General features: G+C 65.5%; 49 protein-coding genes and 3 tRNA genes (1 of these 52 running past the window's edge). 23 read left to right on the top strand and 29 right to left on the bottom strand.

Annotated elements, in window-relative coordinates; all coding sequences use genetic code 11:
• The 4 genes from KBW98_RS00260 to KBW98_RS00245 form a co-directional block, all read left to right on the top strand.
• Positions 1-145 carry the 3' end of a septation protein A gene (locus KBW98_RS00260; protein ID WP_211518071.1) on the top strand. Its footprint begins 485 nt before the window's first position, so the window shows 145 of its 630 coding nt (coding positions 486-630); the start codon falls outside the window, past its left edge; it ends in the stop codon at positions 143-145.
• Positions 142-426 carry a BolA family transcriptional regulator gene (locus KBW98_RS00255; RefSeq protein WP_211518070.1) on the top strand — a complete coding sequence of 95 codons (285 nt, stop codon included), beginning with the start codon at positions 142-144 and terminating at the stop codon, positions 424-426. Before KBW98_RS00260 ends, KBW98_RS00255 begins: the two co-directional genes overlap by 4 nt.
• A gap of 103 nt (positions 427-529) precedes the next feature.
• Positions 530-1,309, top strand: a complete 780-nt coding sequence (locus tag KBW98_RS00250) for a peptidyl-prolyl cis-trans isomerase (protein WP_211518069.1) — start codon at positions 530-532, stop codon at positions 1,307-1,309.
• 94 nt (positions 1,310-1,403) lie between these two features.
• On the top strand, positions 1,404-2,180 hold the full coding sequence (locus KBW98_RS00245; RefSeq protein WP_211518068.1) for a peptidylprolyl isomerase: 777 nt from the start codon (positions 1,404-1,406) through the stop codon (positions 2,178-2,180).
• Positions 2,181-2,267: 87 nt separating this feature from the next.
• On the opposite strand, the gene KBW98_RS00240 is transcribed toward KBW98_RS00245, so the two are convergent.
• The 7 genes from KBW98_RS00240 to purL form a co-directional block, all read right to left on the bottom strand.
• Positions 2,268-2,720: a hypothetical protein gene (locus KBW98_RS00240; RefSeq protein ID WP_211518067.1), complete on the bottom strand. Its 453-nt coding sequence runs from the start codon at positions 2,718-2,720 to the stop codon at positions 2,268-2,270.
• A gap of 200 nt (positions 2,721-2,920) precedes the next feature.
• The gene (locus KBW98_RS00235) at positions 2,921-3,238 is read right to left on the bottom strand and encodes a hypothetical protein (RefSeq protein ID WP_211518066.1); all 318 of its coding nucleotides are present in this window, start codon (positions 3,236-3,238) and stop codon (positions 2,921-2,923) included.
• Between the two features lie 193 nt (positions 3,239-3,431).
• On the bottom strand, positions 3,432-3,974 hold the full coding sequence (locus KBW98_RS00230) for a hypothetical protein (RefSeq protein ID WP_211518065.1): 543 nt from the start codon (positions 3,972-3,974) through the stop codon (positions 3,432-3,434).
• Positions 3,975-4,135: 161 nt separating this feature from the next.
• Positions 4,136-4,852, bottom strand: a complete 717-nt coding sequence (locus tag KBW98_RS00225) for a DNA-binding protein (RefSeq protein ID WP_211518064.1) — start codon at positions 4,850-4,852, stop codon at positions 4,136-4,138.
• Between the two features lie 157 nt (positions 4,853-5,009).
• Positions 5,010-5,960 (bottom strand): hypothetical protein, encoded by a 951-nt coding sequence (locus KBW98_RS00220; RefSeq protein WP_211518063.1) that lies wholly within the window; start codon positions 5,958-5,960, stop codon positions 5,010-5,012.
• 1 nt (position 5,961) lies between these two features.
• Positions 5,962-7,410: an AAA family ATPase gene (locus tag KBW98_RS00215; RefSeq protein ID WP_211518062.1), complete on the bottom strand. Its 1,449-nt coding sequence runs from the start codon at positions 7,408-7,410 to the stop codon at positions 5,962-5,964.
• A gap of 107 nt (positions 7,411-7,517) precedes the next feature.
• Complete coding sequence (gene purL, locus KBW98_RS00210; protein WP_211518061.1) at positions 7,518-11,555, bottom strand: phosphoribosylformylglycinamidine synthase; 4,038 nt, start codon at positions 11,553-11,555, stop codon at positions 7,518-7,520.
• Between the two features lie 202 nt (positions 11,556-11,757).
• Here purL and KBW98_RS00205 point away from each other — a divergent pair, with 202 nt between their 5' ends.
• From KBW98_RS00205 to KBW98_RS00195, 3 genes are all read left to right on the top strand, one after another.
• A complete protein-coding gene (locus KBW98_RS00205; RefSeq protein ID WP_211518060.1) occupies positions 11,758-13,389 on the top strand; it encodes a response regulator in 1,632 nt (543 codons plus the stop codon).
• A gap of 74 nt (positions 13,390-13,463) precedes the next feature.
• A complete protein-coding gene (locus KBW98_RS00200; RefSeq protein WP_307727563.1) occupies positions 13,464-14,321 on the top strand; it encodes a helix-turn-helix domain-containing protein in 858 nt (285 codons plus the stop codon).
• 40 nt (positions 14,322-14,361) lie between these two features.
• Positions 14,362-14,802: a VOC family protein gene (locus KBW98_RS00195; protein ID WP_211518058.1), complete on the top strand. Its 441-nt coding sequence runs from the start codon at positions 14,362-14,364 to the stop codon at positions 14,800-14,802.
• A 172-nt stretch (positions 14,803-14,974) separates the two neighbouring features.
• On the opposite strand, the gene KBW98_RS00190 is transcribed toward KBW98_RS00195, so the two are convergent.
• On the bottom strand, positions 14,975-18,574 hold the full coding sequence (locus tag KBW98_RS00190; protein ID WP_211518057.1) for a hydantoinase B/oxoprolinase family protein: 3,600 nt from the start codon (positions 18,572-18,574) through the stop codon (positions 14,975-14,977).
• Between the two features lie 109 nt (positions 18,575-18,683).
• On the opposite strand from KBW98_RS00190, the gene KBW98_RS00185 reads away from it, so the two are divergent.
• Entirely contained in the window at positions 18,684-20,168 is a 1,485-nt protein-coding gene (locus KBW98_RS00185; protein WP_211518056.1) for an NAD(P)H-hydrate dehydratase, read from the top strand.
• On the opposite strand, the gene KBW98_RS00180 is transcribed toward KBW98_RS00185, so the two are convergent.
• Positions 20,165-20,884 (bottom strand): ABC transporter ATP-binding protein, encoded by a 720-nt coding sequence (locus KBW98_RS00180; protein WP_211518055.1) that lies wholly within the window; start codon positions 20,882-20,884, stop codon positions 20,165-20,167. The genes KBW98_RS00185 and KBW98_RS00180 overlap by 4 nt on opposite strands.
• Here KBW98_RS00180 and KBW98_RS00175 point away from each other — a divergent pair.
• Positions 20,883-21,512 (top strand): arylesterase, encoded by a 630-nt coding sequence (locus KBW98_RS00175; protein WP_211518054.1) that lies wholly within the window; start codon positions 20,883-20,885, stop codon positions 21,510-21,512. The two genes, KBW98_RS00180 and KBW98_RS00175, sit on opposite strands and share 2 nt — an antisense overlap.
• On the top strand, positions 21,509-22,564 hold the full coding sequence (gene mnmH, locus KBW98_RS00170) for a tRNA 2-selenouridine(34) synthase MnmH (RefSeq protein ID WP_211518053.1): 1,056 nt from the start codon (positions 21,509-21,511) through the stop codon (positions 22,562-22,564). The genes KBW98_RS00175 and mnmH overlap by 4 nt, the downstream gene beginning before the upstream one ends.
• Before the next feature lie 217 nt (positions 22,565-22,781).
• Here mnmH and KBW98_RS00165 read toward each other — a convergent pair whose 3' ends face one another.
• From KBW98_RS00165 to KBW98_RS00115, 11 genes are all read right to left on the bottom strand, one after another.
• Positions 22,782-24,695 (bottom strand): SurA N-terminal domain-containing protein, encoded by a 1,914-nt coding sequence (locus tag KBW98_RS00165; RefSeq protein WP_211518052.1) that lies wholly within the window; start codon positions 24,693-24,695, stop codon positions 22,782-22,784.
• A 116-nt stretch (positions 24,696-24,811) separates the two neighbouring features.
• Positions 24,812-24,888, bottom strand: a tRNA-Asp gene (locus tag KBW98_RS00160).
• A gap of 18 nt (positions 24,889-24,906) precedes the next feature.
• Positions 24,907-24,983: transfer RNA gene (locus KBW98_RS00155), tRNA-Asp, on the bottom strand.
• A gap of 126 nt (positions 24,984-25,109) precedes the next feature.
• Positions 25,110-25,382 (bottom strand): HU family DNA-binding protein, encoded by a 273-nt coding sequence (locus tag KBW98_RS00150; RefSeq protein ID WP_211518051.1) that lies wholly within the window; start codon positions 25,380-25,382, stop codon positions 25,110-25,112.
• Between the two features lie 232 nt (positions 25,383-25,614).
• Entirely contained in the window at positions 25,615-28,017 is a 2,403-nt protein-coding gene (lon, locus tag KBW98_RS00145) for an endopeptidase La (protein ID WP_211518050.1), read from the bottom strand.
• Between the two features lie 270 nt (positions 28,018-28,287).
• Positions 28,288-29,556, bottom strand: coding sequence for an ATP-dependent Clp protease ATP-binding subunit ClpX (gene clpX / locus KBW98_RS00140; protein ID WP_211518049.1), 1,269 nt, complete (start codon positions 29,554-29,556; stop codon positions 28,288-28,290).
• 205 nt (positions 29,557-29,761) lie between these two features.
• The gene (gene clpP, locus KBW98_RS00135) at positions 29,762-30,379 is read right to left on the bottom strand and encodes an ATP-dependent Clp endopeptidase proteolytic subunit ClpP (protein ID WP_307727562.1); all 618 of its coding nucleotides are present in this window, start codon (positions 30,377-30,379) and stop codon (positions 29,762-29,764) included.
• Between the two features lie 214 nt (positions 30,380-30,593).
• The gene (gene tig, locus KBW98_RS00130; protein ID WP_211518048.1) at positions 30,594-31,934 is read right to left on the bottom strand and encodes a trigger factor; all 1,341 of its coding nucleotides are present in this window, start codon (positions 31,932-31,934) and stop codon (positions 30,594-30,596) included.
• A gap of 32 nt (positions 31,935-31,966) precedes the next feature.
• Positions 31,967-32,053: transfer RNA gene (locus tag KBW98_RS00125), tRNA-Leu, on the bottom strand.
• 269 nt (positions 32,054-32,322) lie between these two features.
• Entirely contained in the window at positions 32,323-35,409 is a 3,087-nt protein-coding gene (locus KBW98_RS00120) for an efflux RND transporter permease subunit (protein WP_211518047.1), read from the bottom strand.
• Positions 35,406-36,554: an efflux RND transporter periplasmic adaptor subunit gene (locus KBW98_RS00115; protein WP_373888878.1), complete on the bottom strand. Its 1,149-nt coding sequence runs from the start codon at positions 36,552-36,554 to the stop codon at positions 35,406-35,408. Before KBW98_RS00115 ends, KBW98_RS00120 begins: the two co-directional genes overlap by 4 nt.
• 153 nt (positions 36,555-36,707) lie before the next feature.
• Between KBW98_RS00115 and hpnC the strand changes: the two genes are divergently transcribed.
• The 7 genes from hpnC to KBW98_RS00080 all read left to right on the top strand — a co-directional run bounded on the left by hpnC (position 36,708) and on the right by KBW98_RS00080 (position 42,403).
• Positions 36,708-37,517: a squalene synthase HpnC gene (gene hpnC, locus KBW98_RS00110; protein ID WP_211518045.1), complete on the top strand. Its 810-nt coding sequence runs from the start codon at positions 36,708-36,710 to the stop codon at positions 37,515-37,517.
• A 118-nt stretch (positions 37,518-37,635) separates the two neighbouring features.
• Positions 37,636-38,469, top strand: a complete 834-nt coding sequence (gene hpnD, locus KBW98_RS00105; protein WP_211518044.1) for a presqualene diphosphate synthase HpnD — start codon at positions 37,636-37,638, stop codon at positions 38,467-38,469.
• Positions 38,456-39,871 (top strand): hydroxysqualene dehydroxylase HpnE, encoded by a 1,416-nt coding sequence (hpnE, locus tag KBW98_RS00100; RefSeq protein ID WP_211518043.1) that lies wholly within the window; start codon positions 38,456-38,458, stop codon positions 39,869-39,871. Before hpnD ends, hpnE begins: the two co-directional genes overlap by 14 nt.
• A 32-nt stretch (positions 39,872-39,903) precedes the next feature.
• The gene (locus KBW98_RS00095) at positions 39,904-40,065 is read left to right on the top strand and encodes a hypothetical protein (RefSeq protein ID WP_211518190.1); all 162 of its coding nucleotides are present in this window, start codon (positions 39,904-39,906) and stop codon (positions 40,063-40,065) included.
• 44 nt (positions 40,066-40,109) lie between these two features.
• Positions 40,110-40,898: a DUF1700 domain-containing protein gene (locus KBW98_RS00090; protein ID WP_211518042.1), complete on the top strand. Its 789-nt coding sequence runs from the start codon at positions 40,110-40,112 to the stop codon at positions 40,896-40,898.
• A gap of 7 nt (positions 40,899-40,905) precedes the next feature.
• A complete protein-coding gene (locus KBW98_RS00085; protein ID WP_211518041.1) occupies positions 40,906-41,712 on the top strand; it encodes a head GIN domain-containing protein in 807 nt (268 codons plus the stop codon).
• A 145-nt stretch (positions 41,713-41,857) separates the two neighbouring features.
• Positions 41,858-42,403 carry a DUF6622 family protein gene (locus KBW98_RS00080; protein ID WP_211518040.1) on the top strand — a complete coding sequence of 182 codons (546 nt, stop codon included), beginning with the start codon at positions 41,858-41,860 and terminating at the stop codon, positions 42,401-42,403.
• Here the strand turns inward: KBW98_RS00080 and KBW98_RS00075 are convergent.
• Positions 42,325-43,584, bottom strand: coding sequence for a TIGR03862 family flavoprotein (locus KBW98_RS00075; protein WP_211518177.1), 1,260 nt, complete (start codon positions 43,582-43,584; stop codon positions 42,325-42,327). The two genes, KBW98_RS00080 and KBW98_RS00075, sit on opposite strands and share 79 nt — an antisense overlap.
• A 134-nt stretch (positions 43,585-43,718) precedes the next feature.
• Here KBW98_RS00075 and KBW98_RS00070 point away from each other — a divergent pair, with 134 nt between their 5' ends.
• The 5 genes from KBW98_RS00070 to dctP all read left to right on the top strand — a co-directional run bounded on the left by KBW98_RS00070 (position 43,719) and on the right by dctP (position 46,753).
• Positions 43,719-44,117 (top strand): hypothetical protein, encoded by a 399-nt coding sequence (locus KBW98_RS00070; protein ID WP_211518039.1) that lies wholly within the window; start codon positions 43,719-43,721, stop codon positions 44,115-44,117.
• Positions 44,114-44,317, top strand: a complete 204-nt coding sequence (locus tag KBW98_RS00065; RefSeq protein WP_211518038.1) for a helix-turn-helix transcriptional regulator — start codon at positions 44,114-44,116, stop codon at positions 44,315-44,317. The genes KBW98_RS00070 and KBW98_RS00065 overlap by 4 nt, the downstream gene beginning before the upstream one ends.
• Positions 44,314-45,249 (top strand): alpha/beta fold hydrolase, encoded by a 936-nt coding sequence (locus KBW98_RS00060; RefSeq protein ID WP_211518037.1) that lies wholly within the window; start codon positions 44,314-44,316, stop codon positions 45,247-45,249. The genes KBW98_RS00065 and KBW98_RS00060 overlap by 4 nt, the downstream gene beginning before the upstream one ends.
• Positions 45,250-45,259: 10 nt before the next feature.
• On the top strand, positions 45,260-45,499 hold the full coding sequence (locus tag KBW98_RS00055; RefSeq protein WP_211518036.1) for a hypothetical protein: 240 nt from the start codon (positions 45,260-45,262) through the stop codon (positions 45,497-45,499).
• A 237-nt stretch (positions 45,500-45,736) separates the two neighbouring features.
• A complete protein-coding gene (dctP, locus tag KBW98_RS00050; protein ID WP_229428885.1) occupies positions 45,737-46,753 on the top strand; it encodes a TRAP transporter substrate-binding protein DctP in 1,017 nt (338 codons plus the stop codon).
• Between the two features lie 39 nt (positions 46,754-46,792).
• Here dctP and moaD read toward each other — a convergent pair whose 3' ends face one another.
• The 6 genes from moaD to KBW98_RS00020 form a co-directional block, all read right to left on the bottom strand.
• The gene (moaD, locus tag KBW98_RS00045) at positions 46,793-47,050 is read right to left on the bottom strand and encodes a molybdopterin converting factor subunit 1 (RefSeq protein WP_211518034.1); all 258 of its coding nucleotides are present in this window, start codon (positions 47,048-47,050) and stop codon (positions 46,793-46,795) included.
• A 7-nt stretch (positions 47,051-47,057) separates the two neighbouring features.
• Positions 47,058-48,353, bottom strand: a complete 1,296-nt coding sequence (gene glp / locus KBW98_RS00040; RefSeq protein ID WP_229428884.1) for a gephyrin-like molybdotransferase Glp — start codon at positions 48,351-48,353, stop codon at positions 47,058-47,060.
• A complete protein-coding gene (gene thrC, locus KBW98_RS00035) occupies positions 48,353-49,828 on the bottom strand; it encodes a threonine synthase (protein WP_211518033.1) in 1,476 nt (491 codons plus the stop codon). The genes glp and thrC overlap by 1 nt, the downstream gene beginning before the upstream one ends.
• Positions 49,829-50,120: 292 nt before the next feature.
• Positions 50,121-51,509, bottom strand: a complete 1,389-nt coding sequence (locus KBW98_RS00030; protein ID WP_211518032.1) for an L-serine ammonia-lyase — start codon at positions 51,507-51,509, stop codon at positions 50,121-50,123.
• A gap of 48 nt (positions 51,510-51,557) precedes the next feature.
• Positions 51,558-52,514: an NAD-dependent epimerase/dehydratase family protein gene (locus tag KBW98_RS00025; RefSeq protein WP_211518031.1), complete on the bottom strand. Its 957-nt coding sequence runs from the start codon at positions 52,512-52,514 to the stop codon at positions 51,558-51,560.
• Between the two features lie 34 nt (positions 52,515-52,548).
• Positions 52,549-53,751 (bottom strand): glycine C-acetyltransferase, encoded by a 1,203-nt coding sequence (locus tag KBW98_RS00020; RefSeq protein ID WP_211518030.1) that lies wholly within the window; start codon positions 53,749-53,751, stop codon positions 52,549-52,551.
• Positions 53,752-53,924: 173 nt separating this feature from the next.
• Between KBW98_RS00020 and KBW98_RS00015 the strand changes: the two genes are divergently transcribed.
• Entirely contained in the window at positions 53,925-54,500 is a 576-nt protein-coding gene (locus tag KBW98_RS00015) for a helix-turn-helix domain-containing protein (RefSeq protein ID WP_211518029.1), read from the top strand.
• Positions 54,501-54,665: 165 nt separating this feature from the next.
• Here the strand turns inward: KBW98_RS00015 and KBW98_RS00010 are convergent, their stop codons facing one another.
• Both KBW98_RS00010 and KBW98_RS00005 read right to left on the bottom strand, forming a co-directional pair.
• On the bottom strand, positions 54,666-56,852 hold the full coding sequence (locus KBW98_RS00010) for a prolyl oligopeptidase family protein (RefSeq protein ID WP_211518028.1): 2,187 nt from the start codon (positions 56,850-56,852) through the stop codon (positions 54,666-54,668).
• 101 nt (positions 56,853-56,953) lie between these two features.
• Positions 56,954-57,143: hypothetical protein (locus KBW98_RS00005; RefSeq protein WP_211518027.1), on the bottom strand; the 190-nt coding region annotated here is incomplete at its 5' end.

Genomic DNA, 57,143 nt, shown 5'->3' with positions numbered 1-57,143 from the left:
GAACCTGCTGATGGCCTTCGTGGTGTTCCGCACCGATACCAGCGCCTGGGTCAGCTTCAAGCTGTTCGGCTTTACCGGCATTTTCTTCGCCTTCGTCGTGGTCCAGACCCTGATGCTTTCCAAACATATTGAGGAGGACGCATGAGCACCCCGCTAGAACGCACCGAACGCCTGCGCGAACGCCTGCAGGCCGAACTGAACCCGACCCTGCTCGAGATCACGGACGATTCGCACCTGCATGCCGGCCATGCGGGCGCGGCCGGCGGCGGCAGTCATTACAGCGTGAAAATCGTCTCGGAGCAGTTCCAGGGACGTACGCTAGTCATGCGGCATCGTCTTGTGTATGATGCCGTGCACGAAATGATTAACAAAGCGGAAATCCACGCACTTGCCATCACGGCGATCGCGCCTTCCGAACAGTCCTGAAAGTCGGCTTCAGGCTGCTTTAAGAAAACTCGCCGACAATTGAACTGGTTGTTACAAGAACTAATCTAATCTCGTCCAGCATATACCGCTACAGGAACACCACATGACTTTTAAGCCAGCACGCCTGCTGTTAGCCCTGATCGCCGTTGGAGCGGCGCCCGCCTTTGCCCAGAACCTCGCAGTGGTCAACGGCAAGCCGATCCCGTCGGCGCGTGCCGATGCGATGGTCAAGCAAGTCGTTGCGCAGGGCCAGGGCCAGGATTCGCCGCAGCTGCGTGAGATGATCAAGAAAGGCCTCATCGAGCGCGAAGTGCTGATGCAGGAAGCGGTCAAGCAGGGTTACGACAAGAAGCCGGAAGTCAAGGCGGCGCTGGACAATGCGCGCCAGGCCATCGTCGTGAACCAGCTGGCCAAGGACTACATCACCAAGAACCCGGTGAGCGACGCGGAAATCAAGGCCGAGTACGACAAGTTCAAGGCGCAGACCGGCGACAAGGAATACCACGTGCGCCACATCCTGGCCGAGAACGAAGCCGACGCCAAGGCGATCATCGCCAAGCTCAAGGGCGGCGCCAAGTTCGAAGACCTGGCCAAGCAGTCCAAGGACACCGGCACCGCCAACAGTGGCGGCGACCTGGACTGGGCCGTTCCGGCCTCCTTCCCGGCTGAATTCGCCGCCGGCTTCACCGGCCTGCAAAAAGGCGCGATCACCGAAACCCCGGTCAAGACCCAGGCCGGCTACCACGTGATCAAGCTGGACGACACCCGTGCGGCCAAGCTGCCGTCGCTGGAAGAAGTCAAGCCGCAGATCGCCGATTCGCTGACCCAGCAGAAGCTGCAGGCGTACTCGGACCAAATGGTCAAAAAGGCAAAGGTGCAGTAAGATGTGCTGTCGCCGGCGCGGTCTTCCTTCGTGAATGCGCGCCGGTTCTCGTCGCCCGCGGCGATACTTTTCGTGTTTATATAGGATCTCAACAATGATTTTGAAGCCAGCCCGCCTGTTGTTAGCCATGACCGCATTGGTTGCCATGCCAGCATTCGCGCAAAACGTTGCGACCGTCAATGGCAAGCCGATTTCGGCGGCCAAGGTAGACCAGCTGGTCAAGCAAGTCGTCGCCCAGGGCCGCGCCACCGATTCGCCGCAGCTGCGCGAAGCGATCAAGCGCGACCTGATCAGCCGCGAAGTGTTGATCCAGGAAGCCGACAAGCAGAACATCGGCGCCCGCGCCGACGTCAAGGCGGCGATCGACAATGCCCGCCAGAGCATCATCATCAACGCCATGCTCGCGGACTACGTCAAGAAGAACCCGGTCAAGGACGCCGACATCAAGGCCGAGTACGACAAGTACAAGGCAACCGTGGGCGACAAGGAATACCACGCACGCCACATCCTGGTGGGCACCGAGGAAGAAGCCAAGGCCATCATCGCCAAACTGAAGGGCGGCGCCAAGTTCGAAGAGCTGGCCAAGCAGTCGAAAGACGGCAGCGCCAACAACGGCGGCGACCTGGACTGGGCAAGCCCGGCGGCCTATGTGCCTGAGTTCTCGAAGGCCATGACCTCGCTGCAAAAAGGCGCCATCACCGAGACCCCGGTGAAAACGCAGTTCGGCTACCACGTCATCAAGCTGGAAGACACCCGCGCGGCCAAGATCCCGGCCCTGGACGAAGTCAAGCAGCAGGTCGCGGAACAGCTGCAGCAGCGTCAGGTTGCGCAGTACCGCGAAAGCCTGGTCAAGAAGGCCAAGGTGCAGTAATTTCCTGCTTCGGCAAACGAAAAGCGCTCCCCAGGGAGCGCTTTTTTATTCCAGGAACGGGGACCCGGCGCGTCGCGCCCGGCGATGCTAGCCGGCGCCCGGCACCGAAGCTTGCCTGGGCCGGGCCTTTCGCCCTTTCCGCCACAGCCAGCGCCTGGTGGAGTGACGTCGCGCATAATGCTCCCAACCAAGGACCCTCGCGCCGAAGTGCGCATTTACCCGCGTCTCGATCAGCCGGACATAGCGCCCGCAATGACCTACCCAACGCATATTGAACCAGGCGACCCCGGCTAGCGCAAGCAGGCCGATGATGGCGACCGCCAGCGGCAAGCCCGTCAGGGGAACGCCGCCAAGGACGAGCGCGCGTTCCGGCACGTCGGAAAGCTTGTCCGCGGCCGGGATGGCGAAGGCGGCAATTGCGCCGGCGTAGGCGACATGCGAAAAGGCAATCTGTAAGCGTTCCTTGATCTCGTCCTTGAGGAAGGCATATTCCTGGAGGAGCACGGCAAGGGCTTCGTCGCTCAGCTTTGGTGTAGACATGGCTACCTCACGCGATTTGGTGGCAGTAGTGCCCATCCTACGCTCTATCCTGAGGGATCGAAGGGTCCGCCATACCGGCGAGGCCCCGCAAGCCACATCGACTTGCGACAACGGCTTCGGACCTCCGGCACCGCGCCGACCGAGCAGGATCGGCCAGCCGGGCCGCTTGCTTCTTCAGGAACACGCGGTCGATACCGCACTCAAGGCAGCTCGCTGGAATGCCCAAGCCACTCGATGCACTTGCCGCGCAAGCTTGGGAAGCGCGAGGCAATTCCTGCCAGCCCCTCCTCCAGTTGCGGCTTGGTGTTGAACGGAAAGACGTCGTTCATCGACAGCGCCACCGCGATCCGGTACTCGTCCCCCGACGCCAGCCACCGGTCGCGCAGCGTGAGGATTTCCTCGCCACCGTCGGCAACACACCAGAGCAGGCGGTCCAGTACTTCCGCAATGGCCTCCGCAGGTACGCCGGGAGCCCGTTCGTCGACGAGAGATTCGATGAATGCACGTATTCCAGCCATAGCGCCACCATACCGACCGCGGTTGAACGGGGGATCCACCGTGCGCGCCACACTGCGCGGAGATCTCCTGCGGAAGCGCGCCGGAATGCGCGCTTCCACCCAAGTGTAGGTGACCCGTTACGGATAAGGCAAGCAAAAAGTTCCAATAATTGGAGCGATTTCGTTCAGCCCATCCAACGCCGCTGGACGCAGCTCAGGTTTCATCGCAATGCTTCGGCGCCCCCGGATAGTTCCCGTTGTTATAGGTGTCGAGCACGCCGGCCCAGGCGCGCTGCAGCAGGCAGCCGCCGGCCATGCACTGGCCCAGGGTGACACCGCTGTTGAACCAGGTGGTCGCGCCGTTGATGACGCTTTGCACGCCTGACGGTGCGGAAGCGCCGGCGGCGCGGTTCATGACCGCCGCGACGTACTGGTGCGCCAGGATCAGGTAGGCGTCGCCCCGGGTTGGCCGGTCCATGACTTGCTGCCAGCTCAGGCCGCTGGAGAAGAACGGTGCATTGCGGTCGAAGCCGGACGGCCAGGTCACGCCCGGCTTGTTGCTCCAGTAGCCCTGGGTGCGCACGCAGCCCTTGGGCGGGCAGCCGCAGTCGGCCTGTTCCGCCTCGGCCTGCATGACCAGCTGGGCGCAGGCATCCGCCAGAACGGCGGACTTGGCCGCCATTACCTGTCCCTGCGCGGCGGCGGCGCCGGCCAGGCCGAACAGCAGTGCGAACAGCAGCGCTCCGTCGCGCGCCACACGGGTGAAGCAAGAACCGAAGCCCTTCGTATCCTCCTGGTTGGGCGGCCGGAATGGCCGCGTCGAGAGGATGATGCGCGCGCGCAGCGCGGCCCGGCTTGCGTCAGCTCAGGCGTGCAAGTCTTGGAATTTACTATGAAAAACTTATTCTCTAGACATGCTCATTTCTTGCCGCGCAAGACTTCGATCTCCGCCCGCAGCTTGCTGCGCTCGGAATACGAAGTCTCGAGCTGCTTGCGCAAGTCCTTCAGCTCCGCTTCGAGGCTGTCGCGCGCCGTGGTGGCGCCCACCAGGTCCATCTCGGCGGCCAGGCGGCGGTCGGACTCTTCCGCCTGCGCCGTGACATTGCGTTCGAGCTGGGCGCGCAGTTCGGCCAGCTGCTTGTCCTTGCCGTCGATCGCCAGCTGGTCCTTGGCCTTGCTCACCAGCGCCTCGGTCGCGATCTGGCGCGCATTGCGCAATTCGGCGTTCAGGCGGTCGATCTCCTCCGAGCGGTCGGCCAGTTCGGCCTCCACGCGGGCGCGGTCGGTGGCCAGCGCGTCGCGCTCGGCTTCCAGTTCGTCGCCGGCGCGCAGCAGGGCCTCGGTGTCGCTGGCGGTCTGGGCGACCGATGCGCGCACGCCGGCGCTGGCCTGGTCGGCGAACTGCCTGACCCACTCGACCAGGTCGTTGACGATCGATTCGGGGATGTCGGGGCGCGGCAGCTCCGGCGGTTTGGCGTGCTCGGCGCGCCAGGCGGACAGGTGTTTGTAGATTGCGGCCGGGGCGCCGAATCCCAGCGCCTCGCGCACCGCATCGATGTTCACTTCCTTGCCGTCCTTTTGCAGGCGCGATGCGGCCGCGGCCACAGTTTCGAAAGTGACGTCTTCGCTTGCCATGGTTCTCCGTTCCTATCTAGTTTTTCTCCGTGGAGGATATCATAGGCCATGACCTAATCCGCTAGTAAGTGGCACTGTGGATTGATCTGACTGAGAAAAATTTCTCTTTTTCTAGACTAACTCAATTCCTTCGAAAGTCTCGTGATATTCATTGAGGTTACGGTGAGCACAGCCATTCGATTGCCGACGTGAGTGGCTCCCTTGGAATTCCCTCCTCAGTCGCGAGGTGATCGACTGCATGCTTGAAGCGAAAGTCTTTTGCTCCTCTTTCGACATTCTGGCCTAGCTGGTCACTCCCAGAGTATTCTCGCGCCAAATTGCCTAAACAAGCCCATATCGCATCTTCGCCAATATGTCCATGGCATATCCAAATCGCAGGCTCAAGGTTAGGATGTTCTTGAGAAAAATCTTCGATTGCAAGATTTACTTCTGCTACGAATTCAACGGGAAAAGCAATGTGTCGTTGCTTGAACAGCGGCTCAATAGAAGAACTAAGCACATATGAAGCACCGCTCCATTCGGCGCAACTGCGGGTGATGAGCGACTGGGCTTTAGAAATGGCGAAAATCTTGCGAACTCCGAGGGAATATATCGCCGCAAAATGGATGATCGCTCGATAGCGTAGATGCAGCAAGTTAAAAAAATCTTGGTTCAGTTCGTTTGAAAAATTGAAGCGCAAAAACGCCTCGATAGCTTCAACGGAAAATAAATAATTTTCAATCGAGTGGCCAATAGTAACAAAATGCGGGGGATTTTGAATTGGAGGGACCCAAGGACTCATTAACTTGATGTCTGCATTCAACCCATCCCATTCGCGATCCTGAAGGGTTCCAAACTTACTGGAAAAATTAACGCCAGTCGGATCTTTGGCCACCACCTCGCCAAGGACTTCCTGCAGAATCTGCCGTTTCCCGTATCCTTTAACGCGCTCGTCTGTGATAATACTCGCGACGTCAATTTGACCAGGCGGCTCCACACCCAATTTCGCACCGCTCGATCGTTTTAGCCGCGTCAATGCAGCATAATCACTACTTCCTTCAACCAAGATCGTTTTACTAGAACGACGACGAACAGCATTCAGATAACCATTAATCGAATAACCCTGCATTTTATTCCTCAGAGTGATCCGCTTCGTCAAACAAATCGTTCATAACAGGTGCAGTAGGCGTTGGTTCGAAATCTTGCGTTTCCTCAAAGTGATCAGCACCAACTTCCGGCGAATGGGTGCACGCGATTAATTGACAATCGGGTGCCTGCGCCATTAACTCCCTTAGGATCTGTCGCTGCCAGTCGATGTGCAGCGAAAGCTCCGGTTCATCAATCACAAACATACCTTTTCGGAATCTCGATCGACTTGCTGAATATAACATTGTTAGTATTTGCTTTTCACCAGATGACAGAGAGCTTAAACCATATGAGCGTCCACCTTTTGTGCCGACGCGAACAACGCTACTACGAGGCCGTCCGCGTGCTTCATATTCACGGATTCCGATACGGAGTGTTTTCTTGTCGAGAAACTTGTTGATCGACGACTCAAAGTCCTTCGTTTTTTGATAGGCAATAGTTCGCTCAAGCTTTCTAGTGGAAAGAGTTTCCAAATACAACTGGAGAACAGAGCTTTCAACACTCTGCGAGTCACGATCACCTTTCTGTTTGAGGAAGTCAACAGCTTCAAGCAGCCGACCATAGATCTCACTTGGTCCATGATTGGTATTCTCATCATCGCTGTCGTCGAGCAGCGAAGCAACTGAGGCGATTAAGCTATCCTCATTCTCGTCGGCACTTTCGCGCTGGTCCAAACCGACAATCGTTCGAAACACGCGAACAAAAACTTCAGCAAACATATTTTGCTCTCGCTGTGCCATTTTTAGCTGAGCACTGCGCCATTCTGCAGTAAGGCCATCGTCAACTTCATTAATTGAAGGGTATCGGACTACGGGGATAAATGACCCGAACCACTGTCGGCACTGAACTGTCTTTCTTGCAGTTTGTGAAGCCTCCTCGCGGAATGAGCGCGATTCGATAATACTTTCCCTCGACTCAGAGGCTTCTCGAAGTGCCATTTGCTCTTTAGAAGTGAGCAGTTCGATTTCCGACTCCCTTACGGGATCTCGATAAGGTGACATGTACTCATTTCGAATGCGTTCTAGAACAGAACGAAACGCAGGAAGATAAGTAGGGCGCGGACCCAGTGCTGCACGTAACGATGCTGATTCGGCGTCGGATAGACTTTGATTATCGCCGCCGAACGACGTGGCTGCGCCGTCTAATAGAATCTGTAGCCCGACTCCATGAATTTTCAAAATCTGCAGCTCGGCCCCGTTGAATGTTGTTAAAACGATCCGACGAAAACTCAAATGCTCAAACCGCTTAAAATCTAACTCGAGCGCGTTAACTAGAATATGTAATACCGTGGTTTTACCGCGCCCATTTTTACCATAAATGATATTCAGCCCCGGCTTAAGAGTTAAGTCTACATCAAATTGCTCATGGAGCCCCTCAACAACAAGCCTTTGAATACCAAACGGGGTCATCTTCTCTCCGAAATTAATGGTCATCGATACTGTCACTTTTCGAGTGGGTGGCGGCGATAAATTTCCCCACAAACTGGACTGGGATATAAGACCGTCGATAATCAGCTCTACGTCGCTGCGAATTCCTCATGTTAGCCGACCCACTTGCGCGCGTTGCGGAACATGCGCATCCACGGCGACTCGTCGCCCCACGCATCCGGGGCCCACGAGTGGACCACGGTGCGGAACACGCGTTCGGCGTGCGGCATCATGGCGGTGAAGCGGCCGTCCTCGGTGGTCACGGCGGTGAGGCCGCCCGGCGAGCCGTTCGGGTTGAACGGATAGGTCTCGGTGGCCTGGCCGCGGTTGTCGACATAGCGCAGCGACTTCAGCGCCGCATCGATGTCGCCGGTCAGCGAGAAGTCGGCGTAGCCTTCGCCGTGGGCGATCGCGATCGGCGCCTGGGTGCCGGCCATGCCCTGGAAGAAGATCGACGGCGAATCCAGCACCTCGACCATGCCGAAGCGGGCCTCGAACTGCTCCGATTTGTTGCGGGTGAACTTCGGCCAGGCATGGGCGCCCGGGATGATGGACTTCAGGTTGCTCAGCATCTGGCAGCCGTTGCACACGCCCAGGCCGAAGGTGTCCTGGCGCTGGAAGAACCTGGCGAACTGCTCGGCCAGGGCCGGGTTGAACAGGATGGTCTTGGCCCAGCCCTCGCCGGCGCCCAGCACGTCGCCGTAGGAGAAGCCGCCCACGGCGATCAGGCCATGGAAGTCGTCCAGCCTGGCGCGGCCCGCGATCAGGTCGCTCATGTGCACGTCGACGGCGGTGAAGCCGGCCTGGTGCATCACCCAGGCGGTCTCGATATGCGAGTTGACGCCCTGCTCGCGCAGGATGGCCACGCGCGGACGCACGCCCGTCGCGATGAACGGGGCGGCGACATTCTCCGAGAGGTCGAACGTCAGCTTCGGGTTCATGCCCGGATCCTGCTCGTCCAGCAAGCGCTCGTATTCCGCATCGGCGCAGGCCGGGTTGTCGCGCAGGCGCGCGATGCGCCAGCTGGTCTCGCTCCACAGGCGGTGCAGGCTGCTGCGGCTCTGGTTGTAGATCACCTTGGCGTCGCGGGTGAATTCGATCGCGCCGCGGTCGTTGAGTTTGCCGATGATGTGGCTGCAGGCGCCCAGGCCCAGCTCGCGCAGCACGTTCATGACGGCGCCCTTGTCTTCCGCGCGCACCTGCACCACGGCGCCCAGTTCCTCGTTGAACAGTGCGCGCAGGGTCATCTCGTTGCGGCGCTCAGCCACCTGGCCGGCCCAGTTCTTGGCGTCGCCCCAGTCCGAAGCGTGCTCGCCTTCCATGGTCAGGATGTCGAGGTTGACCGAGACGCCGGTACGGCCGGCGAAGGCCATTTCGCACAAAGTGGCGTACAGGCCGCCGTCCGAGCGGTCGTGGTAGGCCAGCAGCTTGCCGTCCTGGTTCAGGCGCTGGATGGCCTGGAAGAAGGCCTTCAGGTCGCTTGGGGAATCGACGTCCGGCACGCTGTCGCCCAGCTGCTGGGTGACTTGCGCCAGCACCGAGGCGCCCAGGCGGTTCTTGCCGCGGCCCAGGTCGATCAGCACCAGGGCGGTCTCGCCCAGGTCCGAACGCAGCTGCGGGGTCAGCGAACGGCGCACGTCCTGCACGGGCGCGAACGAGGACACGATCAGCGAGACCGGCGAGATCACCGCCTTGCCCTGGCCCTCGTCGTTCCAGGTGGTGCGCATCGACAGCGAATCCTTGCCCACCGGGATCGACACGCCCAGTGCCGGGCACAGTTCCATGCCCACCGCCTTGACGGTATCGAACAGTGCGGCGTCCTGGCCCGGCTGGCCGCAGGCCGCCATCCAGTTGGCCGACAGCTTGATGTCGGAGATATCGTTGATGGCGGCGGCGGCGATGTTGGTGATCGCCTCGCCCACGGCCATGCGGCCGGAGGCGGCGGCGTCGATCACGGCCAGCGGGGTGCGCTCGCCCATCGCCATCGCTTCGCCCACGAAGCCCTCGTAGGACATGGCGGTGACGGCGCAGTCGGCGACCGGGACCTGCCAGGGGCCGACCATCTGGTCGCGTACGGTCATGGCGCCCACGGTGCGGTCGCCGATGGTGATCAGGAAGGACTTGTCGGCCACGGTCGGCTGCAGCAGCACGCGGCGGCCCGCTTCTTCCAGTTCGATGCCGGTCAGGTCGACCGGCGGGAAGCTATGCTTGACGTGTTCGACGTCGCGCAGCATCTTCGGCGGCTTGCCGAGCAGGACGTCCATCGGCATGTCGACCGGGGCGGCATTCGCCGGGTCGCTCGCCTGGTCGTCGATCAGGCGCAGCTGGCGCTCTTCGGTGGCGGTGCCGACCACGGCGAAGGGGCAGCGCTCGCGTTCGCACAGTGCTGCAAATTTCACCAGGTTATCAGGCGAAATCGCCAACACATAACGTTCTTGCGATTCGTTGGACCAGATTTCCTTCGGAGCCATGCCCGACTCTTCCAGCGGCACCTTGCGCAGCTCGAAGACCGCGCCGCGCTTGGCGTCGTTGACGATTTCCGGGAAGGCGTTCGACAGGCCGCCCGCGCCCACGTCGTGGATCGAGATGATCGGATTGTCGGCCCCCAGCTGCCAGCAGCCGTTGATGACTTCCTGGGCGCGGCGCTCCATTTCCGGGTTGCCGCGCTGGACCGAGTCGAAATCCAGGTCGGCGGTGTTGGTGCCGGTGGCCATGGAGGAGGCGGCGCTGCCGCCCATGCCGATGCGCATGCCCGGGCCGCCCAGCTGGACCAGCAGCGAGCCGACCGGGATCTCGTCCTTGTGGGTGTGCGCGGCGGAGATGTTGCCGATGCCGCCGGCGATCATGATCGGCTTGTGGTAGCCGAAGACCGCGCCCGCCGCGCCCACGTTCTGCTCGTAGGCGCGGAAGTAGCCGCCCAGCACCGGACGGCCGAATTCGTTGCTGAAGGCGGCGCCGCCGATCGGACCGTCGATCATGATCTGCAGCGGCGAAGCGATGCGCTCCGGCTTGCCGTAGACGCTGTCCGTGCGCCCTGCTTCGCCCTTGGTGACGTCGCTGGCGTTTTCCCATGGACGCTGGGCATCCGGCAGCAGCAGGTTCGACACCGTGAAGCCGGTCAGGCCCGCCTTCGGCTTGGCGCCGCGGCCGGTCGCGCCCTCGTCGCGGATCTCGCCGCCTGCGCCGGTCGAGGCGCCCGGGAACGGAGAGATCGCGGTCGGGTGGTTGTGGGTCTCGACCTTCATCAGGGTGTGCACCAGCTCGGTCGACGGCGCATACACTTCGCCCGCGCGTGGATGGAAGCGGGTCACGGTCGCGCCTTCGATGATCGAGGAGTTGTCGCTGTAGGCGACCACGGTGCCGCGCGGGTTCAGCTGGTGGGTGTTCTTGATCATGGCGAACAGCGACTTTTCCTGCTTGACGCCGTCGATGATCCAGTCCGCGTTGAAGATCTTGTGGCGGCAGTGTTCGCTGTTGGCCTGGGCGAACATCATCAGTTCGACGTCGGTCGGGTTACGCTTGGCCTTGGTGAAGGCGTCGTGCAGGTAGTCGATCTCGTCGATCGACATCGCCAGGCCCAGTTCCGTATTGGCGCGCACCAGCGCGTCGCGGCCCTGGCCAAGCACGTCGATCGCTTCCAGCGGCTTGCCTTCGAGTTCGCGGAAAAGCTGCCGGGCTTCGTCGGCATGGCGCAGCACGGTCTCGGTCATGCGGTCGTGCAGCAAGGCGATCACGCCGTCGATTTCCTGGCCGGCCAGCTTCTTCGGCGCGCCGATGCCGGTGCCCAGGATGCCGCCCTTCAGCACCACGGTATAGGCCACGCCGCGCTCGATGCGGTGGACATGCGCCATGCCGCAGTTGTGGGCGATATCGGTCGCCTTCGAGGCCCAGGGCGAAATCGTGCCCAGGCGCGGGATGACGAAGAACTCCTCGGTCACGCCCTCGTACAGTGCTTCCGGGGCCGGCTCGCCATAGGTGAGCATGGCCGTCAAGCGGTTGGTGTCATCCGTCGTCAGCGGCGCGCTGGCATCGATGAAGTGGTAGAAGCGCGCCTGCACTGCGGCAATCGACGGGGCGACGGCTTGCAATTGGCTCAGGAGGCGTTGGCTACGGAAGGCGGAGAGGGCGTTGGAACCCGGCAGAATCAACATGGCTTGGACAGTCGGTTGATGCAGCGTGGCTGCTAGGGTGGAAGATAGCCCGCTATTATACAGCGTTGCAACATTGCCTGATACCGAAGCCTCCTTGCGAAGATTTCTTGATATGAGCGATGCTTATAGGTATCTTTACGGTACAAAATGACAAGAAGCGCGCCTTGACCAGCCGCGCGCCACGTGCGGAGAGACGGCAACGATGCAAGAGAACGGAAACCTGGCGGTCCTGGTGGTCGATCCCAACCAGGGCATGCGCACCAGCCTGCAGAACATGCTGGCCCAGATCGGCATCTCGAAGGTCGAGTACGCCATCAATGCCAATACGGCGATCAAGCAGCTCTCGCGCCGCGCCTACGACGTCATCCTGTGCGAGTACGACCTGGCGAGCGGCTCCGGCGAGGGCCAGGACGGCCAGCAGCTGCTGGAAGACCTGCGCCACCACAAGCTGATCAATGCCTCGACCATCTTCATCATGCTCACGTCGGAGGGCGTGTACGGCAAGGTGGTCAGCGCGGCCGAGCTGACCCCGACCGACTACGTGCTCAAGCCCTTCACGGTGGACATGCTGAGCGGCCGCATCAAGCGCGCGCTCGAGCGCCGCGCCGCCCTGCTCCCGGCCTGGCAGCAGGCCGCGCAGGGCAAGCTGCGCGAAGCGATCCGCACCTGCGAGCAAGGCCAGGCCGCCAGCCCGCGCTTCGCCCTCGATTTCACGCGCCTGCGCGCCGACCTCCACGTGGCCCTCGGCGAGCATGCGCAAGCCGCCTCGATCTACCGCGAGGTGCTGGCCGAGCGCCCGCTGGGCTGGGCGGGCCTGGGCCTGGCGCGCACCATGGTGGCGCAGGAGCAGGTGGAGGAAGCGCGCGCGGTGCTCGAGCAGCTCATCCAGGGCAATCCCCAGCTGATGGGCGCCTACGACCTGCTGGCGCGCTGCATCGAGATCGACGGCACGCCCGCCGAAGCGCAGAAGGTGCTGGAGGAAGCGGTCTCGATTTCGCCGCACATGGTGCGCCGCCTGCGCAAGCTGGGCGAAGTCGCCATGGAAGCCGGCGACGCGGAGGTCGCCGAGAAATCCTTCCGCCAGGTGGTGAGCAAGGCGCGCTATTCCGAATTCCGTAATCCCGAAGACCATGTCAACCTGGTCAAGGCCCTGGTCACGCGCGGCGATGTCGCTGGCGCCGGCAACGTGGTGCGCGACCTGGAGCGCTCGCTGCGCGGCAGCCCGGCGGCGGATGCCTGCAAGGCCTATTCGAGCGCGCTGGTGCAGGACAAGGCCGGCAACCCGGCCGCCGCGGTGGCCGAGCTGCATGCGGCGGTGAATGCGGTGCGCGGCGCCAGCGGACTGTCGCCTGCGCTCAAGATCGGCCTGGCCCAGGCCTGCCTCGACCACAAGCTCGACTCCCAGGCCTCGGACGTCATGCTGACCGTGATGAACGACGTCGACAGCGGCGTGAGCAAGGATGAGGCGATCGGCGTCTTCGTGCGCGCCGGCCGCCCCGACCTGGCCGACGGCATGGGCCAGCAGCTCAAGGCGCAAGCCCAGATCCTGCTGGGCGTGGCGGACGAGAAGCGCAACATGGGCGACGTGCGCGGCGCGGTGCATACCCTGCTCGAGGCGCTGCACATGGCGCCGGACAACCTGCAGGTGATGGTGGCCGTGACCGGCGGCATTCTCCGCCAGATCAACGAGCTGGGCTGGGATCACCACCTGGGCGAAGTGGCCGCCGAACAGATGGAGCGGATCCGGGCGATCGACGCCCAGCATCCGCGCTTGGCGGCCCTGGGCGACGAGTTCGGAGCGGCAAAACGGAAGTACGGCATCGCCGCGGCCTGATTGCCGCTCATCGCGGCGCCCTGCCGCTCACGTGCTAGACTGGCCCATCGAAGCGTCAGCCGGTGAGCGCCGCCATGCTCGTCATTCTTCCGCGTCCCGCCCTGAGGCCGTTCATCGGACGGCTGTGGGCTTCCACGTCCACTCGCCGCCCGGCGGGGACGCGCGAACATGTGTTGCCCACCGGTCAGATGCACATGGTATTTCGTCTCGCCGGGGATGCGCTGCGCCTCTTCGCCGATGCGGACGACGCGCGCGGCACGCGTGTCGCCACGCCGGTGCTGGGCGGCGCCCGCACCAGTTTCTATATCAAGGAAGCGGCGGATCCCGTGCTGTCGGTCGGCGTGCAGCTCTTGCCCGGCGCCCTGCAGGCCTTGTTCGGCGTCAGCGCGGCGGAGCTGGCCGGGCGCCACACGCCCTTGTCGGAACTGTGGGGCGCGACCGCAGATACCTTGCTGCAGCAGCTTGCGGAGCAAAGCGATCCGCGGCGGCAACTGTTCCTCCTCGAGTCCGCGCTCGCCGCGCATTTCCCGGCCGAACCCACGCTGCATCCCAGCGTGCGGCGCGCCCTCGGCGCTTGTACGCGGCCTGGCCGGATCGACGAGATGGTTGTCGAGAGCCGCTACAGCCATCGTGGCTTCATCGCCCTGTTCAGGCAAGCGACCGGCATGAGTCCCAAGCGCTATGCGCGCCTGATGCGTTTCCAGGCGCTGCTGGCGTCCCTGCGCGAACATCCGGCGGCTTCGCTCGGCGCACTCGCCTACGGCGCCGGCTACAGCGACCAGGCCCACCTGACGCGCGAGTTCCGCGAGTTCGCCGGCGTCACGCCTGCCCAATACCGCCTGCTGGCCCCGGCGGCGGCGCACCACGTGGAGCTTCCCGGGCCGCAGGCGGGTCAAATTCATTCAAGACAGGCGGGCATCGGTCATCTATAGTTCCCTTTCAGTGTCCACTTCCGCTGCCAGGAGACTTTCCATGATCCATGAACTGTTTGCGTACCTGTGTGTGAACGACGCCAGCGCGGCGATCGACTTCTACGGCAAGGCATTCGGGGCCACCGAACTGTTTCGCCTGACCGAGCCCAGTGGCCGCATCGGCCATGCCGAGCTCGATTTCGGCGGCGTGACCGTGATGCTGGCGGACGAGTATCCCGAATACGGGATCCGCGGCCCGCATGGCCTCGGGGGCACGCCTGTCACGATCCACCTGCACGTGGATAACGCCGACGCCGTGGTCGAGCGCGCCCTAGCTGCCGGCGCCAGCCTCGAACGCAAGGTCCAGGACGAATTCTATGGCGAGCGCGGCGGCGTGGTGCGCGACCCGTTCGGGCACCGCTGGAATATCGGGCATAGCATCGAGAAGCTGTCTCCGGAGGAGATGCAGCGGCGGTATACGGCGCTGATGCAGCAAGCTTGAGTTGGTGTGCCGGCAAACTTGGGTTCCCGCCTTCGCGGGAATGACGTTGATTAAGTAATGTTGAGCAGTTACCGTCGTAACTCCGGACACGCCCTCGAGAACGTCATTGCCTCCACTGGAGGCAATGACTCCCCGCGCAGGCGGGACCCAAGTTCAACGCACGCCGAAAACCTCAGCGCGACCCGAAGCCCCCTCCCCCAGGCGTCTCGACCACGAACACGTCGTCAACGCCCATTTCGGTCTTGCCGATATGCCCCAGCGTCTCCACCCGCCCATCCGCACGCACTACCGTGTTGCGCCCGCGCTCACCCGGCTCGCCGCCGGCCATGCCGAAGGGTGCGTAGATCCGGTTGTTCGACAGGATCGCCGCGGTCATCGGTTCCAGGAAACGGACCTTGCGCACGCCGCCGTTCCCGCCATGCCAGCGCCCCGCCCCGCCCGAGCCCTGGCGGATGGCATAGCTCTCCAGGCGCACCGGGAAGCGGAACTCGAGGATCTCCGGATCGGTCAGCCGTGAATTCGTCATGTTGGTCTGCACCACGTCGGTCCCGTCGAAGCCCTCGCCCGCGCCCGAGCCGCCCGAGATGGTCTCGTAGTACTGGTAGCGCGCATTCCCGAAGGTGAAGTTGTTCATGGTGCCCTGGGCCGCCGCCATCACGCCCAGCGCGCCGTAGAGCGCATTCGTGATGCAGGTCGAGGTCTCGACGTTGCCCGACACCACTGAGGCCGGATAATGCGGATTCAGCATCGAGCCCGGCGGGATGATCACCCGCAGGGGCTTCAGGCACCCGGCGTTGAGCGGAATCTCGTCGTCCACCAGGGTGCGGAACACATAGAGCACCGCCGCCATGCACACCGCCGAGGGGGCGTTGAAGTTGTTCGGCAGCTGGCTGGAGGTGCCCGTGAAGTCGATCTCCGCGCTGCGCGTGGCCTGGTCCACGCGGATCGCCACTTCGATGCGGGCGCCGTTGTCCAGCTCATTGACGAAGTGGCCGTCCTTGAGCGCGGAAATCACGCGCCGCACCGCTTCCTCGGCATTGTCCTGCACATGCCCCATGTAGGCCCGCACGACATCGAGGCCGAAGTGCGCGACCATCTTGCGCAGTTCCTCGACGCCTTTCTGGTTGGCCGCCACCTGGGCGCGCAGGTCGGCCATGTTCTGGTCGGGATTGCGCGCCGGGTAGCGCGCGCCCTGCAGCAAGGCCCGCGCTTCGTCTTCGCGCAGCACGCCGTCGGCGCCGTCGACCAGCTTGAAGTTGTTGATCAGGACGCCTTCCTGCTCGATATGGTGAGAGTCCGGCGGCATCGAGCCCGGCGTGGTGCCGCCGATGTCGGCATGGTGGCCGCGCGAGCCGACGTAGAACAGGATCTCGCGCCCCGCCTCGTCGAACACCGGCGAGATCACGGTCACGTCCGGCAAGTGGGTGCCGCCGTTGTAGGGATCGTTCAGCACGTAGACGTCGCCCGCCCGCATGCGGCCGGCATTCTCGCGCATTACGGTCTTGATGCTTTCGCCCATCGAACCAAGGTGCACCGGCATGTGCGGCGCGTTGGCCACCAGCTTGCCGTCCTGGTCGAAAATCGCGCAGCTGAAGTCCAGGCGCTCCTTGATGTTGACCGAATAGGCCGTGTTCTGCAGCCGCAAGCCCATCTGCTCGGCGATCGACATGAACAGGTTGTTGAAGATCTCCAGCATCACCGGATCGGCCGTGGTGCCGATCGCGCGCCGCTCGGGCAGCGCCTCGACGCGCTGGAGCACCAGATGGTTGTAGGGCGTGACCTGGGCCTGCCAGCCCGGTTCCACGACGGTGGTCGCATTGTCCTCGGCAATGATGGCCGGGCCGCGCACCGTGTGGCCGGGCGCCAGCGTGCGGCGCGCGTAGAGGCCTGTCTCGCGCCAGCTGCCGCCGCTGTACATGCGCACCGTTTCCTGCGGTTCCGGTGCGCGGCTGTGTTCCGGCGCCGCCAGCGGCTGTTCCGGCGGCGCGTCCGAGCGGCCGATGGCCTCCACCGACACCGCCTCGACCACCAGCGCGCGCGACGGCATCAGGAAGGAATAGCGGCGCTTGTAAGCCTGCTCGAACTGCGCCTGCATCGCCGCCGCATCGCCGTGCAGGACCACCAGCGCCGAGTCGGTGCCCTCGTAGCGCAGGTGCACGCGCTCGACCAGCACGATGCGTTCCAGCGCCACGCCCTGGGCCAGCAGCTGGCCGCGCGCCTGTCCGCCCAGCGCCGCCAGGCGGGTGGCCAGTCCGGCCAGCATGCCGTCGCCCAGGCGCTCCTCGACCGCCTGTTCGCGCATCGCGGTCTGGTCGGCCAGGCCCATGCCGTAGGCCGACAGCACGCCTGCCAGCGAATGAATGAAGACCGTCTTCATGCCGAGCGCGTCCGCCACCAGGCAGGCGTGCTGGCCGCCGGCGCCGCCGAAGCTGGTCAGGGCGTATTCGGTGACGTCGTGGCCGCGCTGGACCGAGATCTGCTTGATCGCGTTGGCCATGTTGCCGACCGCGATCTGGATGAAGCCTTCGGCCACGCTTTCCGGGCTTGGCCGCTCGCCCGTCGCCGCGAAGATCTGGTCGGCCATGGCGGCGAAGCCTTCCTGCACGGCCGCGGCGTCGAGCGGTTCGTCACCGCCCGGCCCGAACAGGTGCGGGAAGTAGCCCGGCTGGAGCTTGCCGACCATGACGTTGCAGTCGGTGACCGCCAGCGGTCCGCCGCGGCGGTAGCTGCTCGGGCCCGGATTGGCGCCGGCGCTGTCGGGGCCGACGCGGTAGCGGCTGCCGTCGAAGTGCAGGATCGAACCGCCCCCCGCCGCCACGGTGTGGATGCTCATCATGGGCGCGCGCATCCGCACGCCCGCCACCTGGGTCTCGAACACCCGCTCGAATTCGCCCGAGTAGTGCGAGACGTCGGTGGAGGTGCCGCCCATGTCGAAGCCGATGACGCGCTCGAAGCCGGCCAGCTGGCTGGCGCGCACCATGCCGACGATGCCGCCCGCCGGCCCGGACAGGATACTGTCCTTGCCCTGGAAGGCGCGCGCATCGGTCAGGCCACCGTTGGACTGCATGAACTGCAGGTTCACGCCCGGCAGCTCGCCCGCCACCTGGTCGACGTAGCGGCGCAGGATCGGCGACAGGTAGGCGTCGACCACGGTGGTGTCGCCGCGCGCCACCAGCTTCATCATCGGGCTCACCTCATGCGACACCGATACCTGGGTGTAGCCGATCTCGCGCGCCATCCGCGCCACCGCCGCTTCGTGCGCGGTGTGGCGGTAGCCGTGCATGAAGACGATGGCGATCGAGCGCAGGCCGCTGTCAAAGGCCTGCTGCAAGGCCGCGCGCGAAGCCGCCTCGTCGAGCGGTTGGACGACATCGCCGTGGGCGCCGATGCGCTCCTCGATCTCGATGACTTCCGCGTACAGCAGCTCGGGCAGCACGATGTGGCGGTCGAACAGGCGCGGCCGGTTCTGGTAGGCGATGCGCAGCGCGTCGCGGAACCCGCGCGTGATGGCCAGCACGGTGCGCTCGCCTTTGCGTTCCAGCAGCGCGTTGGTGGCGACGGTGGTGCCCATCTTGACCGCCTCGATGCGCTCGACCGGCACCAGCGCCCCGCCCTCCGCGCCGAGCAGGTGGCGGATGCCGGCCACGGCCGCGTCGCGGTACTGTTCGGGATTCTCGGACAGCAGCTTGTGCGTGACCAGGCTGCCATCCGGCCGCCGCGCCACGATATCGGTAAAGGTGCCGCCACGATCGATCCAGAACTGCCAGTCCATGTGTGTCTCCGCACGATTGCTAGGGAAGCGCTATTGTAGTCGCACGGCGCGCCCGTTTTGGCGAAAATGCATGACAATGCCAGTCGCGTCAACCACCAGAGACTTTCGCATGGACCAGCGTCTTTACACCATTGCCCAGGTGCGCGCCATCGAAGAGGCGGCCTACGCCGGCCTCGCGCCCGGCACCCTGATGCGGCGCGCCGGCCAGGCCGCTGCAGCCTATGCTCTCGAACTGCTGGGCGAGGCGCGCGGCAAGCCCGTGCTCATCCTTGCTGGCCCCGGTAACAACGGCGGCGACGCGCTCGAGATGGCCGCCAACCTGGCCGACGCGGGCATCGACGCGACGGTGTTGCACCTGCCGGGCAGCGCGCAGGCCTCGAGCGAAACCGCCGCGGCCTACGAGCGCGCCCGTTCGGGGAGCGTCGGCTGGATCGACATGCTGCCCCCTGGCGCGGACTGGGGACTGGTGGTCGACGGCCTGTTCGGCATCGGCCTCTCGCGGCCCTTGCAAGGGGACTACCGCGAGCTGGCCGCCGGACTCGACGCGCTGGATTGTCCGGTGCTGGCCCTCGACGTGCCGAGCGGACTGGATGCGGACAGCGGCAACGTGATCGGCCCGGACGGCATCGCGGTACGCGCCACGCACACCCTCACCTTCCTCGGGGACAAGCCCGGACTGCACACGGCCGATGGCCGCGACCATGCGGGCCTGGTGCGGGTCGACATGCTGGGCGTGTCACCGGAGGAGCCGCCGCGTCCCCTGGCGCGCCTGAGCGGCACGGATGTTTTCCGCCGCCACCTGCGGGTACGGCGCCACAACACCCACAAGGGCAGCTTCGGCGACGTCGCCATCGTCGGCGGCGCCCACGGCATGGCCGGCGCGGCGGTACTGGCGGCCCGCGGCGCGCTGTACGCGGGCGCGGGCCGGGTCTACGTGGCGGCGCTCGACCAGGCGCCCGGCTACGACAGCGTTCATCCCGAGATCATGTTCCGCCTGGCCGACGACTTCGAGTTCGGCAAGCGCACCCTGGTGATCGGCCCCGGCATGGGCGGTTCGGCGAACGCGATGCGCCTGGTGGCCAAGGCGCTCGACAGCGACAGCCCGCTGGTGATCGATGCCGATGCCCTGAACCTGGTCGGCGCCAGCCCCGACCTGCAGTCGCGCCTGGCCCAGCGTTCGGCCCCGGCGGTGCTGACGCCCCATCCGCTCGAAGGCGCGCGCCTGCTCGGCATGACGACGGGTGTGGTGCAGGCAGACCGCCTGGAAGCGGCGCGCGAGCTGGCGCTGCGCATGAACGCGACCGTGATCCTGAAGGGTTCGGGCTCGATCATTGCGCGGCCGGACGGCGAAGTGCTGGTCAACCCAACGGGAAATGCCGGTCTGGCCACGGGTGGCAGCGGCGACGTGCTGGCGGGGATCTGCGGGGCGCTGCTGGCCCAGGGCTGGCCCGGCTGGGAAGCGGCAGCGGCGGCCGCCTGGATCCATGGCGCCGCCGCCGACCTGCTGGCCAGCGAGGGCGTGGGGCCGATCGGGATGACGGCGGGAGAGCTCCCGGCGGCGGCGCGCCGGGTGCTCAACCGCCTGGTCGCCTAGGCGACCAGGCGGCCGGCGGCGATGGTGAGCGTGCGGCCGCAGCGCGCCGCCATGGCCGGGTCGTGGGTCACCAGGACCAGGGTTGAACCGCGCTCGCGATTGAGTTCGAACATCAGCTGGATCACGGATTCGCCGGTGGCGGCATCCAGGCTGCCGGTCGGCTCGTCGGCGAACAGCAGCGGCGGCTCGGTGACGAAGGCGCGCGCCAGCGCAACGCGCTGCTGTTCGCCGCCCGACAGGTATTTGGGATAATGCTTGAGGCGGCTGGACAGGCCCACGCGCCCCAGCATCTCGCCAGCCTTCTCGCGCGCCCCGGCGTCGCCGCGCAGTTCCAGCGGCAGCATGACGTTTTCCAGGGCGTTCAGGTGGCCCAGCAGCTGGAAGGACTGGAACACGAAGCCCAGCTTGGCCTTGCGGAAGGCCGCGCGGCCGTCCTCGTCGAGCGCGAAGATGTCGGTCCCGTCCAGCTCGACCGTACCGCCCGAAGGCGTATCCAGGCCCGCCAGCAGGCCGAGCAGGGTCGACTTGCCCGAGCCCGAAGCGCCGACGAGCGCGAGCGTTTCGGCCGCTTGCACGGTAAAATCGATGTTTTGCAGGATGGTGAGTTCGCCGCTGGCGTCCGCCACCTTCTTCGACAGGCCGCTCACACGGATCGCCGGCGGCCTGGGTGCTTCACTGGTGACGCTACTTTTCACAGCTTCGGGGTTATCACGCATGCTTGCTTTTCTAAAGAAATGGTCGGTCTTCCTGGTGCTGGCGCTGGGCGCGTCGGCGAGCGCCTATTCTGCACCAAAAACCGTGCTCGTGGTGGGTGACAGCCTGTCGGCCGAATACGGCATCGCGCGCGGCGCGGGCTGGGTCGCATTGCTCGAGCAGAAGCTCAAGGCCGAGAAGATCCAGGCCAGGGTGGTCAACGCCAGCATCAGCGGCGAGACCACCAGCGGCGGCCGGGCGCGCCTGCCCGCCCTGCTCGGCCAGCACCGCCCCGACATCGTCGTGATCGAGCTGGGCGCCAACGATGGCCTGCGCGGCCTGCCTGTGGCCTCGGCCGACGCCAATCTGCGCGCCATGGTCGCCATGGCCAAGGAAAAGAAGGCCGAGGTCCTGCTGGTGGGCATGCGCATGCCGCCGAACTACGGCCGCGCTTACACCGAGAAATTCTTCGGCATGTTCAAGCAGGTCTCCACCGACACCCGCTCGCCGCTGGTGCCCTTCATGCTGGAAGGCGTGGCCGACAAGCCGGCGCTGTTCCAGCAGGACCGCCTGCACCCGCTGGCCGCCGCCCATCCGATCATCCTCTCCAACATCTGGCCGGCCTTCGCCTCGCTCATCAGGAAACAATGAAATACCCCGCTGTCCTCGGCTTTGCCGACATCCTCCCCGAACTGGACCAGTTCGACACCATCATCGACGCGCGCAGCGAGTCGGAGTATGCCCTCGACCACATCCCGGGCGCGATCAGCTGCCCGGTCCTGAACGACGAGGAGCGCGTGCGCGTGGGCACCCTGTACAAGCAGGTCGGCGCCTTCGAGGCCAAGAAACTCGGCGCGCCGCTGGTGGCCGCCAACATCGCCCGCTACATCGAAACGCTGTTCGCCGGCAAGCCGCGCGAGTGGAAGCCCCTGGTCTACTGCTGGCGCGGCGGCAACCGCAGCGGCTCGATGGCCCACATCCTGGCCAAGATCGGCTGGCCGGTGGTGCAGCTCGACGGCGGCTACAAGGCCTATCGCGCCCACGTGGCGGCGGCCCTCGGCGACCCGCCGGCGGTCGACTTCCGGGTGGTCTGCGGCACCACCGGCAGCGGCAAGAGCCGGCTGCTGGAGACCCTGGACCGGGTCGGCGCCCAGGTGCTCGACCTGGAACGCCTGGCCGCCCACCGCGGTTCGGTGCTGGGCCACCTGCCGCACGAGCCGCAGCCGACGCAGAAGATGTTCGAGAGCCAGATCTGGGACCGGCTGCGCCGCTTCGATCCCGCCAGGCCCGTGTTCGTGGAATCCGAGAGCAAGAAGGTCGGCAACCTGCGCGTGCCGGACGCCGTCATGGAGCGCATGCGCGCCTCGCCCTGCATATCCGTGAGCCTGTCGCGGCCGAACCGCGTGCGGCTGCTGATGGAGGACTACACCCACTTCTGCGCCGACCCGGGGGCCCTCAACGGGCAGCTGGAGCACCTGGTGCAGCTGCACGGGCGCGAGAAGATCGACGCCTGGCACCGGATGGCCAACGGCGGACAGATGGCGGAGCTGGTGGACCAGCTGCTGGTGGAGCACTACGATCCGGCCTACCTGCGCTCGATCGACAGGAATTTCGTGCGCTATCCGCAGGCGCGGGTGGTGGAGTTGAACGACATTGCGCCTGCCGACTTCGAAGCCGTGGCTAGAGCGCTGCACGCTACCTGAATCGCAGTAGTCAGCCCGTCGTACGCGCCACTGGCGCCTACGACTTCCGGCGAAGGCGGAACCTGAGTTCGCGCCGCTGCTGCCATCGCTCGCGATTGGCCGACCAGATACGCAAACAAACTTGGGTTCCGGCCTCCGCCGGAACGACGTGCAAAGTGCAGTGGTAAAAAAAAGCCCGGCCTGCTCACGCAGCCGGGCTTTTCCTCACGCGTCCGATTTACTCGGTCTTGTTCGCCGCATTCGCAGCCGCGTTGACCTTGGCCTTGGCCTTGACCTTCAGCGCTTCGATGTAGTTGTACATCTCCTGCTGGCCGATCAGGCCGCCGATCTGCTGGGCTTCCTGCTGGCGGCGCGCCTGGTCGGGCTGGGCCGGCTGCGAGACCTTGCCGATGCGGTAGACCGCATAGCCCTGGCCCGGCAGTTCCACGCCCACGTAGGCAGGCAGCTTGCTCACGTCGGCCTTCAGCGCCGCGATCGCGCCGGCCGGGTTGAACGGCGGCTCCTTGGTGCGGGTGACGATCTTGGCTTCGCCGAAACCGGTCGCATCGCCCGAGGCCTTGGCGGCGGCCAGCTTCTGCTCGCCGGCGGCGCGCGCCAGGCGGGCCGCTTCCTCGACGGTCACGCGCTGGCGGATCTGGGCGTCGACCTCGGCCAGCGGGCGCTTGCTCGCCGGGCGGAACTCGACCACGCGGCCGGCCACCAGCACGCTCGGCGCCACTTCGACGGCTTCGGTATTGCGCTTGTTCTTCACCGAGTCGGTGCCGAACAGCGCGGCCAGGAACTTCTCGTTGTTGACCGGAGCGTCGCCCAGGGCCGGATTCGGCTTGCGGGTCAGGTTGTCGACGGTCTGGATCTTCAGGCCCAGCTTGTCGGCCACCGGCTTGAGGCTGTCCGACTGCTCGTACACGGTGTTGCTGAAGGTCTCAGCCAGCTCCGAGTACTTCTTCGACATCTTCTGCTTCTTGAGGTCCGCGGCGATCTCGGTCTTCGCGTCTTCCAGCGGCTTCTGCGCGGCCGGCTTGATGGCGGTGACCTTGATCACGTGCCAGCCGAATTCCGACTGCACCAGGTTGCTGATCTCGCCTTCCTTGAGCGCATAGATCGCGTCCTCGACCGGCTTGACGAACAGGCCCTTCTCGACCACGCCGAGGTCGCCGCCGGCCTGGGCCGAACCCGGATCCTGCGACTGTGCCTTGGCGACGGCGGCGAAGCTGGCCGGGTCCTTGCGCACGGCGGCCAGCGCGGCTTCCGCCTTGGCCTTGGCGGCGGCCTGGTCGGCCGGCTTGGCGTCGCGCGGCACGGTGATCAGGATGTGGCTCGCGGTGCGCTGCTCGGGCGTCGTGTAGGCCTTGAGGTTCTTGTTGTAGTACTCGCTGATTTCGGCGTCGCTGACCTGCACCTGGCTGTCGACCACGGCCTGGTCGAACACGACGTACTCGGCCTTCACCTGCTCCGGCACCTGGAACAGGGTGGCGTTCTTGTCGTAGTAGGCCTTGACCATGTCGTCGGTGACCTTCACCTGCGGCAGGAAGTTCGTGATCGGGAAGACCAGCTCCTGGACTTCGCGTTCCTGGTCGCTGATGTTCGACAGGCGCTCCGTCACGCTGCGCGGCGCGAAGGCGGTGGACTGGATCGCGCCGGAGAGCTGCTGCACGGCGAGATCGCGGCGCAGGCGCTGGTCGAACATGGCCGGGGTCATGCCCTGGGCCGCCAGGGCCGCCTTGTACTGCTCCATGTCGAAGCTGCCGTCCGGCTTGCGGAAGGCCTGGATCTCCATGATCGTCTTCTGCAGGGTCGCATCGCTGACGGTCATGTGGCTGCGGTTGATCTCTGCGTTGATGGCGCGTTCGGCCACCAGGTTGTTCAGGACGGCGCGCTTGGCTTCCGGGGTCTCGAACAGCTTCTGGTCGAACTGTGCGCCCATCATCTGGCGCGCCTGGTCGATCTGGCGGCGCTGGGCGTCGTCCCATTCCTGCTGGGTGACCTTCTGGCCGCCGACCGTGGCCACGCCTTCGTTGGCGTTGCCGCGGTCCTGGTAGCTCTCGAGCCCGACGAGCACGAACGATGGCACGATCAGCAGCAGCAGTGCGCCCTGCATGATGCGCTTGTTGTTACGGACAAAATCAAACATGGTCAGCCTATCAAGCTTGAAAATGCTTTAACAGCACAGTTAAAAAAAAAGGCGAACTCGCGTTCGCCTCTTCTGGTCTCCCGGACTCCTTGCGGAGCACGGGCTGTATCGAATTCTGGCGGAGCGGACGGGGCTCGAACCCGCGACCCCCGGCGTGACAGGCCGGTATTCTAACCAACTGAACTACCGCTCCAGATTGTGTCGTGAGAGTTGGCGGAGCGGACGGGGCTCGAACCCGCGACCCCCGGCGTGACAGGCCGGTATTCTAACCAACTGAACTACCGCTCCAGTATTCTCACTTCACTGAGCACCTTCCGGAGAAACGCGAGAGGCCCGCATTCCAAGCCAATGGCTCAATACAGAACCAGTGGCACCTTCCGGTACACTTCTTCGCGTGTCATCGCGAAGAAGGCATTAGTTTACAGCATCTTTTAACGCTTTACCAGCCTTAAATTTCGGAACCTTCGCTGCCTTGATCTTGATGGGTTCCTTGGTGCGCGGATCGCGGCCGGTGCGCGCCGCGCGCTCGCCGACGGTGAAGGTGCCGAAGCCGACCAGCGTGACGCTGTCGTTGTTCTTCAGGCTGGTGGTCACCGCTTCGATCATGGCATCGAGTGCACGCGTCGCCGAGGCCTTCGTAATGTCCGCGGACTTCGCAATTTCTTCGATCAGTTCTGTCTTGTTCACTCTAACCCTCGTTTATACGTTGGACGCACAGCGCCCTACTTGCAAAAGTGCAAGCGCGTATTAAACAAGGGCAACTTTGGTCTGTCAAGCAAGTTCCGAGGATCGTGGCGGACTTGCATCCGAACGTATTAACGTCACAGCACTGATAGGATGAGTCATGGCCTCGCTCTCCTGGAGCGCATAAAAAAACAGGCGCCCAAGGGCGCCTGTTTCATTGGAGCGGTGGACCCGCTCAGTGCTTCACGACCTCGCCTTGTGCGTCGCTGGCGGCCGGCGTGACGGCGACGGCCGACACTTCGACCAGCGGCTCGGGCTGGCGCTCCAGGGCGATTTCAAGGACCTTCTCGATCCAGCGCACAGGCACGATCTCGAGCTTGTTCTTGACGTTGTCCGGGATCTCGGCCAGGTCCTTCACGTTCTGCTCGGGGATCAGGACCGTCTTGATGCCGCCGCGATGCGCCGCCAGCAGCTTTTCCTTCAGGCCGCCGATCGGCAGGACTTCGCCGCGCAACGTGATCTCGCCCGTCATCGCCACGTCGGCGCGCACGGGAATACCGGTGAATGCCGACACCAGCGCGGTCGTCATGCCGATACCGGCCGACGGACCATCCTTCGGCGTCGCGCCTTCCGGCACGTGGATGTGGATGTCGGTCTTCTCGAAGGCTTCGGCCTTGATGCCGAAGCGCTGCGCACGGCTGCGCACGACGGTGCGGGCTGCCTCGATCGATTCCTTCATCACGTCGCCCAGGGTGCCGGTACGGATGATCCCGCCCTTGCCCGGCACGTTGACGGCCTCGATGGTCAGCAGGTCGCCGCCCACCTCGGTCCAGGCCAGGCCGACCACCTGGCCGATCTGGTTTTCCTTCTCGGCCATGCCGAAGTCGTAGCGGCGCACGCCCAGGAACTTGTCCAGGTTCTTGCTGTTGACCAGCACGCGCTTGTCGCTCTTCTTCAGCAGCAGCATCTTGACGACCTTGCGGCAGATCTTCGAGATTTCACGCTCGAGCGAACGCACGCCGGCTTCGCGGGTGTAGTAGCGGATGATGTCGCGGATCGCCGATTCGTCGACCTTGATCTCTTCCTCGCGCAGGCCGTTGTTCTTGACCTGCTTCGGCAGCAGGTAGCGCTGCGCGATGCTGGTCTTCTCGTCCTCGGTATAACCCGACAGGCGGATCACTTCCATACGGTCGAGCAGCGCCGGCGGGATGTTGAACGAGTTCGAGGTCGCCACGAACATCACGTCCGACAGATCGAAGTCGACTTCGATGTAGTGGTCCGAGAAGGTGTGGTTCTGGGCCGGATCCAGCACTTCCAGCAGGGCCGACGACGGATCGCCGCGGAAGTCCGCGCCCATCTTGTCGATCTCGTCCAGCAGGAACAGTGGATTGCGCACGCCTACTTTTGAGAGCGACTGCAGCACCTTGCCCGGCATCGAGCCGATATAGGTACGGCGGTGGCCGCGGATCTCGGCTTCGTCGCGCACGCCGCCGAGCGCCATCCGCACGTACTTGCGGCCGGTAGCGCGGGCGATCGACTCGCCCAGCGAGGTCTTACCCACGCCCGGAGGACCGACGAAGCACAGGATCGGCGCCTTCAGCTTGTCGACGCGTTGCTGCACCGCGAGATACTCGAGGATGCGTTCCTTGATCTTTTCCAGGCCGTAGTGGTCGGACTCGAGCACTTGCTGGGCCTTTTCCAGGTCGATGGTGACCTTGGTCTTTTTCTTCCACGGCAGCGACACCAGGGTGTCGATATAGTTGCGCACCACGGTGGCTTCGGCCGACATCGGCGACATCAGCTTGAGCTTGCGGATTTCGGCCTGGGCTTTTTCCAGGGCCTCTTTCGGCATCTTGGCAGCGATGACTTTCTTCTCGAGCTCTTCGATATCGGCGCCTTCTTCGCCTTCACCCAGCTCTTTCTGGATGGCCTTGACCTGTTCGTTCAGGTAGTACTCGCGCTGCGACTTTTCCATCTGGCGCTTGACGCGGCCACGGATGCGCTTTTCGACCTGCAGGATGTCGAGTTCGCCCTCAAGCTGGCCGAGCAGGTGCTCCAGGCGCTTGGCGACGTTGAAGATCTCGAGGATGACCTGCTTCTGCTCGAGCTTGAGCGGCAGGTGGGCGGCCACGGTGTCGGCCAGGCGGCCGGCGTCGTCGATGCCGGCCAGCGAAGCCAGGATCTCGGGCGGGATCTTCTTGTTGAGTTTGACGTATTGGTCGAACTGCTGGACGATCGCACGGCGCATCGCCTCGACTTCGGAATCGTCGCCGATTTCCGAGGAGAGCGGGGTCAGCTGGGCCGTGAAATGGGTGGCGCCATCGGTGATCTCGTCGATGCGCGCACGCTGGGCGCCTTCGACCAGCACCTTCACGGTACCGTCGGGCAGCTTCAGCATTTGCAGGATATTGGCCACGCAGCCGATCTCGTAGATGTCTGCGGCGGAAGGTTCGTCCTTGGCGGCGGCCTTTTGAGCGGCCAGCATGATGCTCTTGCCCTGCTCCATCGCGGCTTCGAGCGCCTTGATCGATTTCGGACGGCCGACGAACAGAGGTATCACCATATGCGGAAACACGACCACGTCGCGCAACGGCAGGAGGGGCAGCGTCGTTTGCTCGGTTAATTTGGAAGTTGTCATGGCATACCTTATAGAAAGCGTGTTGCTGAACTTGGGCACTCGCGGCAAAAACTCAAGATAGGGGCCGCGAAAATATTTTCTACAAGTAAAAGAAAAACACTTGCTGCGAAAACTAGCCGTTCCAATAAAAGTCGTGGATTGAAATGAAAAAGCCACTGCGCGGGGTACCGCGAGTGGCTTTTCGATTGAAGCCTGCGTCTTTTATTGAGATCGATTTTACCGAGTTGAGTCCGCACGGCAAGCGTTTTGTTGCAACCGTGCAGGCTTTTTTCAGTTTTCGCCCGAAGCTTTTGGCGTTTCGCTGTAAATCAATAAAGGTTTTGCGGCATTCGTGATCGTATTTTCATCGATCACTACTTTGACGACATTCTGCTGGCTTGGCAATTCGTACATCACGTCCAGCAGCGCGTGTTCGAGGATCGAACGCAGGCCGCGGGCGCCGGTCTTGCGCGCCAGCGCCTTGCGGGCGATGGCGTGCAGGGCCGCAGGGCGAATCTCGAGTTCGGCGCCTTCCATTTCAAGCAGCTTCGAGTACTGCTTGATCAGGGCGTTCTTCGGCTCGATCAGGATCTGGATCAGGGCTTCCTCGGTGAGCTCGCTCAAGGTGGCGACCACCGGCAGGCGGCCGACCAGTTCCGGGATCAGGCCGAACTTGATCAGGTCTTCCGGCTCGGCTTCGAGCAGGATGTCGCTGTTGGAACGCTCGCTCTGGCTCTTGACCGCGGCCGAGAAGCCGATGCCGCTCTTTTCGGAACGGTTCTGGATGATCTTGGCCAGGCCGTCGAAGGCGCCGCCGCAGATGAACATGATGTTGGTCGTGTCGATCTGCACGAAGTCCTGGTTCGGATGCTTGCGGCCGCCCTGCGGCGGTACCGAGGCCATGGTGCCTTCGATCAGCTTCAGCAGCGCCTGCTGCACGCCCTCGCCCGATACGTCGCGGGTGATGGACGGGTTGTCCGACTTGCGCGAGATCTTGTCGATCTCGTCGATGTAGACGATGCCGCGCTGGGCCTTCTCGACTTCGTAGTTGCAGCTCTGCAGCAGCTTCTGGATGATGTTCTCGACGTCCTCGCCGACATAGCCGGCTTCGGTCAGGGTGGTCGCGTCGGCGATCACGAAGGGAACGTTGAGCATGCGCGCCAGGGTCTGGGCCAGCAGGGTCTTGCCGGAACCGGTCGGGCCGACGAGCAGGATGTTGCTCTTGGCCAGTTCGACGTCGTCCTTCTTGCCGAGGTGCTTGAGGCGCTTGTAATGGTTGTACACCGCCACCGACAGGATGCGCTTGGCCGTCTGCTGGCCGATCACGTACTGGTCGAGCAGTTCGGTGATTTCGTGCGGCGTCGGCAGGTCGGACTTGGCGCCCGCCACCGACTCGACGTTCGAGGTTTCGTCGCGGATGATGTCGTTGCACAGGTCGATGCATTCATCGCAGATGAACACCGACGGTCCCGCGATCAGCTTCTTGACTTCGTGCTGGCTCTTTCCGCAGAAGGAGCAGTACAGAAGTTTCTCGCCGCTGGAGGATTTTTTGTCTGACATGGGGCAGGGTTTCTATTGAATTGCTATGAATATAACGCTAATACGAGGACGCAACAAGTGCGCTGACGCACATACCGGGGAGCATATGCGGGGCCAATGCTACGCCCATGAACTATGCTACCTGAAATAAAAACGAAACGCCCGAACGTGTTCGCGCCCGGGCGTTTTTTGGCAACAGCGTCCTCGACTAGCGAACCGGAGTCCGTCAGCCGCGGTTGGTCAGGACTCGGTCGATCATGCCGTACTCGACGGCCTCTTCGCCCGACATGAAGCGGTCGCGGTCGGTGTCCTTGTGGATCTGTTCCACGGACTGGCCGGTGTTCTCGGCCATGATGCGCGCCAGACGCTCGCGCAGGTACAGGATTTCCTTGGCCTGGATCTCGATATCCGACGCCATGCCCTGCGAACCGCCCGACGGCTGGTGGATCATGATGCGCGAGTTCGGCAGCGAGAAACGCTTGCCCTTGGCGCCGGCGGCCAGCAGGAAGGCGCCCATCGACGCGGCCAGGCCGGTGCACAGGGTGGAGACGTCCGGCTTGATGAAGTTCATCGTGTCGAAGATCGCCAGGCCGGCGGACACCGAACCGCCCGGGGAGTTGATGTAGAGCGAAATATCCTTGTCCGGATTTTCGCTTTCCAGGAACAGCAGCTGGGCCACGATGAGGTTGGCCATCTGGTCGTTGACAGGGCCGACCAGGAAAATCACGCGTTCCTTGAGGAGACGCGAATAGATGTCGTAGGCGCGCTCGCCGCGGCCACTCTGTTCGATCACCATCGGCACCATGCCGAGTGCCTGTGTATCCAATGCCGGATTCCGAATCATACCTGTCTCGTTCCTTGTAAAAGGGCTAAAGGGAAAAAAGCCGGCCACAAACGCCAATGGCGTTCAGTTAGCAGTCGAACCGTCGCCCCGGCGCAGGCCGGGGCCCAAGTTCAGCCGCACGACAGCTCAGCGGAACTTGGGTTCCGGCCTCCGCCGGAACGACGTTCATCAGCCAACTGAACGCCATTAAGCCACGGGGGCCGGCAATCTTCAATTACGCCTGGGGCATCGAGCCCATCAGTTCATCGAAAGCGATGGTCTTGGTGGAGACCTTCGCCTTGCCAAGCACATAGTTGACGACGTTTTCTTCCAATACAAGAGCTTCCACTTCGCCCAGGCGGCGGCGGTCGCTGTAATAGTACTTCAGGACTTCCTTCGGATCTTCGTAGCTCTGCGAGAAGTCTTCGATCTGGGCCTTGACCTGCTCCTGGGTGGCTTGCAGGTTGTTGTCGCTGACCAGTTGCGACAGGATCAGACCCAGGCGCACGCGGCGCTCGGCCTTGTCCTTGAACATCTCGGCCGGGAACGGCAGGCTCTTGACGTCCATGCCGCGCTGGGCCATGTCCTGGCGGGTCATCTCGGCCAGGCGCTCCGAATCCTGGTCGATCATGACCTTCGGCACGTCCAGTTCGGTCGACTTGACCAGGGCGTCCATCACGGCTTCCTTGTTGCGGGCCTTGACACGAGCCTTGACTTCGCGCTCCAGGTTGACCTTGATGTCTTCGCGCATTTTCTCGATCGAGCCGTCTTCGATGCCGAGCGACTTGGCGAATTCGGCGTCGACTTCAGGCATGTGCGCCCACTCGAGCTTCTTCAGGGTGATGGTGAACTCGGCGGTCTTGCCGGCCACGTCCTTGCCGTGGTAGTCCTCCGGGAAGGCCAGCGGGAAGGTCTTGCTTTCGCCGACCTTCAGGCCGACGGTCGCGGCTTCGAATTCCGGCAGCATGCGGCCTTCGCCCAGCACGAAGGCGTAGTTCTCGGCCTTGCCGCCGGCGAACTCGACGCCGTCCAGGGTGCCGACGAAGTCGACGGTCACGCGGTCGCCGTTGGCGGCCACCGGCTCGCCGCCCGTGCCGTGCTCGCCCGCCTCGCCCTTGGTGTGGTAGTGCACGCGCTGCTTGCGCAGGATGTCGATGGTCTTGTCGATCTCGGCGTCGGTCACTTCGGTGGCGACGGTTTCGACTTCGACGCCGGCCAGGTCGCCCAGCACGACTTCCGGGTAGACTTCGAAGGTCGCGTCGAAGGCCAGCATGCCTTCCGGTGCGTCTTGTTTCGGTTCGATTTTCGGGAAGCCGGCAACGCGCAGCTCGTTCTCGGTGGCTGCTTCGTTGAAGGCGCGGCCGACCTTGTCGTTCAGGACGTCGGTCTCGATCTGGTAGCCGTACTGGGCGGCGACCATCTTCAGAGGCACTTTACCCGGACGGAAGCCAGGCGCCTTGGCCGTCTTGGCCTGCTTCTTCAGGCGCTTTTCGACTTCCGACTGAACGTCAGCTACCGGGAAGGAGATCGTCAAGCGACGCTCGAGTTTACCGAGGGTTTCGACTGCAGTTGCCATTGTAAAAATCGTCCAAAAAAAATAATTATTCGTGGTGCGAGGAGGGGGACTCGAACCCCCACACCATTGCTGGCGTCAGGACCTAAACCTGGTGCGTCTACCAATTTCGCCATCCTCGCGCAGGATTGCATATTGCCACAAAAACAAAGGGCGCCCGACAGTGAAACCGGCCGCCCTGCACTCCAATGTTTAGGGGCTACAACTTCAAACAATTATTTTACTGGATTTTCTGTCACTATTGGGGTGAATTTTGGAACACTGCTGAGCCGGCTCACCCGTCGGGTCGGCAGGTTTCCCTGCCGACGCGTTCAAGCAGCCGCCGCGCATTCATGCATATGTACGTTGGACGCGTCGGCGGCAAAGCCGCCAACCCTACCGCGGCGCATCCTCAGCGGATCGGCTTTTTCACCCTGAACCACGCCGCATACAGCGCCGGCAGGAACAGCAGGGTCAGCGCCGTCGCCACCACCAGCCCGCCCATGATCGCCACCGCCATCGGCCCCCAGAACACGGAACGCGACAGCGGAATCATGGCCAGCGCCGCCGCCGCGGCCGTCAGCAGGATGGGGCGGGCGCGCCGTACCGCCGCCTCGACGATGGCGTCCCAGGCCTCTACCCCATTGGCCCGATCCTGCTCGATCTGGTCGACCAGGATCACGGAGTTGCGGATGATCATGCCGAACAGCGCGATCACGCCCAGGTTGGCCACGAAACCGAAGGGCCGGCCGAGCAGCAGCAGCGCCATGGCGGCGCCGGCGATGCCCAGCGGTCCGGTCAGAAACACCAGCAGCGCGCGCGAGAAACTGTGCAGCTGGAGCATCAGCAGCGTAAACACGATGAACAGCACCAGCGGGATATTCGCCGCGATCGAGGCTTCGGCGTCCGAACTGTCCGCCGCCGCGCCCTCGATGGTGACGCGGTAGCCGGCCGGCAGCCTGGCGCGGATCTCGCCGAGCTTGGCGTCCACCTGCGCCGTCACGGTCGGGCCCTGGATGCCTTCAAGCACGTCCGACTGGACCATGATCGCCCACTCGCGGCCCTGGCGCCAGACCACGCCCGGCTCCCACACGAACTGGACCCGCGCCACCTGGCCGATGGTCACCGCGCGCCCGCTGCCCGTGGGCACCAGCGCTTCCGACAGGCGGGTGATGGTCGAGCGTTCTTCCAGGGGCTGGCGCACCACGATGTCGATCAGGCGGTTGGTCTCGCGGAATTGCGCGATCGGGGTGCCGGTCAGGGTCGTGTTGACCACGCGGCGCACCGCCTGCGAGGTCACGCCCAGGGCGCGCAGCTTGTCCTGGTCGAGGTCCAGGCGCAGCACCTTGACCGACTCGTTCCAGTTGTCGTTGACGCCCACCGTGTTGGGATTGGCGCGCAGCACATCCTTCACCTGGTCGGCCACGCCGCGCACCACGCCGATGTCCGGTCCCAGCACCTGGAACTGCACCGGGTAAGGCACCGGCGGGCCGTTCGGCAGCAGCTTCACCCTGCCCCGCACCTCGGGGAAGTCGGTTTCGAAGACCTTGGTGATCTTCAGGCGCAGCGCCTCGCGCGCCTTGGCGTCGACCGGCAGCACCACCAGCTGCGAGACGTTCGACTGCGGGAAGATCTGGTCCAGCGGCAGGTAGAAGCGCGGACTGCCGGTGCCGACATAGGCGGTCACGCTGCGCACACCCTCCTGCTTGCCCAACCAGGCCTCGAAGCGCTTGACCACCGCCTCGTTGGCCGTGAAGCTCGTGCCCTCGGGCGACCACATCTCGACCATCAGCTCGGGGCGGCTGGAATCCGGGAAGAACTGCTTTTCGATGAAGTTAAAGCCGAACACGCCCAGCGCGAACACGCCCAGGCTCAAGGCAATGGTGGTCTTGCGCCACTCGACGCAGCGGTTCACCAGGCGCCGGAAGCGCGCATACATGGGCGTGTCGAACACGTCGTGCTGGCTCTCGCCGTGGGCATGCGGCTTGACCTTCAGGAGCATGAAGCCGATGTAGGGCGTAAACACCACCGCGACCACCCAGGAGATCAACAGCGCGAGCGCGTTCACCGAGAACATCGAGAAGGTGTACTCGCCGGCGGCCGACTTGGCCAGGCCGATCGGCAGGAAGCCGGCGGCCGTGATCAGGGTGCCGGTCAGCATCGGCATCGCGGTCGAGGTGTAGGCGAAGGTGGCCGCCTCGAAGCGCGACATGCCCTCCTCCATCTTGCGCACCATCATCTCCACCGCGATGATCGCGTCGTCGACCAGCAGGCCGAGGGCGATGATCAGGGCGCCCAGCGAGATCTTGTGCAGCGAGATGTCGAGGATGCGCATGAACAGGAAGGTGATCGCCAGCACCAGCGGAATCGTCAGCGCCACCACCAGGCCGGGCCAGATGTCCACGCGCAGCTTCGGCTTGGTGTGCAGGCCGAGCGACAGGAAGGACACGATCAGGACGATCACCACCGCCTCGATCAGCACCTTCACGAACTCGCCCACCGACTCCTTGACCGCGCGCGGCTGGTCGGCCACCCGCTCGAGCTCGATGCCGACCGGGAGCTGGGAGCGGATGCGCTCCACCGTCTCGTCCAGGCCCTTGCCGAGCTGGATGATGTTGCCGCCCTTCTCCATCGACACGCCCAGGCCGATCACCTCCTTGCCGTTGTAGCGCATCTTGTCCTGGGGCGGGTCCTGGTAGCCGCGCTTCACCGTGGCGAAATCGCCCAGGCGGAACGTGGTCCCGCCGGCGCGCAGCTGCAGGTTTTCCAGCTGTTCCAGCTGCCTGATCGCGCCCGTGACCCTCACCTGCAGGTTGTCGCTCGGGGTCACCAGCACGCCGCTGGCCTCCACCTGATTCTGGGTCTGGATCTGGTTGACGATCTGCTCGAAGGGCACGCCCAGCTGGGCGAACTTCTTGCTGGAGAACTCGATGTAGACCTTCTCGTTCTGCACCCCGAACTGCTCGACCTTCGACACCAGCGGCACGCGCAGCAGCTGCTGGCGCACGAAGTCGGCGTAGTCGCGCATCTCGGCATAGGTGAAGCCGTCGCCTGATAACGCGAAGATGGAGCCGTAGGTGTCGCCGAATTCGTCGTTGAAGAAAGGCCCGATCACGCCCTGCGGCAGGGTGGCCGCCATGTCGCCGATCTTCTTGCGCACCTGGTACCAGGTGGGCGAGGTTTCCTTGGGCGGGGTGGATTCGCGCAGTTCCAGGATGATGGTGGTCTCGCCCGGCTTGGAGAAGCTGCGGATGCGGTCCACATACGGCGTTTCCTGCAGCTTGCGCTCGAGCGGATCGGTCACCTGCTCGGCCATCTGCACCGCGGTGGCGCCCGGCCACACGGCGCGCACGACCATGGCGCGGAAGGTAAACGGCGGGTCCTCGTCCTGGCCCAGCTGCTGGTAGCTCAGCACGCCGAACACCAGCAGGGCCGCGATCAGGTAGCGCGTGAGCGGAATGTGTTCCAGCGCCCAGCGCGACAGGTTGAAGCCCTTCATCGAGCGCCTCCGGCCGCGTTCTGGCCGCTCACGGCGGCCTCGGTATCGGCGCGGCGCGAGACGTCGGCCGTCAGGATGCGCACCTTCTGGCCATTCTTAAGAAGGTGCACGCCCGCGGTGACCACCTGTTGGCCGGCCTGCACGCCACCGCCCAGGATCACGTCGTTATCGGCCTGTCCCGCCACCTGCACCGGCACCATGCGCACGGCGCCCTTTTCCACTACCCAGACGCTGGTGGCGCCCTTGTTCTGCACCAGGGCCGAGAGTGGCACGCGCAGCGCGGTCGCGCCGTTGCCGCTGGCGATCTGCACCGCGGCCGTCATGCCCAGGCGCACGTCCTGGCGGGCGGGAATCGCGACCTTGACCGTATACGTGCGGGTGGCCGGATCGGCCACCGGCGAGATCTCGCGGATCTTGCCTGGAATCGCTTCGCCCTGGTTGGCCCACAGGCGCACGCTCACCTCGCCGGTCTTGCGCAGCAGTTCGACCTTGTCCTCGGGGATGCCGATCACGACTTCCTTCTCGTCGGTGCGGGCCACGCGGGCCACCGGGGCGCCGGCAGTCACCACCTGGCCCACCTCGGCGTCGATGCCGGTTACCACGCCATCCGCGTCCGCCGTGAGGCTGGCGTAACCGGCCTGGTTGGCCTGGCCGCGGAAGGCGGCGCGTGCCGCGTCGACGTTGGCCTGGGCCGCGGTCAGGGCGCTGCGCTTGGCGTCGAGCACGGCCTGGCTGACGAAGTTCTGGGAACGAAGGTTCTGGTGGCGCTTGTAGTCGGCCTGGGCCAGGTCGCGCTCGGTCTCGGCGGCGCGCAGGGCGGCCCTGGCCTGGCTTTCGGCCAGGCGCAGGTCTTGCGGATCGAGGCGCATCAGGACGTCGCCGCGCTTGACGGCGGCGCCGACGTCGACCTTGCGCTCGACGATCTTGCCGCCGACCCGGAAGCCCAGGCGCGATTCGTAGCGCGGACGCACGTCGCCAGAGAATTCGAGCCGCTCGCCGACCGCGCCGGCGGCCAGGGTGACGACGCGGACAGGACGCACGTCCTCGGTCTTCGTGGCGGGCTTGTCGCAGGCGGCGAGCAGGCTGGCCAGCAGGGGAAGCGCCAGCAAGGCGCGCAGCGGGGCGGAGGAAAGTCGGGCGAACACGGAAAGTCCTTTATCGGCCGTTGGCCGGCCATGCATGGTAGATCGGCGACAGCGGGCCGGGCTTGCTTGCGCTCGGCCGGGCCCATTTGACAATTCTGCAATTATAATCATGCAAGTACAAAAATAACTGACTTTAGAGTCAGGCCTCAAAACATGGCAGTCGACCACTACGAGAACTTCCCCGTCGCCTCTTTCCTGCTGCCGCGCCGCCTGGTGCCGGCGGTGGAGGCGATCTACGCCTTCGCCCGCAGCGCCGACGACCTCGCCGACGAGGGCGACGCCACGCCGGAGGAGCGCCTGGCGGCGCTGGCGCGCTACGAGCGCGAGCTCGATGTCATCGCCGCCGGCGGCACGCCCGCCGATCCCATGTTCGCCCGCCTGGCGGCGGTGGTGGCGGACCACCGGCTGTCGGTGGCCCCGATGCGCGATCTGCTGTCGGCCTTCCGCCAGGACGTGGTGACCCACCGCTATCCCGACTATCCATCGCTGCTCGACTACTGCAACCGCTCCGCCAACCCGGTCGGCAAGCTGATGCTGGCCTTGTACGACGCCGACGACGAGCGCAACGTGCGCGAATCGAACGCGATCTGCACCGCCCTCCAGCTGATCAACTTCTGGCAGGACGTGGCGATCGACCTGGCCAAGGGCCGCATCTACCTGCCCCAGGAAGACCTGGCCCAGCATGGCGTCGGCGAAGGCGCGCTGCAGGCGGGCAGCATGGACGCCGGCTGGCGCGCCCTGATGCGCTTCGAGATCGACCGCACGCGCGCCCTGATGCAGTCCGGCGCTCCCCTGGCGCGCCGCCTGCCCGGCCGCGTCGGCTGGGAGCTGCGCATGGTGGTCCAGGGCGGCCTGCGCATCCTGGAAGAGATCGAAAAGGCCGACTACGACGTGTTTACGCGCCGGCCGGTATTGAAGGCGGCCGACTGGCTGGCCATCGGCTGGCGCGCGCTCTGGATGTGAGGGCGCGTCATTGCAAACGAGCGCACGTGCGCGCTCCATGGCTTTCTGGATACGGCCCCATCGGCTAAGATAGCGGATTCGCATTTCCGCATGCATCGCCCATTTCAACAAGAACTACATGTCTCCTGACGAATACTGCCAGCAAAAGACGCTCAAGAGCGGCTCCAGCTTCTATTACAGCTTCCTGTTCCTGCCGCCGGAACGCCGGCGCGCGATCACGGCGCTGTACGCCTTCTGCCGCGAAGTCGACGACACCGTCGACGACGCGACCGACCAGTCGGTGGCCCGCATCAAGCTGGCCTGGTGGCGCACCGAGGTCTCCGCCATGTACAAGGGCACGCCGACCCACCCCGTGACCCAGGCCCTGGCCCCGCACGTGGCGCCGTACAAGCTGGAGGAAAGGCACCTGCTGGCCATCGTCGACGGCATGGAGATGGACCTGGACCAGAGCCGCTACCTGGACTACGCCGGCCTGCAGCGCTATTGCTGGCACGTGGCGAGCGTGGTCGGCATCCTCTCGGCCAGCATCTTCGGCTATACCCGCCCCGAGACCCTGGCCTATGCCGAGAAGCTCGGCCTGGCCTTCCAGCTGACCAACATCATCCGCGACGTGGGCGAGGACGCGCGCAAGGGCCGCATCTACCTGCCGGTCAACGAGCTGCAGCAGTTCGGCGTGACCGCCGCCGACCTGCTGAACGCGCGCCACAGCGAGAAGTTCGAGGCCCTGATGCGATTCCAGACCGAGCGCGCCCAGCGCACCTACGACGAAGCCCTGGCCCTGCTGCCCAAGGAAGACCGGCGCGCCCAGCGCCCCGGCCTGATGATGTCGGCCATCTACCGCACCCTGCTCGACGAGATCGAGCGCGACGGCTTCCATGTGCTGACCCAGCGCATCTCGCTGACGCCGCTGCGCAAGCTGTGGCTGGCCTGGAAGACCTATGTCCGCAGCTAGCGGGCTGCGGGTCCTGGTCGCAGGCGGCGGCTGGGCCGGCTGCGCCGCGGCGGTGGAGCTGCAAGGCCAGGGCCATCATGTGACCCTGGTGGAAGCGGCGCGCAGCCTCGGCGGACGCGCGCGCGGCGTCGAGGTGCGCGGCAACATGCTGGACAACGGCCAGCACATCCTGCTGGGCGCCTACGGGGAAACCCTGCGCCTGATGCGCAAGGTCGGTGTCGATCCCGAGAGCGCCATGCTGCGCCTGCCCGTGCAGATGCGCTATCCGCAGGATGGCGGCATGGACTTCGCCGCCCCGCGCCTGCCCGCCCCGCTGCACCTGCTCGCCGCCCTGCTAAAAGCCAAGGGACTGGCGCGCGCCGACAAGATGGCGCTGGCGCGCTTCACCACGGCCGCGCGCTGGATGGGCTGGCAGCTGTACACCGATTGCCCGGTGGCCGAACTGCTGGAGCGCTTCGACCAGACTCCCCGCCTGAACCGCCTGCTGTGGCGCCCCCTGTGCATCGCCGCCCTGAACACCCCGCCGGAGCGCGCATCGAGCCAGGTTTTCCTGGCCGTGCTGCGCGACAGCCTGGGCGCGAAGCGGCGCGCGGCATCGGACATGCTGCTGCCAAGGCTGGCCATGGGCGCACTGTTCCCGGAAGCGGCGGCCGGGCACCTGCGCCGCCAGGGTGCGGATGTGCGGACCGGCGTCAAGCTGGCAGGGTTCGCGGCCTTGCCGGACGGACGCTGGCGCGCTGAACTCGGCGCGCAGGAAACGCCGGATGCACCCTACGACGCGATCGTGCTGGCCACGCCGCCATGGCAGACTGCCGCCTTGCTGGCGCCGCATGGGGCGGCCAGCGCGCTGTCGGCCCAGCTGGAGGGCCTCACCCACGAGCCGATCGCCACCTGCTACCTGCAGTACGCACCCGGCGCCCGCCTCGGCCTGCCCTTTTATGCACTGGAAGACGGTCCGGCCGCCGGCCGCTGGGGCCAGTTCGTGTTCGACCGCGGCCAGCTCGACCCCGCCCAGGATGGCTTGCTGGCGGTGGTCGTCAGCGCCGCGGGCGAGGCCGCGAGCCTGCCCCAGGATGCCCTGGCGGCCGCCATCGCTGCCCAGCTGGCGCAGGATTTCAAAAATGAAACACTTGCCAAACCGGCATGGTCGCAGGTGATCACCGAGAAGCGCGCCACCTTCTCCTGCGCCCCCGGCCTGGTGCGCCCGGGCAATGTGACGCCCCTGCCGGGCGTGCTGCTGGCGGGCGACTATACGGCCAGCGACTACCCGGCCACCCTGGAAACGGCGGTGCGCAGCGGGGCCGGCGCGGCGACGGCCATCCGCGCCTACGCCGCCCTGCCCCGCGAAAAGCGCAGCCTGTCGCACGCCGATGGCGCCCGGGAGCCGGATTCCGTAAGGTAGCACCATCGAAACAAGTCTTGCGGAAGACGACCATGAACACGAATATCAGCCTGCAACTCGGTTTGCGCACCCTGGCCCTGCTGGCCCTGGTGGCCGTCAGCACTACCGTGCTGGTCAAGCCGGAACTCATCGGCGGCGCCGGCCACGGCGTCACGATGGCGCTGAGCTCGATTCCGGTCGTCGGCCATCATTGATTCATAGCGTGCATGTCGTGCACCAGGACGGAGTAATCGGACCAATGGGTAAACTGGAATACCTCGACGCGCTCAAGCGGGCCATGCTGGGCCTGCCGCCCGAGACGCAGGCCAAGACCCTGGCCTGGTACGAGCAGCGTTTCGTCGACGGCAGCGCCGCCGGCCGCCGCGAGCAGGAAGTCGCGGACGAACTGGGCGACCCGCGCAAGGTCGCGGTCTCGCTGCGCGCCAGCGTCCACATGGACGCTTTCAAGGAAAAGAAAAGCCCGACCAACATGCTGCGCATGGTGGCCTCGGCCGCCGGCCTGCTGGTCTTCAACCTGTTCATGGCCATCCCGGCGGCCGTGTATGCCTCGCTGCTGGTGGCCCTGTATGCCTCGGCCTTCGGCTTCTATGTGGGCGGCATCGCGATCACGGCCAGCGGCCTGGCCGGGGCCAACGAGCTGGTGCTCAACGGTCCGCTGCACCGCGTCACCATCAGCGACGACGGCCACCAGCGCCAGGCGGTGCAGACCCGCATCTCGATCGGCGAGACCGGCATCCATGTGTACGAGGAAAAATCGTCCGATCCCATCGATACGGAAGGCATGGACACGGACGGCGAACCGGCCCATTCGCGCGTGATCCGCGGCGCCGAAGCCGTGGCCGAGCGCAAGATCCAGATCACCACCGACCTCGATCCGGAATCGCGCACCACCCAGACCCTGTTCGGCTCCGGCCTGGTATTGGGCGGGATCGCCCTGTTCCTGATCTCGATCGTGGTCACCAAGTACACCATCGTCGGCGTGCGCCGCTACGTGAAGATGAACCTGTCGCTGCTCAAGGGAAGCTGAGGACGCCATGCGTGGATTAATCAAGATCGGCTTCAGCCTGCTGCTGCTGGCCTGCGTACTGGTCGCCCTGAGCTACAGCATGCTGCGCGCCAATGGCGTCAGCGCCGCCAGCGAGGGCCGCCAGGTGGTGAGCGAAACCCGCGAAGTGCCGCCCAACGTCAACGCCATCGAACTCAACGGCCCGATCGACCTGAACCTGCGCTACGGCGCGACGCCCTCGATGAAGGTGCGCGGCGAGCAGCGCCTGCTGAGCAATATCGAGATCACCGCCGAGGGCGCGGTGCTGAACATCGGCATCCGCGGCATCGTGCTGCGCCACCGCGAGCCGCTCCAGGTCGAACTGGTGCTGCCATCCTTGAGCGCGGCCACCATCGACGGCAGCGGCGACAGCAGCATCAACGGCTTCTCGGGCGAGCGTATCGAGGTCAAGCTCGACGGCTCGGGCAGCGTCAAGTTCAACGGGCGCTTCCGCAAGGTGGAATCGCGCCTGAACGGCAGCGGCGACCTGGATGTCAACGCCGGCGCCGCGATCGACCGCGTGGAGGCCGAACTGATGGGGTCGGGCCGCATGACGGTGGTCGGCACGGCGCGCGAACTCGACGCCCGCGCCAGCGGCTCCGGCCAGTTCGACGCCCGCGACCTGCGTGCCCAGCGCGTGACCGTGTCGCAGACCGGCTCCGGCAGCAGCACCGTGCAGGCACGCGCCTCCGTCATGGCCTCGGTCAGCGGCAGCGGCGACATCGAGGTGCTGGGCAATCCCGACGACCGCAGCGTCAGCCGCACCGGCAGCGGCACCGTGTCCTTCGAAGAGTAATCCGGTTTCGTCCCGGCGGCGCGTACAAGCGCTTCGCGCCGCCTGGCCGCATCTCGCGCCGCCGCAGGGCGCTTCGTCGCAATCCTTCCCGCCGCCGCGCGGGCGCTGGCACGGTAGGGCAACTCAACCCAAGCCGGAACCTGCCATGCTGATCCAGATCCTGATCCACACACCCCTCTACGTCTGGGCCCTTCTCGCCTTCCTGGTCTACCGCGGCCTGGCCGCCATGCGCGAACGCCCCATGACGCCGCGTCGCCTGCTGGTGATCCCGCTCCTGATGCTGGGCCTCTCGGCGCAGGACATCGCCGCCAAATTCGGACTCGGCGGACCGCCGCTGGCCGCCTGGCTGCTCGGCGCGGGGGCGGCGACGGCGCTGGTCTGGCGCTTCGGGACAAGCCGCATCGTGGCCGCCGCGGACGGCGTGCGCATGCGCGGCAGCGCGGCGCCGCTGGCGCTGATGCTGGGGGTGTTCGTAATCAAGTATGCGGCCTCGGTGGCCTGGGCGATCGGGCCCAGGCTGCACCAGGATGCGGCGTTCGGGCTTGTCCTGTGCGCCCTGTTCGGGGTCCTGAACGGCTGCTTCCTGGGTGCGCTGGGGCGCGACCTGCGCGCCTACGCCCGCGCCGCCAGCCAGGCCAGCGCATCCCTCGCGGCCGCCCTGCCGCCGGCGAAGCAGGCGGTCAGCAGGTAGCCGCCGGTCGGCGCTTCCCAGTCCACCATCTCGCCCGCGACGAACACGCCCGGAAGGGCGCGCAGCATGCTGCTTGTACCGTCCAGGGCGTCGAAGCGCACCCCGCCGGCGCTGCTGATCGCCTCGTCGATCGGACGCGGGCGCAAGAGCTTGAGCGGCAACGCCTTGATCGCGGCGGCAAGGCGCGCCGGATCGGCATACGCCTCGGCCGGCAGGCATTCGCGCAGCAGGCCCGCCTTGACGCCCTTGAGGCCCAGGCGGCTCTGCAGGTGACTAGCCATCGAGCGCGAGCCGCGCGGATGCGTCACCTCGGCCAGCACCCGCTCCGCGCTGTGGTCCGGCGCCAGGTCGATCCAGACGGTGGTGTCGCCGTCGCGGGCGATCTGGTCGCGCAGCGGCGCCGAGAGCGCGTACACCAGGCTGCCCTCGATACCGGTCTGGGTCACCACGAACTGGCCCTTGCGGCGCAGTAGTTCTCCGCCGTCGCCACGGCAGGCCAGGGCCACCGTGGTCAGGGGTGCGCCCGCGTGGCGGCTGCTGAAATGCTCGCTCCAGGCGGTATCGAACCCGCAGTTGGCGGGGACCAGCGGCGCCACCTCCACGCCGCGCTCGGCCAGCAGCGGCGCCCAGGCGCCGTCCGAGCCGAGCCGCGCCCAGCTGGCGCCGCCGAGGGCCAGGATCACGGCGTCCGCCTCGGCCAGCCGCTCGCCCTCGGGCGTCGCCATACGTAGGCGGCGACCCAGGCAGCCATCCTCCCAGCCGGTCCAGCGGTGGCGCATGTGGAAACCCACGCCGGCTTCGCGCAGGCGGTGCAGCCACGCCCGCAGCAGGGGCGCGGCCTTCATATCGGTCGGGAACACCCGGCCGGAGCTGCCGACGAAGGTGTCGACGCCCAGGCCATGGATCCAGGCGCGCACCTGGTCCGGCGTGAAGGCGTCCAGCCAGCGCCCGACCTGCTCGCTGCGGCCCCGATAACGGGCCACGAAGCCGGCATAGGGCTCGGAATGGGTGATGTTCATGCCGCCCTTGCCGGCCAGCAGAAATTTACGCCCCACCGAAGGCATGGCATCGTACACATCGACCTGCACGCCGCCTTCGGCCAGCACCTCGGCCGCCATCAGGCCTGCGGGGCCGCCGCCAATGACGGCGACGCGAAGAGATGCTGGGGAAAGCTGGGGCATGGCAGGATAGTCGAACGAGGGAGCAGCATTGTAGTCGAGTTTGCGGCCCTGGAGCATCGTGTAAAGTTTGCTTGACACGGCCCGTTTGTCGTCCTACGATGTCAAGCATACTTTACTAACTCGTGAGTGTCATCATGCATGAGCAGCGTGTCGCAAAGGCTTACCTGAAGGAGCTGGGAGCATCACTCCTGTTATATACGGTGCTGCTGGTGGCCGCGATCCGCCTGGGCCGGCCGATGGACGAAGGCTTGCCGCGCACCCTGGTGCTGCTCTCGCCGATGCTCGGTTTCGGCCTGGCCCTGTGGGCCATCGCGCGCCACTTCGCGCGGGTCGACGAATACATCCGCCGCTTCCTGCTGGAATCGGTCGCCCTGGCCGCCGCGATCACGGCGGGCCTGAGCTTCACCTACGGTTTCCTCGAGACCGCCGGCTTCCCGCGCCTGTCGATGTTCAGCGTCTGGTGCGTGCTGTGCGGCGCGACGGTGCTGGTGTGCGCGCTGCGCCGCCTGCTGAACCGCGCTGTGGACCAATGAGGAACCGCATCCGCGAACTGCGTGCCGAGCGCGGCTGGAGCCAGGCCGACCTGGCGCAGCAGCTCGACGTCTCGCGCCAGAGCGTGAACGCGATCGAGACCGGGCGCTACGATCCCAGCCTGCCGCTGGCCTTCGCCATCGCCCGCCTGTTCGGCCTCCCCGTCGAGGCCATCTTTTCACCCGACCCGGAGACCGCATGAAAGCTTCGATCCTGTTCGCCATGGCACTGGCCACGGCACTTCCCTTGGCGGCTTCGGCCCAGGGCGCCGCGCCTTCCGTCAACCGCTTCGCCGTGGCCATCGCGCCGGCCGAGCGCTTCGAGATCAAGGGCATGCTGGTCGAACGCCACGGCAGGGGTGGCCGTCCCCTGGTCCTGATTCCCGGCCTGGCCAGCGGCCCCTGGGTGTGGCAGGACATCATCCGCCGCTTCGGCGGCGAGCACACGCTGTACGTGGTCACCCTGCCCGGCTTCGACGGCCGTCCGGCTCCTGGCGGCGCGCCCTTCGAGGGCGCACGGGAGGCCTTGCGCGAGCTGGTCGGCAGCCGGCGCCTCGACCAGCCGGTGCTGATCGGCCACAGCATGGGCGGCGCGCTGGCCTTCGCGGTGGCGGCCGACCTGGGCGCCAGGGTCGGCGGCGTGGTTTCGCTCGACGGCTTGCCGGTCTTCCCCGGCACCGAGGGCCTGGACCCGGCCCAGCGGCCGCAGATGGCCGCCGGCATGCAGGCCAGGATGGCGGCGGCGGCGCCCGGCGCCTACGCCGAGCAGCAGCGGCAGTATATGCGCGGCCAGGGCGTACTCGACATGGGCAAGGCCGACGACCTGACCCCGCTCCTGCTGCGCAGCGACCGCGCCGCCGTCGGCGCCTACATGGCCGACCTGCTGGCCCTGGACCTGCGCCCGAGCCTGGCGAAGATCAGCGCGCCGGTGCTGGTGCTGGTGCCCTATTTCGAACCGGACGCCAGCCAGGACCAGCTCACCGCCGCCGCCAAGGTGGAGCACTACCGCAGCCTGCTGCCCGGCCTGCCGTCCGCCGAGCTGCTGCCGGTTGCACCGGCCCGCCACTTTCTGATGATCGACCAGCCCGACGCGCTGGCCGATGCCCTCATCCGTTTCCTCAACCGCCGTTCATAAAGGATCCACCATGCGACCGTTCTCTTATTGGGCCGGCCAGTATCTCCTGGCTTCCAGCACCATGTTCCTCCTGCTTGCCCTGGTCGACTGGCTGCGCGGCGACAGCCTTGCCGACACCTGGCCCGCGACGCTCGGCTGGTCCTGCGCGGCGGCGGCGATCTTCGTCGCCTCGCGCTACCGCCAGGCCCGGCGCGGCGCCGCCTGCGCCCTGTGCGAGGACGGCGAGCCGGCCGCCAAGCCGCGGCGCTGAACGGACCACACTCCTCCCGCGTCAATACACGGACTGCCCCGGCGCGCCATACTGCGCCCCGGGCATGCATATGCCTTTGTAATATCTGCAAGATTCTGCTTGACAATAAAGACAGCAGGAATATTCTTGTACCCGCCAGTGCAGACGATGCGCCCCCGCTCGACGAGGGGCCACGATTTGCGGCAGTCCGTTAAAACATCTTGGAGGATGTGTATGTCGGTAATGAACAGGTCAGCAATGACCCGTAGGGCAATGCTGGGCGCAATCGCGACCAGTCCGCTCTGGATGCAGTCCGCATGGGCGCAGCCGGGCAATCTCAAGATCTCCCATCAATTCCCGGGCGGCAGCATCGCCCAGGGCGACTTCCGTGACCGGCTGTGCCGCATGTTCGCGGCCGAGGTCGAGAAGCGCACCCGAGGCGGTTTGAAATTCTCGATCTATCCCGAATCCAGCCTGATGGGCGCCAACGCCCAGTTCGGGGCGCTCAAGGGCGGCTCCCTGGACATGGCCCTGGTGCCGCTGTCCTACGCCGGGGCCGAGGCGCCGGAGGCCAACATCGGTCTGATGCCGGCCCTGGTGACCTCGTATGAGCAGGGTTACGCGTGGAAGGACGCCCCGGTGGGGCGCGAGCTGTCGCGCATCCTGGCCGAACAGGGCCTGGTGATCGTGAGCTGGATCTGGCAGGCTGGCGGCGTCGCGTCGCGCGGCGCGCCGATCGTCGAACCCGAGGACGCGCGCGGCCTCAAGGTGCGCGGCGGCTCGCGCGAGATGGACCAGCTGCTGCGCGACGCGGGTGCGACCGTGGTCGAGCTGCCGTCCAACGAGATCCAGGCGGCGCTGCGCAGCGGTAGCCTGGACGCGGCGCTGACCTCGTCGACCTCGCTGATCTCCTTCCGCCTGCACGAGTCGGCCAAGTCGCTGACCACGGCGCGCGGCGGTTCCTACTGGTTCATGTTCGAACCGCTGATGATGTCGCGCACGGTGTTCGACCGCCTGCCGAAGCAGCAGCAAGCCGCGATCATGGCGGTGGGCGCGGACATGGAAAAGTTCGCGCTGCGCGCCGCGCGCGCCGACGACGCGGCGGTGGCGGCGGTATATCGCCGCGCCGGCGCCCGGGTAATCGACATGAACACGGATTCCCTGCGCAAGTGGCAGGCCGTGGCGCGCACCACGGCGTGGAAGGAGTTTTCGGAACGCAGCGAGAACTGCGCCAAGCTGATGGCGCTGGCGGAGCAGTCGATCGCCGTGCTGTAAATCGTGGGGCCGGCGGGCCATGCCGCCGGCCCCACCCATTCATCCGCCCGTGACTGGCGGGAAGAAAGCCACCTCGGCGCCCTCTTCGACTTTCGTTTCTGGCCCACACATCACCTGGTTATAGGCCATGCGCACCGGCCGCTCCGGCGCCAGCGCCTCGGCCCATGCGCCGCCGCGCGCGGCCAGCAGGCCGCGCACCGCGCCGACCGTCCCGGCGTCCGCAGGCAGCTCGACCGCTTCCTGTCCCATGCCCACCGCCTCGCGCACCGAGGCGAAATACCGCAGATTGATCTTCATGCCGCTCCTAATGCTGTAGTTCCGCGAAGGGAAGAAAGCGCACCAGGTCGCCCACCGCGATCGCATTACCCGGAGGGTTGTCCACCAGCCCGTCGCCCCACACGGTCGAGGTCAGCACGCCCGAGCCCTGGTTCGGGAACAAATCCAGTCCGCCCGCTGAATTGATGCGCACGCGCAGGAATTCGTTGCGCCGGTCCGCCTTGGTCCAGCTGAAGTCCGCGCGCATCATGTAGCCGCAAGGCTCCACCGGCCCCGTCACGCCCTGCAGGCGCAGCAGGAAGGGCCGCACGAACAGCAGGAAGGTCACGAAGCTCGATACCGGATTGCCCGGCAGGCCGAGGAAGAAAGCAGCGCCAGTGGCGCTGCTTTCGCGAGAGCCAGTGGCGCTGCTTTCGCGAGAGCCAGTGGCGCTGCTTTCGCCGGCGCCCACCTCGCCGAAGGCCAGCGGCTTGCCGGGCTTGATCGCGATCTGCCACATGGCCAGGCGGCCTTCGGCGTCCACCGCCGGCTTGATGTGGTCTTCCTCGCCGACCGACACGCCGCCCGAGGTGATGATCAGGTCGTGTTCGCGCGCCGCTTCGCGCAGGGTGGCGCGCGTGGCCTCGAGCGAATCGGGCACGATGCCGAAGTCGCGGACCACGCAGCCGAAATTCTCCAGCAGGCCGCGCAAGGTGAAGCGGTTCGAATTGTAGATGGCGCCCGGAGCCAGCGGCTCGCCGGGCATGGCCAGTTCGTCGCCGGTGAAGAACACCGCCACCCGCAGGCGGCGGCGCACCGGCAACGACGCCAGGCCCACCGAGGCGGCCAGTCCCAGTTCCTGCCCGCGCAGGCGGGTACCGGCCGCCAGGATGGTCGAGCCGGCCACGATGTCCTCGCCGGTACGGCGGATCCATTCGCCTTCGCGTGGTGCATGGCGCACGGTGACGCTGTCGCCGACCACCTCGCATTGCTCCTGCATCACCACCGCATCGGCGCCGGGCGGAATCAATGCGCCGGTGAAGATGCGGGCCGCGGTGCCGGCCTCCAGGGGCTGGCCCACGCTGCCCGCCGGGATCCGCTGGCTGACGCGCAAGGTCGCGCTACCGCTTGCGCAATCGGCCGCGCGGACGGCGTAGCCATCCATTTGCGTGTTGTCGGCCGACGGTACGTCGAGGGTCGAAGCCACGGCGTCGGCCAGCACGCGGCCGTTGGCCTCCAGGGTGGCCACGGTCTCGACGCCCTCGACCGGACGCGCGGCGTCGAGCAGGAAGTCGAGCGCCTCGCGGCGCGACAGCATGGGCGGCTTTTGTCCCGGTGCGTTCATCACAGTCCCGTATGCTCGGCGATGTAGGCCTTCATGCGGTCGACCTCGGCCGGCATCACGACGAAGCGTTGCGGCAGTGCCTCGATGTTCTCGAAGCCGCTTGGGCGCTCGGCGTCCTTGCCCAAGGCTTCGACGATGGTCTCGTTGAACTTGGCCGCCAGCGCGGTCTCCAGCACGATCATCGGCACGCCCGGCTGCATGTGCTCGCGCGCCACCTTGACGCCGTCGGCGGTGTGGGTGTCGATCACGATGCCGTAGGCCTGGGCCACGTCGCGGATGGTCGCCAGGCGGTCGGCGTGGGTCGAGCGACCGGACTGGAAGCCATACTTCCCGACCAGCTTGAACTCGTCGCCGTCGCTGCCCGGCGCGCCGGACAGGTCGAAGCCGCCGTGGGTCTCGACCTTGCGGAACAGGTCGTGGGTGCGCTGGGCGTCGCGCCCCACCAGCTCGTAGACGAAGCGCTCGAAGTTCGAGGCCTTCGAGATGTCCATCGACGGACTGCTGGTGTGGAAGGTCTCGGACGACTTGCGCACGCGGTAGACGCCGGTACGGAAGAATTCGTCGAGCACGTCGTTCTCGTTGGTGGCGGCGACCAGCCTGTCGATCGGCAGCCCCATCATGCGGGCGATGTGCCCGGCGCAGATGTTGCCGAAGTTCCCGGACGGGACCGTGAAGGACACCTTCTGCTCGTTACTGGTGGTGGCCGCCAGGTAGCCGCGGAAGTAGTACACCACCTGGGCCACGACGCGCGCCCAGTTGATCGAATTGACGGTGCCGATCTTGTGGCGGGCCTTGAACGACAGGTCGTTCGAGACCGCCTTGACCAGGTCCTGGCAGTCGTCGAACACGCCTTCGACGGCGATGTTGAAGATGTTCGGGTCCTGCAGGCTGAACATCTGCGCGGTCTGGAAGGCGCTCATCTTCTTGTGCGGCGAGAGCATGAACACGCGCACGCCGCGCTTGCCGCGCATCGCGTACTCGGCGGCGCTGCCGGTGTCGCCCGAGGTGGCGCCGAAGATGTTCAGTTCGTCGTTGTTCTTGGCCAGCGCATACTCGAACAGGTTGCCGAGCAACTGCATCGCCATGTCCTTGAACGCGAGCGTCGGGCCGTTCGACAGCGCCTGCAGCACCAGGGTGCCGCGCTCGCCCTGTTCCAGTACGCGCAGCGGCGTGATCTCGGCGGCGGATTCACCGGCGCGGGCGTTGCGGTAGACCTCGGCGGTGTAGGTGCGCGCAGTCAGGGCCTTCAGGTCGGCGTCCGGGATGTCGGTCGCAAACTTGCGCAGGATTTCACAGGCCAGCTCGGCGTAGCCCAGCTTGCGCCAGGCGTCGAGTTCGGCGCCGCTGACCTGCGGGTACGCGCTCGGCAGGTAGAGGCCGCCGTCAGGGGCCAGGCCGCCAAGCAGGATGTCGGAAAACAGCTGGGGATTGCGTGCTGCGGACGCGCTCGTCGCGCGGGTGGACACATAATGCATACAGTAGAAAATCCGGTTGGGGGCTCACGTTGGAACTTTATTATAGTGTGAGGCGGCGGAAATGTATGCTGTGCTGCAAAAAAGTGGGGGTGGGTGAATAAAATTCTGGTTTGCGAGGGGCGCGATGTCGGGCTAAAGGACGCTTATTTGCTGCGCTGCGGACTTGGGTTCCCGCCTTCGCGGGGATGACGGGCATCGGGTGCGAGCCGCAGGCTCGATAACGGCCCGCCGCTTCCGAACGTCATCCCCGCGAAGGCGGGGACCCAAGTTTGCTCGATCAGCCTTCAGCCCCTCAGCAAGCCGCGTGATTCACGGTAACGACGTGCACTGCCAACCCGCCCAGCGAGGTCTCCTTGTACTTCACCTGCATGTCCGCCCCCGTCTGCCGCATCGTCTCGATGACGTTGTCCAGGCTGACGAAATGGGTGCCGTCGCCCTTCATGGCCAGCGAGGCCGCGGTAATCGCCTTGATCGCGCCCATGCCGTTGCGCTCGATGCAGGGAATCTGCACCAGGCCGCCGATCGGGTCGCAGGTCATGCCCAGGTGGTGCTCGATGCCGATCTCGGCCGCGTTCTCGATGCGCTCGTTGGAGCCGCCAAGGGCCGCCACCAGGCCGGCCGCCGCCATGGCGCAGGCCACGCCGACTTCGCCCTGGCAGCCGATTTCGGCGCCGGAGATCGAGGCGTTCTTCTTGCACAGCATGCCGATCGCGGCCGAGGTCAGCAGGAAATCGCGGATGCCGCGCGCCGGATCGCTCGGGCGGCAGTCTTCGGCGTAGTAGCGCAGCACCGCCGGGATGATGCCAGCCGCGCCGTTGGTCGGCGCTGTCACCACGCGCCCGCCGGCCGCGTTCTCTTCGTTCACCGCCATCGCGTACAGGGTCACGTGGTGGGTGGCGTCGTGCGGCAGCTCGTTGACGCGCTTGCCCTCGGTGCAGTGGGCCTGCTTCCACAGGCTGGCGGCGCGGCGCTTGACGTTCAGGCCGCCCGGGAGCTGGCCTTCGGTCACCAGTCCGTGGGCGATGCAGTCGCGCATCACCTGCCAGATGCGGTCCAGGCCCGCGTCCAGATCGGCCTCGCTCATGCGCGCCAGCTCGTTCGCGCGCAGCATGTGCGGGATGCTCAAGCCGTGCTGCCGGCCGTGTGCCAGCAGGTCGGCCATGGTGCTGAAGGGGAAAGGCACGCTGGCCGCCGGCGCTTCCGCGGCGCGCGCCTGGCTCTCGCCGGCCGCGGTGATGAAGCCGCCGCCCACCGAGTAATAAATGCGTTCGATGACGCTGCCGTCCGCCAGCTTGAGCACGAACTTCATGCCGTTCGGGTGCTCGGGCAGGGTCGAGGCCTTGTGCCAGACCAGGCCGGTGGCGTAGCGGAACGGGACTTCCTTCGTGCCCAGCAGCTTGATGACGCCGTCCAGCTCGGCCTCGGCCAGCTTGTCCTCGACCGTGTCTGGATCGATGTCCTGCGGAGTTTCCCCCATCAGGCCCAGGATCACCGCCTTGTCGGTCGCGTGGCCGACACCGGTCAGCGCCAGCGAACCGTAGAGGTGGGCTTCGACACCCACTGCCTCGTCCAGCGCACCGCATTCCAGCAGGAAGCGGCGCCCGGCCACCATCGGGCCCACCGTGTGGGAGCTCGACGGTCCGATACCGATCTTGAACAGATCAAATACGCTCATGTCCATCTGTTGTCTCGACTATTCAGTTTTTTATAATTGTGGTGAAAGTGACGCTCAGGCGCTCACGCCGACGTCGATGTTCTTCAGCATGTCGGCGACCATTTCCTCGACGCCGATGCGGGCCTTCCAGCCCCAGTCGCGCTGAGCGCGGCTGTCGTCCAGGCTCTTCGGCCAGGAGTCGGCGATCTGCTGGCGGCTGTCCGGCTTGTAGGCGATCTCGAACTCCGGCAGCGCCTTCTTGATGGCCGCCGACAGCTCGCGCGGGTTGAAGGACACGCCCGCCACGTTGTACGAGGAGCGGATCGCCACTTTCTCGGGCGCGGCGTCCATCAGTTCGATGGTGGCGCGGATCGCGTCCGGCATGTAGATCATCGGCAGCGTGGTTTCGGGGCCCAGGAAGCACTCGTAGGTCTCGCCCTTGAGCGCCGAGTGGAAGATCGCGATCGCGTAGTCGGTGGTGCCCCCGCCCGGAGGCGACTTGAAGCTGATGATGCCCGGGTAGCGGATGCTGCGCACATCCACGCCGTACTTGCTGTGGTAGTACTCGCACAGGCGCTCGCCGGCCAGCTTGCTGATGCCGTAGATCGTGGTCGGGTCCATCACCGTGTACTGGGCGGTGTTCTCGGCCGGGGTGTTCGGGCCGAAGGCCGCGATCGACGAGGGCCAGAAGATCTTCAGCGGCTTGCCCGCTTCGCCGCGTTCGCGCGCGACCTCGAGGATGTTCAGCAGGCCGTCCATGTTCAGGGTCCATGCCTTCAGCGGCGCCTTTTCGCCCGTGGCCGACAGTAGCGCCGCCAGCTGGTAGACCTGGGTGATGCCTTCGCTGTCGATCAGCTGCGCCAGGCGCTCCTTGTCCAGCACGTCGAGCTGGGTGTAGCGCGCCGCGCCGTACACGTTGTTCGCGCCGATGTCCGAGGCGATCACATTGGTCTGGCCGTGCTGCTCCGCCAGGGCGGTGACGAGTTCACTGCCGATCTGGCCGTTGGCGCCGATGATGAGGATGCGTTCCATGTAGTTTCCGATCTCTTGCTGAATGGTTTGTCGCTTAGTGCTTGATGATGCCCAGCTCGCGGCCGGCCTGCTCGAAGGCGGCCAGCACCTTGTCGAGCTGCTCGCGGGTGTGCGCGGCCGACAGCTGGACGCGCACACGCGCCTGGCCCATCGGCACCACCGGGTAGAAGAAGCCCGACAGCAGCACGCCCAGTTCGAACATCCGGGCGGCGAATTTCTGCGCCACCGGCGCGTCGAACAGCATCACCGGCACCACCGGGTGGGTGCCCGGCTTGATGGTAAAGCCGATGCGCTCGATCTCCTTGCGGAAGTAGGCGGTGTTCTCGTGCAGGCGATCGCGCAGCTCGGTCGACTTGCTGATGCGGTCCAGCACGGCCAGCGAGGCGCCGGCGATCATCGGCGCCAGGGTGTTCGAGAACAGGTAGGGACGCGACTTCTGGCGCAGGGTCTCGATCACCTCCTTGCGGCCCGAGGTGAAGCCGCCCATCGCCCCGCCCAGGGCCTTGCCCAGGGTGCCGGTGATGATGTCGATCTTGCCGATCACGCCGCAGTGCTCGTGAGTGCCGCGGCCGGTCTTGCCCATGAAGCCCGAGGCGTGCGATTCGTCGATCATGGTCAGGGCGCCGTATTTCTCGGCCAGCTCGACGATCTTGTCCAGCTGGGCGATGGTGCCGTCCATCGAGAACACGCCGTCGGTGACGATGATCTTGTGGCGCTTCCCCGCCTCGGTCGCGGCGACCAGCTGCTTTTCCAGGTCGGCCATGTCGTTGTTGGCGTAGCGGTAGCGCACCGCCTTGCACAGGCGCACGCCGTCGATGATCGAGGCGTGGTTCAGGGCGTCGGAGATGATCGCGTCGTTCTCGTCGAACAGCGGCTCGAACACGCCGCCGTTGGCGTCGAAGGCGGCCGCGTAGAGGATGGTGTCTTCGGTGCCGAGGAAGGCCGAGAGCTTCTGCTCGAGTTCCTTGTGCACGGTCTGGGTGCCGCAGATGAAGCGCACCGAGGACAGGCCGTAGCCGTATTTCTCCAGCGCGGCGGCGGCGGCCTTCTGGGTTTCCACGTCGCCCGACAGGCCGAGGTAGTTATTCGCGCACATGTTGATCAGGGTGCGGCCGTCCTGGGCGATGACTTCGGCGCCCTGGCGCGACGCCAGCACCCGCTCCGGCTTGAACAGGCCCTCGGTCTTCAGCGTATCGAGTTTTTGCTGGAGGGTGCTGTAAAAGGCTTGATCGCTCATGTGCTGCTCTCCTGGTTGTCCGGCTTGACCGGTTGTTGGCGGATGTTGTACCGTTGACTCGTTCGATTCAGAAAACGTGGTTCTTTATGTCGAACGAAAATTCAATATATTGAATCTTACCCCCGGCCAATGAACTTGGCAAGCTACAGCTCGAAGTAAAACTCTCATAGGCAATGAATAAAAGTCTAGCAAACAACGCTCCGCCTGAAGTTGGCGCCACGCTACAGCGCCTGCGCCTCGCGCGCGGCCTCACCCTGGAGGATTTGTCGCGCATCGCAGGCGTGTCCAAGTCGATGCTGTCGCAGATCGAGCGCGAGAAAGCCAATCCGACGATCGCCATCACCTGGCGCCTGGCGAACGCCCTGGGCGTGCAGATTGGCGAATTGCTATCGTCCGAGGTGCGCTCGACGGAGCTGATCCGGGTGGTGGACGCCCACGAAATCCCCACCCTGCCCGGCGCGCATGCGGGCTATTCGCTGCGCATCCTGGGCCCGATGGACCTGGCCGGCAAGTATGAATGGTATGAGCTGACCCTGGCGCCCGGTGGGGCGCTGGCCTCGCAGGCGCATGATCCGGGGACCAACGAGCACCTCAGCGTGGTGATCGGGTCGGTGGAGCTGGAGGTGGGTGGCGAGAAGAAGAAGATCCGCCACGGGGGCACGGCGCGGTATCCGGCGGACCAGGATCATGTGATCCGGAATGCGGGGAAGACCGAGGCGAAGGCTTTATTGGTCGTCGTACACCGGTAGGGTCGGCGGGTTTCCCGCCGACGCGGTGATACGGGCCCCTGGTAGACCGTGGCGGTTTCGGCGTTCGTTGGACGCGTCGGCGGCGAAGCCGCCAACCCTACGAGAAAGTAAAAACGGCTGCCGGATCGCTTCGGCAGCCGCTTCTATTTCGGCAAGTGGTTTAGATTAGTGCGAACCGCCCACCGCCTTTGGCGCCTCGCCCATCTTCAGCTCGCGCGACAGGAAGCCCCAGCGGTCGGCCACTTCCTCGATCTGCTTGGCGGTCGGCTTGCCCGCGCCGTGGCCCGCCTTGGTGTCGATGCGGATCAGGATCGGGGCGGCGCCCGCCTGCGCGGCCTGGGCCGTGGCGGCGTACTTGAAGCTGTGCGCCGGCACGACGCGATCGTCATGGTCGGCCGTGGTCACCATGGTGGCCGGGTAGCAGGTACCGGCCTTCAGGTTGTGCAGCGGCGAGTACTTGACCAGGGCCTTGAACTCGTCCGGGTTCTCCGACGAGCCGTAGTCCGAGGTCCAGGCCCAGCCGATGGTGAACTTGTGGAAGCGCAGCATGTCCATCACGCCCACCGCCGGAATCGCCGCGCCGAACAGTTCCGGCCGCTGGGTCATGGCCGCGCCTACCAGCAGGCCGCCGTTGGAGCCGCCGCCGATCGCCAGCTTGGCGGGCGAAGTCACCTTGTTCGCCACCAGCCATTCGGCCGCGCCGATGAAGTCGTCGAACACGTTCTGCTTCTGCAGCTTGGTGCCGGCCTGGTGCCAGGCTTCGCCGTATTCGCCGCCGCCGCGCAGGTTGGCCACCACGTAGACGCCGCCCATTTCCATCCAGGCCAGGTTGGCCGGCGAGAAGGCCGGGGTCAGCGAGATGTTGAAGCCGCCGTAGCCGTACAGGTAGGTCGGGTTCGAGCCGTCCATCTTGAGGCCCTTCTTCGACACGATGAACATCGGCACCTTGGTGCCGTCGCGGCTGGTGTAGAACTGCTGGCGGGTTTCGTAGTCGGCCGGATTGAAGGCGACCTTCGGCTGGCGGAACACGCTGCTCTTGCCGTCCTTGAGGTTCAGGCGGTAGATCGTGGTCGGGGTGGTGTAGCCGGTGAAGGAGAAGAAGGTCTCGGTATCGCCCTTCTTGCCCGATAGGCCGCCTACCGAGCCGATGCCCGGCAGTGCGATCTCGCGCACGGCCTTGCCCTTCAGGTCGACCACGCGCACGACGCTGCGCGCATCCTTCAGGTATTCGAGCACCAGCTGCTGGTTGATGATGTCGGCGCCCACCAGGGTGTCGGCGGATTCGGCGACGACCTCTTTCCAGTTGCTTTCCGCCGGCTTGCTGACGTCGATGGCGACGATGCGCTTGCGCGGCGCGTTGCGGTCGGTGCTGAAGTAGAACACGCTGCCGACGCTGTCGATGAAGTCGTAGCCGGCGTCGAAGTTGTCGATCAGGTCAACGACCTTGCTGTCGGGTTTGGACAGGTCCTTGTAGGAGATGCGGTATTTCGGCGCCGTGCCCTTGGTGGTGGTGATCACCAGGTAGCGGCCATCGTCGGTGGTCTGGCCGCCGAAGCCCCATTCCTTCTGGTCGGGGCGGTCGTAGACCAGGGTGTCCGCGCTCTGCGGGGTGCCGATGCGGTGGAAGTAGAGCTTCTGGAAGTAGTTCACGTCGGCCAGCTTGGTGGCTTCCTTCGGCTCGTCGTAGCGGCTGTAGAAGAAGCCCTTGCCGTCCTTGGTCCAGGCGGTGTTCGAGAACTTGACCCACTTGACGTGGTCATCGAGGTCCCTGCCGGTCTCGATGTCGCGAACCTTGATCTCGTTCCAGTCGGAGCCGGAAGCCGCGATGCTGTACGCCAGCAGCTTGCCGTCCGGGCTCACTTCGGCGCCCGCCAGCGCGACGGTGCCGTCCGCGGCCAGGGTGTTCGGGTCGAGCAGCACGCGCGGGGTGTCGCCCAGCTTCTTGAGGGTGTACAGCACCGACTGGTTCTGCAGGCCGTCGTTGCGGGTGTAGAAGTAGCGGCCGCCTTCCTGCTCCGGCACGCTGTAGCGCTCGTAGTTCCACAACTGGGTCAGGCGCTGGCGGATCGCCTCGCGCTGCGGGATCTGCGCCAGGTAGGCCTGGGTCACCTTGTTCTGGGCCTCGACCCAGGACTTGGTCTCGGCGCTGTTCGCGTCCTCGAGCCAGCGGTAGGGATCGGCGACCGTGGTGCCGTGGTAGTTGTCGAGCTGGTCGGTCTTCCTGGAGTCCGGGTAGGTCAAGGAAGGGCCGGTGGCGGCGCAGGATGCTGCAGGCGCGGTCTGCGCGAGTGCAGCTTGCGCGCCGAACGCGGTGGCCAGCATGGCGGCGAGCGTAGCGTGTCTCAGTTGCATATTCTTCTCTGTCGGAGGTGAGCGGGGATGGCTTATGCCGAGGGGCATCATAGCGCGAAACGCCGGGCATGGATACCGCCGGGCTGCCCCGGCCACGCTCGCTATGCGGCGTCCATACGCCGCGCAGCGAGTCCCTGCGCGCGTCCCTGGGCCAGTCCCCTGGCGACACCGTGCGCGCGGCCATGCGCGACCCCATGCCCGCCCCCACACGCATGCTCCGGCGCGCCCGCCGGCTCGTCCTGGTCCGCCGCGTCGCGTCCGCCGTCGCGCTCCGCCAGCCAGCGCGCGGCC

The sequence above is a fragment of the Massilia sp. ST3 genome (assembly GCF_018119405.1).
Taxonomy (GTDB): Bacteria; Pseudomonadota; Gammaproteobacteria; order Burkholderiales; family Burkholderiaceae_D; genus Telluria.
This window is presented reverse-complemented; position numbering and strand designations above follow the sequence as displayed.

Bases quoted from the DNA above. Each gene is read 5' to 3' on its own strand.
- KBW98_RS00255 (WP_211518070.1), top strand. From the start codon at position 142: ATGAGCACCCCGCTAGAACGCACCGAACGCCTGCGCGAACGCCTGCAG.
- KBW98_RS00250 (WP_211518069.1), top strand. From the start codon at position 530: ATGACTTTTAAGCCAGCACGCCTGCTGTTAGCCCTGATCGCCGTTGGA.
- KBW98_RS00245 (WP_211518068.1), top strand. From the start codon at position 1,404: ATGATTTTGAAGCCAGCCCGCCTGTTGTTAGCCATGACCGCATTGGTT.
- KBW98_RS00240 (WP_211518067.1), bottom strand. From the start codon at position 2,720: ATGTCTACACCAAAGCTGAGCGACGAAGCCCTTGCCGTGCTCCTCCAG.
- KBW98_RS00235 (WP_211518066.1), bottom strand. From the start codon at position 3,238: ATGGCTGGAATACGTGCATTCATCGAATCTCTCGTCGACGAACGGGCT.
- KBW98_RS00225 (WP_211518064.1), bottom strand. From the start codon at position 4,852: ATGGCAAGCGAAGACGTCACTTTCGAAACTGTGGCCGCGGCCGCATCG.
- KBW98_RS00220 (WP_211518063.1), bottom strand. From the start codon at position 5,960: ATGCAGGGTTATTCGATTAATGGTTATCTGAATGCTGTTCGTCGTCGT.
- KBW98_RS00215 (WP_211518062.1), bottom strand. From the start codon at position 7,410: ATGACCATTAATTTCGGAGAGAAGATGACCCCGTTTGGTATTCAAAGG.
- purL (WP_211518061.1), bottom strand. From the start codon at position 11,555: ATGTTGATTCTGCCGGGTTCCAACGCCCTCTCCGCCTTCCGTAGCCAA.
- KBW98_RS00205 (WP_211518060.1), top strand. From the start codon at position 11,758: ATGCAAGAGAACGGAAACCTGGCGGTCCTGGTGGTCGATCCCAACCAG.
- KBW98_RS00200 (WP_307727563.1), top strand. From the start codon at position 13,464: ATGCTCGTCATTCTTCCGCGTCCCGCCCTGAGGCCGTTCATCGGACGG.
- KBW98_RS00195 (WP_211518058.1), top strand. From the start codon at position 14,362: ATGATCCATGAACTGTTTGCGTACCTGTGTGTGAACGACGCCAGCGCG.
- KBW98_RS00190 (WP_211518057.1), bottom strand. From the start codon at position 18,574: ATGGACTGGCAGTTCTGGATCGATCGTGGCGGCACCTTTACCGATATC.
- KBW98_RS00185 (WP_211518056.1), top strand. From the start codon at position 18,684: ATGGACCAGCGTCTTTACACCATTGCCCAGGTGCGCGCCATCGAAGAG.
- KBW98_RS00175 (WP_211518054.1), top strand. From the start codon at position 20,883: ATGCTTGCTTTTCTAAAGAAATGGTCGGTCTTCCTGGTGCTGGCGCTG.
- KBW98_RS00180 (WP_211518055.1), bottom strand. From the start codon at position 20,884: ATGCGTGATAACCCCGAAGCTGTGAAAAGTAGCGTCACCAGTGAAGCA.
- mnmH (WP_211518053.1), top strand. From the start codon at position 21,509: ATGAAATACCCCGCTGTCCTCGGCTTTGCCGACATCCTCCCCGAACTG.
- KBW98_RS00165 (WP_211518052.1), bottom strand. From the start codon at position 24,695: ATGTTTGATTTTGTCCGTAACAACAAGCGCATCATGCAGGGCGCACTG.
- lon (WP_211518050.1), bottom strand. From the start codon at position 28,017: ATGACAACTTCCAAATTAACCGAGCAAACGACGCTGCCCCTCCTGCCG.
- clpX (WP_211518049.1), bottom strand. From the start codon at position 29,556: ATGTCAGACAAAAAATCCTCCAGCGGCGAGAAACTTCTGTACTGCTCC.
- clpP (WP_307727562.1), bottom strand. From the start codon at position 30,379: ATGATTCGGAATCCGGCATTGGATACACAGGCACTCGGCATGGTGCCG.
- tig (WP_211518048.1), bottom strand. From the start codon at position 31,934: ATGGCAACTGCAGTCGAAACCCTCGGTAAACTCGAGCGTCGCTTGACG.
- KBW98_RS00120 (WP_211518047.1), bottom strand. From the start codon at position 35,409: ATGAAGGGCTTCAACCTGTCGCGCTGGGCGCTGGAACACATTCCGCTC.
- hpnC (WP_211518045.1), top strand. From the start codon at position 36,708: ATGGCAGTCGACCACTACGAGAACTTCCCCGTCGCCTCTTTCCTGCTG.
- hpnD (WP_211518044.1), top strand. From the start codon at position 37,636: ATGTCTCCTGACGAATACTGCCAGCAAAAGACGCTCAAGAGCGGCTCC.
- hpnE (WP_211518043.1), top strand. From the start codon at position 38,456: ATGTCCGCAGCTAGCGGGCTGCGGGTCCTGGTCGCAGGCGGCGGCTGG.
- KBW98_RS00095 (WP_211518190.1), top strand. From the start codon at position 39,904: ATGAACACGAATATCAGCCTGCAACTCGGTTTGCGCACCCTGGCCCTG.
- KBW98_RS00090 (WP_211518042.1), top strand. From the start codon at position 40,110: ATGGGTAAACTGGAATACCTCGACGCGCTCAAGCGGGCCATGCTGGGC.
- KBW98_RS00085 (WP_211518041.1), top strand. From the start codon at position 40,906: ATGCGTGGATTAATCAAGATCGGCTTCAGCCTGCTGCTGCTGGCCTGC.
- KBW98_RS00080 (WP_211518040.1), top strand. From the start codon at position 41,858: ATGCTGATCCAGATCCTGATCCACACACCCCTCTACGTCTGGGCCCTT.
- KBW98_RS00075 (WP_211518177.1), bottom strand. From the start codon at position 43,584: ATGCCCCAGCTTTCCCCAGCATCTCTTCGCGTCGCCGTCATTGGCGGC.
- KBW98_RS00070 (WP_211518039.1), top strand. From the start codon at position 43,719: ATGCATGAGCAGCGTGTCGCAAAGGCTTACCTGAAGGAGCTGGGAGCA.
- KBW98_RS00065 (WP_211518038.1), top strand. From the start codon at position 44,114: ATGAGGAACCGCATCCGCGAACTGCGTGCCGAGCGCGGCTGGAGCCAG.
- KBW98_RS00060 (WP_211518037.1), top strand. From the start codon at position 44,314: ATGAAAGCTTCGATCCTGTTCGCCATGGCACTGGCCACGGCACTTCCC.
- KBW98_RS00055 (WP_211518036.1), top strand. From the start codon at position 45,260: ATGCGACCGTTCTCTTATTGGGCCGGCCAGTATCTCCTGGCTTCCAGC.
- dctP (WP_229428885.1), top strand. From the start codon at position 45,737: ATGACCCGTAGGGCAATGCTGGGCGCAATCGCGACCAGTCCGCTCTGG.
- moaD (WP_211518034.1), bottom strand. From the start codon at position 47,050: ATGAAGATCAATCTGCGGTATTTCGCCTCGGTGCGCGAGGCGGTGGGC.
- glp (WP_229428884.1), bottom strand. From the start codon at position 48,353: ATGAACGCACCGGGACAAAAGCCGCCCATGCTGTCGCGCCGCGAGGCG.
- thrC (WP_211518033.1), bottom strand. From the start codon at position 49,828: ATGCATTATGTGTCCACCCGCGCGACGAGCGCGTCCGCAGCACGCAAT.
- KBW98_RS00030 (WP_211518032.1), bottom strand. From the start codon at position 51,509: ATGGACATGAGCGTATTTGATCTGTTCAAGATCGGTATCGGACCGTCG.
- KBW98_RS00025 (WP_211518031.1), bottom strand. From the start codon at position 52,514: ATGGAACGCATCCTCATCATCGGCGCCAACGGCCAGATCGGCAGTGAA.
- KBW98_RS00020 (WP_211518030.1), bottom strand. From the start codon at position 53,751: ATGAGCGATCAAGCCTTTTACAGCACCCTCCAGCAAAAACTCGATACG.
- KBW98_RS00015 (WP_211518029.1), top strand. From the start codon at position 53,925: ATGAATAAAAGTCTAGCAAACAACGCTCCGCCTGAAGTTGGCGCCACG.
- KBW98_RS00010 (WP_211518028.1), bottom strand. From the start codon at position 56,852: ATGCAACTGAGACACGCTACGCTCGCCGCCATGCTGGCCACCGCGTTC.